The organism is Thalassolituus sp. UBA2009 (genome assembly GCF_002335285.1).
Classification (GTDB): domain Bacteria; phylum Pseudomonadota; class Gammaproteobacteria; order Pseudomonadales; family Oceanobacteraceae; genus Venatoribacter; species Venatoribacter alkanivorans.
Map to the genome: position 1 here is coordinate 12,387 of NZ_DDCJ01000068.1, position 43,122 is coordinate 55,508.

At 52.6% G+C, this 43,122-nt stretch carries 35 protein-coding genes; 12 read left to right on the forward strand and 23 right to left on the reverse strand.

All coding sequences use genetic code 11. The features are described 5' to 3' along the window. Positions 1-95: 95 nt before the first annotated feature. The 3 genes from B3P58_RS08365 to B3P58_RS08375 all read left to right on the forward strand — a co-directional run bounded on the left by B3P58_RS08365 (position 96) and on the right by B3P58_RS08375 (position 2,482). A complete protein-coding gene (locus B3P58_RS08365) occupies positions 96-986 on the forward strand; it encodes a M23 family metallopeptidase (RefSeq protein WP_286716970.1) in 891 nt (296 codons plus the stop codon). Then, the gene (locus B3P58_RS08370) at positions 979-1,188 is read left to right on the forward strand and encodes a hypothetical protein (RefSeq protein ID WP_145470493.1); all 210 of its coding nucleotides are present in this window, start codon (positions 979-981) and stop codon (positions 1,186-1,188) included. The genes B3P58_RS08365 and B3P58_RS08370 overlap by 8 nt, the downstream gene beginning before the upstream one ends. Positions 1,189-1,270: 82 nt before the next feature. Next, the gene (locus tag B3P58_RS08375) at positions 1,271-2,482 is read left to right on the forward strand and encodes an HD-GYP domain-containing protein (protein WP_145470491.1); all 1,212 of its coding nucleotides are present in this window, start codon (positions 1,271-1,273) and stop codon (positions 2,480-2,482) included. A gap of 18 nt (positions 2,483-2,500) precedes the next feature. Here B3P58_RS08375 and B3P58_RS08380 read toward each other — a convergent pair whose 3' ends face one another. Together B3P58_RS08380 and B3P58_RS08385 are read right to left on the reverse strand one after the other, a co-directional pair. After that, positions 2,501-3,061: an acyl-CoA thioesterase gene (locus B3P58_RS08380; RefSeq protein ID WP_286716971.1), complete on the reverse strand. Its 561-nt coding sequence runs from the start codon at positions 3,059-3,061 to the stop codon at positions 2,501-2,503. Beyond that, positions 3,058-3,951 (reverse strand): acyl-CoA thioesterase, encoded by an 894-nt coding sequence (locus tag B3P58_RS08385; protein WP_286716972.1) that lies wholly within the window; start codon positions 3,949-3,951, stop codon positions 3,058-3,060. The genes B3P58_RS08380 and B3P58_RS08385 overlap by 4 nt, the downstream gene beginning before the upstream one ends. A gap of 816 nt (positions 3,952-4,767) precedes the next feature. On the opposite strand from B3P58_RS08385, the gene trmA reads away from it, so the two are divergent. From trmA to B3P58_RS08400, 3 genes are all read left to right on the forward strand, one after another. Next, the gene (gene trmA, locus B3P58_RS08390; RefSeq protein WP_286716973.1) at positions 4,768-5,907 is read left to right on the forward strand and encodes a tRNA (uridine(54)-C5)-methyltransferase TrmA; all 1,140 of its coding nucleotides are present in this window, start codon (positions 4,768-4,770) and stop codon (positions 5,905-5,907) included. After that, positions 5,904-7,292 (forward strand): ATP-dependent RNA helicase DbpA, encoded by a 1,389-nt coding sequence (gene dbpA / locus B3P58_RS08395; protein ID WP_286716974.1) that lies wholly within the window; start codon positions 5,904-5,906, stop codon positions 7,290-7,292. The genes trmA and dbpA overlap by 4 nt, the downstream gene beginning before the upstream one ends. A gap of 371 nt (positions 7,293-7,663) precedes the next feature. Beyond that, positions 7,664-8,287 carry a GNAT family N-acetyltransferase gene (locus B3P58_RS08400; protein ID WP_286716976.1) on the forward strand — a complete coding sequence of 208 codons (624 nt, stop codon included), beginning with the start codon at positions 7,664-7,666 and terminating at the stop codon, positions 8,285-8,287. Between the two features lie 30 nt (positions 8,288-8,317). Here B3P58_RS08400 and B3P58_RS08405 read toward each other — a convergent pair whose 3' ends face one another. The 4 genes from B3P58_RS08405 to B3P58_RS08420 all read right to left on the reverse strand — a co-directional run bounded on the left by B3P58_RS08405 (position 8,318) and on the right by B3P58_RS08420 (position 15,234). Continuing rightward, positions 8,318-10,147, reverse strand: a complete 1,830-nt coding sequence (locus tag B3P58_RS08405) for a sensor histidine kinase (protein ID WP_286716977.1) — start codon at positions 10,145-10,147, stop codon at positions 8,318-8,320. 101 nt (positions 10,148-10,248) lie between these two features. Then, positions 10,249-12,459: an EAL domain-containing protein gene (locus tag B3P58_RS08410; RefSeq protein ID WP_286716979.1), complete on the reverse strand. Its 2,211-nt coding sequence runs from the start codon at positions 12,457-12,459 to the stop codon at positions 10,249-10,251. A 377-nt stretch (positions 12,460-12,836) separates the two neighbouring features. Further along, entirely contained in the window at positions 12,837-14,321 is a 1,485-nt protein-coding gene (locus B3P58_RS08415) for a hypothetical protein (RefSeq protein ID WP_286716981.1), read from the reverse strand. A 154-nt stretch (positions 14,322-14,475) separates the two neighbouring features. Continuing rightward, complete coding sequence (locus B3P58_RS08420) at positions 14,476-15,234, reverse strand: TSUP family transporter (protein ID WP_286716982.1); 759 nt, start codon at positions 15,232-15,234, stop codon at positions 14,476-14,478. Positions 15,235-15,337: 103 nt separating this feature from the next. Between B3P58_RS08420 and B3P58_RS08425 the strand changes: the two genes are divergently transcribed. After that, positions 15,338-15,919, forward strand: coding sequence for a hypothetical protein (locus B3P58_RS08425; protein ID WP_225690645.1), 582 nt, complete (start codon positions 15,338-15,340; stop codon positions 15,917-15,919). A gap of 88 nt (positions 15,920-16,007) precedes the next feature. Here B3P58_RS08425 and B3P58_RS08430 read toward each other — a convergent pair whose 3' ends face one another. The 3 genes from B3P58_RS08430 to B3P58_RS08440 all read right to left on the reverse strand — a co-directional run bounded on the left by B3P58_RS08430 (position 16,008) and on the right by B3P58_RS08440 (position 20,158). Continuing rightward, complete coding sequence (locus tag B3P58_RS08430) at positions 16,008-17,405, reverse strand: solute carrier family 23 protein (protein ID WP_145470470.1); 1,398 nt, start codon at positions 17,403-17,405, stop codon at positions 16,008-16,010. A 310-nt stretch (positions 17,406-17,715) separates the two neighbouring features. Continuing rightward, a complete protein-coding gene (sbcB, locus tag B3P58_RS08435) occupies positions 17,716-19,158 on the reverse strand; it encodes an exodeoxyribonuclease I (protein ID WP_286716984.1) in 1,443 nt (480 codons plus the stop codon). 28 nt (positions 19,159-19,186) lie between these two features. Then, positions 19,187-20,158 carry an alpha/beta fold hydrolase gene (locus B3P58_RS08440; protein WP_145470467.1) on the reverse strand — a complete coding sequence of 324 codons (972 nt, stop codon included), beginning with the start codon at positions 20,156-20,158 and terminating at the stop codon, positions 19,187-19,189. 254 nt (positions 20,159-20,412) lie between these two features. On the opposite strand from B3P58_RS08440, the gene B3P58_RS08445 reads away from it, so the two are divergent. Both B3P58_RS08445 and B3P58_RS08450 read left to right on the forward strand, forming a co-directional pair. Continuing rightward, complete coding sequence (locus B3P58_RS08445) at positions 20,413-23,139, forward strand: DUF349 domain-containing protein (RefSeq protein ID WP_286716985.1); 2,727 nt, start codon at positions 20,413-20,415, stop codon at positions 23,137-23,139. A gap of 218 nt (positions 23,140-23,357) precedes the next feature. After that, the gene (locus B3P58_RS08450) at positions 23,358-24,020 is read left to right on the forward strand and encodes a nitroreductase family protein (protein ID WP_286716986.1); all 663 of its coding nucleotides are present in this window, start codon (positions 23,358-23,360) and stop codon (positions 24,018-24,020) included. Positions 24,021-24,077: 57 nt separating this feature from the next. Here B3P58_RS08450 and B3P58_RS08455 read toward each other — a convergent pair whose 3' ends face one another. From B3P58_RS08455 to B3P58_RS08520, 14 genes are all read right to left on the reverse strand, one after another. Continuing rightward, positions 24,078-24,668: a DUF4349 domain-containing protein gene (locus tag B3P58_RS08455; protein WP_286716987.1), complete on the reverse strand. Its 591-nt coding sequence runs from the start codon at positions 24,666-24,668 to the stop codon at positions 24,078-24,080. 106 nt (positions 24,669-24,774) lie between these two features. Next, positions 24,775-25,458 (reverse strand): hypothetical protein, encoded by a 684-nt coding sequence (locus tag B3P58_RS08460; RefSeq protein WP_225690653.1) that lies wholly within the window; start codon positions 25,456-25,458, stop codon positions 24,775-24,777. A gap of 18 nt (positions 25,459-25,476) precedes the next feature. Beyond that, on the reverse strand, positions 25,477-25,839 hold the full coding sequence (locus tag B3P58_RS08465) for a hypothetical protein (protein ID WP_230331411.1): 363 nt from the start codon (positions 25,837-25,839) through the stop codon (positions 25,477-25,479). Between the two features lie 69 nt (positions 25,840-25,908). Continuing rightward, positions 25,909-26,580: an SDR family oxidoreductase gene (locus tag B3P58_RS08470; RefSeq protein WP_145470457.1), complete on the reverse strand. Its 672-nt coding sequence runs from the start codon at positions 26,578-26,580 to the stop codon at positions 25,909-25,911. A 184-nt stretch (positions 26,581-26,764) separates the two neighbouring features. Continuing rightward, a complete protein-coding gene (locus B3P58_RS08475) occupies positions 26,765-28,018 on the reverse strand; it encodes an oxygenase MpaB family protein (RefSeq protein WP_230331412.1) in 1,254 nt (417 codons plus the stop codon). Between the two features lie 110 nt (positions 28,019-28,128). Further along, the gene (locus B3P58_RS08480; protein WP_286716989.1) at positions 28,129-28,869 is read right to left on the reverse strand and encodes a hypothetical protein; all 741 of its coding nucleotides are present in this window, start codon (positions 28,867-28,869) and stop codon (positions 28,129-28,131) included. Between the two features lie 132 nt (positions 28,870-29,001). Beyond that, entirely contained in the window at positions 29,002-30,141 is a 1,140-nt protein-coding gene (locus tag B3P58_RS08485; RefSeq protein ID WP_145470452.1) for an acyl-CoA desaturase, read from the reverse strand. A gap of 333 nt (positions 30,142-30,474) precedes the next feature. Continuing rightward, a complete protein-coding gene (gene nqrF, locus B3P58_RS08490) occupies positions 30,475-31,698 on the reverse strand; it encodes an NADH:ubiquinone reductase (Na(+)-transporting) subunit F (protein WP_145470451.1) in 1,224 nt (407 codons plus the stop codon). Positions 31,699-31,710: 12 nt separating this feature from the next. Then, positions 31,711-32,325: an NADH:ubiquinone reductase (Na(+)-transporting) subunit E gene (gene nqrE, locus B3P58_RS08495; RefSeq protein ID WP_145470449.1), complete on the reverse strand. Its 615-nt coding sequence runs from the start codon at positions 32,323-32,325 to the stop codon at positions 31,711-31,713. After that, the gene (locus tag B3P58_RS08500) at positions 32,325-32,987 is read right to left on the reverse strand and encodes an NADH:ubiquinone reductase (Na(+)-transporting) subunit D (RefSeq protein WP_145470448.1); all 663 of its coding nucleotides are present in this window, start codon (positions 32,985-32,987) and stop codon (positions 32,325-32,327) included. The genes nqrE and B3P58_RS08500 overlap by 1 nt, the downstream gene beginning before the upstream one ends. A 1-nt stretch (position 32,988) precedes the next feature. Next, on the reverse strand, positions 32,989-33,786 hold the full coding sequence (locus B3P58_RS08505; protein ID WP_145470446.1) for a Na(+)-translocating NADH-quinone reductase subunit C: 798 nt from the start codon (positions 33,784-33,786) through the stop codon (positions 32,989-32,991). Continuing rightward, complete coding sequence (locus tag B3P58_RS08510) at positions 33,773-34,987, reverse strand: NADH:ubiquinone reductase (Na(+)-transporting) subunit B (RefSeq protein ID WP_145470445.1); 1,215 nt, start codon at positions 34,985-34,987, stop codon at positions 33,773-33,775. Before B3P58_RS08510 ends, B3P58_RS08505 begins: the two co-directional genes overlap by 14 nt. Before the next feature lie 2 nt (positions 34,988-34,989). Further along, entirely contained in the window at positions 34,990-36,324 is a 1,335-nt protein-coding gene (locus tag B3P58_RS08515) for a Na(+)-translocating NADH-quinone reductase subunit A (RefSeq protein ID WP_230331414.1), read from the reverse strand. 332 nt (positions 36,325-36,656) lie between these two features. After that, entirely contained in the window at positions 36,657-38,105 is a 1,449-nt protein-coding gene (locus tag B3P58_RS08520) for a glyceraldehyde-3-phosphate dehydrogenase (protein ID WP_286716992.1), read from the reverse strand. 180 nt (positions 38,106-38,285) lie between these two features. Here B3P58_RS08520 and mfd point away from each other — a divergent pair, with 180 nt between their 5' ends. Genes mfd through B3P58_RS08535 form a run of 3 tightly spaced genes read left to right on the forward strand, consistent with a single transcriptional unit; the run spans position 38,286 to position 43,100 of the window. Then, positions 38,286-41,750: a transcription-repair coupling factor gene (gene mfd / locus B3P58_RS08525; RefSeq protein ID WP_286716993.1), complete on the forward strand. Its 3,465-nt coding sequence runs from the start codon at positions 38,286-38,288 to the stop codon at positions 41,748-41,750. Further along, positions 41,747-42,559 carry a CsiV family protein gene (locus tag B3P58_RS08530; protein ID WP_145470440.1) on the forward strand — a complete coding sequence of 271 codons (813 nt, stop codon included), beginning with the start codon at positions 41,747-41,749 and terminating at the stop codon, positions 42,557-42,559. The genes mfd and B3P58_RS08530 overlap by 4 nt, the downstream gene beginning before the upstream one ends. A 7-nt stretch (positions 42,560-42,566) precedes the next feature. Then, the gene (locus B3P58_RS08535; protein ID WP_286716994.1) at positions 42,567-43,100 is read left to right on the forward strand and encodes a dihydrofolate reductase family protein; all 534 of its coding nucleotides are present in this window, start codon (positions 42,567-42,569) and stop codon (positions 43,098-43,100) included. The last annotated feature ends 22 nt before the right edge of the window (positions 43,101-43,122 follow it).

Genomic DNA, 43,122 nt, shown 5'->3' on the forward strand with positions numbered 1-43,122 from the left:
CACACTCTCAGCGCCTTGTTTGAGCATTTTTTAGCCGATAACAGGCCTGTTTAATTAGTGTTAACAGGCCCTAGAAAAAACCAGCGAGGATTAACATGGCCGAACTCTTTCACAGCATGATGCAGTTTATCGTCTCGCTGTTCGCCGCCGGTTCGATCCAGAGCGCCACCCCGGTTCCTGCCGAAGGGCCCCTGCCGTTACAACAGAGTATTCCCGGCGGCCTGACGGTTATTCCTGTCGGCTATGGTATTCAGCCACCGCAGGTAAGCTTCAATCAACAGAATGTGATGGTCATCCGCCCGGACGAGCAAAAACCCTGGCTGGCCATGGTTGGTATTCCACTCAGTCAGCAGCCCGGCGAAGCCAGCATCAAAGCCGGCAATAAAAACATCCGTTTTACCGTTAATGACCACGCCTACCCTGAGCAGCATCTGACGGTTAAAAAGAAGCATGTAAACCCCAGCGCCGCAGAGCTGGCGCGTATCCGCAAAGAACAGGCACAGATGGCGGCGGTTTATACCAGCTTCAGCCCGGCACGCCCGTGGCAGCCTATGGCCTGGCCCATTCGTGGCGATATGAGCAGCGCCTTTGGCCTGAAACGCTTTTTTAACGGTGAACAGCGCAACCCGCACAGCGGGCTGGATATTGCCGCAACAACCGGCACGCCCATTCTGGCGCCGGCGGATGGTAAAGTGGTGCTGACCGGTGACTTCTTTTTTAACGGTAACAGCGTCTTTATCGACCATGGCCAGGGGCTGATCAGCATGTTCTGCCATATGAGCGTTATTGAGGTTAAAGAAGGCGAAGAGATTATTGCCGGTGAACGCCTTGGTCAGGTCGGAGCAACCGGCCGCGCCACCGGCCCTCATCTGCACTGGACAGTCAGTCTGAACAACGCCCGCATTAATCCGTTGCTGCTGATTTCTCCTCTGCAGGGTGGCAAAATTCTGTCAGCCACCGGACAAACAGGAGCTGCACATGAGTGATAAAAAACACCCCGGCACCGCTGGTTTACTGCCGGTTAAAGGCAGCGGCTGTGGCATCCGTCCCGACCCCGATGCACTGAATGACGATACCGGCTTTGATTTCAGTGCCGCCCGCAAATTACTGCAGCAACAGGATGAGCGCACCACGACCACTCCTGCTGAAGAAAGCAGCAATCCAGACACATCATCGCCGGTAAAATAGGCCGGCAATTACACCTTCCGATAAGACCGCCGACGGACGATCAGTGTCTATACTCAGAAAAGCCCTTTTCTGAAAGTCCGTTATGATCAAAAAAATCTCCGTCGACCAGCTCAAGCCAGACATGTATGTCTCAGACCTGAACTGCGACTGGATTCCTCACCATAACTACCAGAAAGAAGGTCGCATTCCCGACCAGAGCATTGTCGACGAAATCCGTCGCCGTGGTATCCGCGAAGTGTATATCGACACCAGTCGCGGTCTGGATGTCGGCGATAATGCTCTGACCGCCGCCGAAGTGGAGCGTGCCAACCAGCAGGCACTGGACAAAGCCGCCACCCTGAAACCCGATCAGAAAGCCCGCAGCGGTGTGCAGGAAGAGCTGCTGAAAGCGAATAAAATCCACACCCAGGCCAAAGGTCTGGTCAGCAATGTACTGAAAGATGTGAAGCTTGGCCGCGCCATCGATGTAGAAGCCTTCGACCGTCTGGCCGATGGTATGGTCGATTCGGTGCTGCGTAATCACAACGCCCTCGCCTGCCTTGGCCGTATCCGCGAAAAAGACAATTACCTGCTCGAACACTCCATCAATCTTGCCGTTCTGATGGGCATCTTTGCCAAAAGCCTGAAGATTGACCGCGAGACCATGCACCAGGCGGTGGTTGGCGCCATGCTGCATGATATCGGCAAAGTGATGATCCCCGACGAGGTACTGCATAAACCCGGTAAACTGAACGACGATGAATTCGCCATTATGCGCAACCACGTGGTATTCAGCCGCGAGCTGCTGAAAAAGACACCGGGGGTGAGCGAGCTGACCATTAAAGTCGCCGCCCAGCACCACGAGCGTATTGATGGCAGCGGCTACCCGGAAGGCCTGCACGACTGCGATATCTGCCGCGAAGGAAAGATGTGCGCCATTGCCGATGTCTACGATGCCATCACTGCCGACCGCGTGTATCACAAAGGCTTGCCACCGACGATGGCGCTGAAAAAACTGCTGGAATGGAGCGGAACCCACCTTGACCAGACACTGGTACACCGTTTTATCCGCTCAATGGGCATTTATCCGGTAGGTTCACTGGTAAAACTGAAAAGTCAGCGGCTGGCGGTGGTGATTGAAGCATCCGAAACCGATCAGCGCCTGCCACTGGTAAAGGTTATTTATAACACCAGCAGTCAGCGTTACCTGCCGGTTGAGATCATCGACCTGAGCAAACCGACCACTCAGGACGAAATACTGCAGGCCGTAGACCCGGCCCGCTTTGGTATCCGCCTGAACGACTTTATCGCCTGAAACAGAACCCACACAGCATCAGCTGCTGCGTTCTTCTTCCGCCTGCCGTTTGGCTCCCAGCAATTCGATTTTGGCCAGCACCTCAAGCGGTGCCGGTGGCGCTTCCTGCAACTCATCCGGCTCATTTTTCAGACGCGCGACGGCCCGCAGCATGCTCGCCAGCGAGCGCACCCGGCCGCCCTTCAGCACCGCAATGCGCGCCAGCGCTTTAGCATGTAAACGGCCATCGACCAGAAAACGATGCTCCATATAGAAATACTTACGGTCCCAGTGCAGCACCCGGCTTTCCACATCCACCAGCGCCAGCGGTTTGATCTCACGCACAAAGGTTAAAGTCTGGCTGGCCAATACCGAGCGCCAGCCCTTGCGCACAAATAATGGGCCGGTGCCCAGGCGCAGAAAAAACTCGGTGCGCGCCAGATCCAGCCAGGCCGGATAACGGGTATTGGTTAAATGCAGATTCAGGTCACAATCCCAGGGCAAGACGCGGAAACGGGTATGAAATACATCCAGCGCCGTTGCCGGTCTGGCCCAGGGACGGCGGGCAAACATCAGGGCCGAGCGCAACATCTGGCTCATGCTTTGCTTTCACCGGATTTGGCGTTCAGATCAATCTTGCGCATCAGACCTTCCTGCGCCACCGAAGCCACCAGCTCGCCCTTCTGGTTAAACAGCTGACCGCGACAGAAGCCACGCGCACCACCGGCATTGGGGCTGTCGATGGCATACAACAGCCATTCATCCATACGCAGCGGACGGTGGAACCAGACGCTGTGATCGAGGCTGGCCACCTGCATGTCTTTCTGCGATACCGATACCGCATGCGGGTGCAGCGCGGTGGTAATCAGGTTGAAGTCGGAGGCATAAGCCAGCATGGTGGCGTGCACATTGGGGTTATCGCCCATGGGCGCATCGGCCTTCATCCAGGCGTATTTCACCGGTTCTTTTTTCTGTGGCGCAAAAATATTCACCGGGTCGAGCACGCGGATTTCAATCGGCTGGTCGGCGGTGTAAATATCGCGAACCCGCTCCGGGAAGTAATCGCGGAACATGCGCGCCAGTTCCAGCTGCGACGGAATGCCTTCCGGGCCTTTGATATCGGGCATCAGATTCTGATGCTCAAAGCCCGCTTCCGGATGCTGGAACGAGCACATCATGGTCAGAATCGCCTTGCCGTTCTGGCTGGCTTTTACCTGCCTGGTGGCAAAACTGCGGCCATCGCGCAGTACATCCACTTCAAATTCAACGCTGTCGGTCACTGTACCGGGACGCAGAAAATAAGCATGCAGTGAGTGTGGGGCCCAATCGCCCTCAGTCAGCGTCTGAATGGCTGCCGATAAACTCTGCCCCAGCACCTGACCGCCGAACAAATTACGGAAGCCCAGATCCTGGCTCTGACCACGGAAACGGTTTACGCCAATGGCTTCCAGCTTTAACAGCTCAATCAATTCTGCCAATACATTGCTCATACTAAACCCTGCCTTAACGGGCGGACGCGGGCGGACGTTACTGCCCTGACGCCACCTTTTCTTATTAAAATCATCGCTGGCGGGCACTGTTGACCGGCCTGACCAGCTTTTTCTGTTTGTTAGGGCCTGTCGACACTAAGTAAATCCGGCCTGCTGAGAGCCAGTTTTTCTCAGAACAAGGAGAGAGGAGTGATATTAGCGGGCTAAATGAATGACGAACGACGATGTTCATGGGGAAAACTGGCCTCAGCCCGAAGGGTTATGGCTAAAAATCCCTCATCCAGCGTTGCTGCTCGCTCGCTTAACCCGTTAGGCCACACTCTCAGCGCCTTGCCTGAGATATTTTTAGCCAATAACAGTCTGTTTAATTAGTGTCGACAGGCCCTAATGTTTCACACAATACGGATTCAGTACGGCGACACATTGGCCGCCGTGACATCCTCTGAATGAAGCCCTGATTGGATAAACCAATCATCCATCTGCGTCTTTATCTCACAACATGGCAGTCTGGCCCAGTGCCGCATCTGACAACCAGACCTGCTAAAAGGCTGAAATTGCCATTCCCGGGTCATTCAGGGGAGATTATCCGTGCCTGAGCGGCGACAAAGCGGCATCCGGAGGTTAAAACCGGCATCCTGAGGTTAAAAGATGCACAATAGCGTGCAATCCGTATAATACGCGGCCTTTTTGCAATGGGATTTTGCCTCCGCCCGCATCCGCAGATGCAGCGCGCCCCGGGGCCAAACCCGCGTAAACAACGATACACAGGCACAATGCACCCGACTTCCGCACAACCCGATTTCACACAGGCGACCTATGCAACAGCGTGACCCCTACCAGCACCATGTAAACCCTGAGCATTATGCCGAGCTGCTGGAGGTAAAAGCACAGCGTCTGCGCGATCTGTTTGCCGACTTTAATCCGCCGTCATTACAGGTGCATGCCAGTGCCCCGAGCCATTTCCGCCTGCGCGCGGAATTCCGTCTGTGGCACGATGGCGACCGCTGTTTTTACGCCATGTTTGAGCCGGGCGATAAAAGCAAAGTCTATGAAGTGCGTGAGTTCCCTATTGCCTCACGCCTGATCAACGAGCTGATGACCCGCCTGCTGGAAGACATCCAGCCGAACGAGCTGCTGCGCCGCAAACTGTTTCAGGTCGAGTTTTTAACCACCCTGAGCGGTGATGCCCTGATCACGCTGATTTATCACAAGCCATTAGGCGATGAATGGCGCGCCGAAGCCGAAGCACTGCAGGCCCGTCTGGGCTTCCCGATTGTTGGCCGCTCGCGTAAACAAAAGCTGGTGCTGGAACGCGATTATGTGAACGAGGCCCTGCAGGTGGACGGCAAGACCCTGCACTACCGCCAGATTGAAGGTGGCTTCACCCAACCCAATGGCGAGATGAATCAGCAGATGCTGAGCTGGGCACGTTCTGCCGCGGCTGACATCAACAATAGTGATAACAACGGCGAGCCGTCATCCGACCTGCTGGAGCTGTATTGCGGCAACGGTAATTTCTCCATGGCACTGGCCAATAGCTTCCGCCGCGTACTGGCGACCGAAATTTCCAAAACCTCGGTCGCGGCCGCCCAGGTCAATATCGCCGATAACCAGCTTGATAACGTAGTGATTGCGCGTTTATCCAGCGAAGAATTTGTGCAGGCCCTGCGCGGCGAGCGCACCTTTGAGCGGCTGTCTGGTGTCGATTTAAGCAGCTACGATTTCCGTACCGTGCTGGTCGATCCGCCACGCGCCGGGCTGGATGATGAATCGGTGAAACAGGTGCAGGGCTACGACAATATTATTTATATCTCCTGTAACCCCAATACCCTGCACGACAACCTGCAGGTGCTGTGCAACACCCACGAGATCAGACGCTTTGCGCTGTTTGATCAGTTCCCCTATACCGACCATATCGAAACCGGTGTGGTCCTGACCCGGAAAAACCCTTCATGAACAGCACCGCATCTTCATCCTTCAGTCAGCTCGATCTGCCTGCCAGCCAGTTGCAGAATCTTGAGCGCATGGGCTACAGCCAGATGACGCCGGTACAGCAGCAGACTCTGCCGGCGGCACTGGCCGGTCAGGATATTCTTGCCCAGGCCAAAACCGGCAGCGGTAAAACCGCCGCCTTTGGTCTGCCGTTATTAAGCAAAATTAATCCGCGCTTTTTTGGTGTGCAGGCGCTGGTATTGTGCCCGACCCGCGAACTCAGCACTCAGGTGGCGGAAGAAATCCGCAAGCTGGCACGCTTTCAGGCCAATATTAAAGTGGTGGTGCTGTGTGGCGGTGTGTCAATTGGCCCACAAATCGGCTCGCTGGAACACGGCGCGCACATCGTGGTCGGCACACCGGGGCGGATTAAAGATCACCTGCGCAAAGAAACCCTGAAAATTGATCAGGTGCAAACACTGGTGCTGGACGAAGCCGACCGCATGCTCGATATGGGTTTTACCGACGACATTCATCATATTGTGGCGCACACCCCGGCCAACCGTCAGACCCTGCTGTTTTCGGCCACATATCCGGAAAACATCAGCCAGTTAAGTGCCGAATTTCAGCACAACCCGCTGAATGTCAAAGTCGAAGCCGTGCATCAGAGCAACAGCATCGAGCAGCATCTGGTCATCTGCGAACGCAATGAAAAAGAACAGGCACTGGCACGGGTATTAAGCCACTTTGGTATTCAGCAGGCCGTGGTGTTCTGCAATACCAAACAGGCAACCGAAGAAGTCACCCAGATATTGCGCGATATGGGGTTTATCGCCCTCGCCCTGCACGGCGATCTGGATCAGCGTGACCGCGATCAGGTCTATGTGCAGTTCAAACAGAACAGCACCAATTTTCTGGTGGCAACCGATGTCGCTGCCCGTGGTCTGGATGTCGATGATCTGCCAGCGGTGATCAACTACGAATTACCGCGCGACCCGGAAGTCTATGTACACCGTATCGGCCGTACCGGCCGCGCCGGTAAAGAAGGTCTGGCAATCTCTATTGCTACCGAACGCGAAGACTACAAACGCGCCGCCATTGCCGAACAACAGGGCCGCGATATTCCGCTGATGCCAATCAGTGAACTCAGCGATGTTATGCTGCAGGCAGAAAAGCCAGCCAACGTCAGCCTGTGTCTGGCGGCGGGTCGTAAAGATAAACTGCGCCCCGGCGATATTCTCGGTGCCCTGACCTCACCCGGCGGTATTGCCGGCAGTGCTGTCGGTAAAATTGAAGTACTGGATTACGCCGCTTATGTTGCAGTCCAGCGCGATCAGGCCAGAATCGCCCTGAATCATCTGCAGAAAACCCGTATTAAAGGCCGTGCTATTAAAGTGCGCCGGGTTTAAACAGCAGGTAATGAGCGTAAAAACGGCTGCCGGTGCAGCCGTTTTTTTTATTTACGTCACAGACATTACGAGAAGTGCCAGAAGCAGCAGCGCAGCGAGAAAAAGAAAAATATTCCCCAGTCCGCGACTTTCAGCCAGCTCCTGCTGATAACACTGAATAAAGGCTTCCAGCTCAGCGCCATCAGTAATATCCCGGCAATGCGGACAAGCTCTGGCCAGGTGAGGGAAAGATCGCATGCAACGTTGGCATTTTTTGGTAAACCGGATTTTAACCGGCAGTGGCATCCCTTTCATATGTCCTTCTGTTTAATATTTTAGAAGTCATATCGTGACCGGTTATAATACGGCCAACTTTTGTCCAGCAGCAGAGTATGAATGATACTATGAATTACACCGTCATGCCTGATTCTTCCTTTTTACATCCTCTGCTGCTCCAGCCTTCGGCAGACGCCGATGTACCGGCACTCTGTGCATTGATGAATCTGTGTTATCGCGGCAGCGAAGACGGCACTGAAACGCAATTACAGGGCTGGACTTCAGAAGTCGGTCTGGTCGCTGGTCAGCGTATTCAGCCCGACGATTTACTCGCCTTTATTCATCGTGCGGATGTGAATTTTTTCTGCATTAAAAATAATGCCGACATTATCGCCTGCTTTTCTCTGATACTGAAAAACGAATCCACTGCCGCATCGATACCCGCGGACAACCAGAGCCGCTGTGAATTCGGCAGCTTTGCCGTACATCCGCACTATCAGGCACAGGGGCTGGGTAAGCAGTTACTATCCTGGGGCGAAACCTTCGCCTCTGATCTGAATTGCACAACCATGCAGATGCAGGTACTGGCACCACGGGAAGATTTAATTGCCTATTATCAGAGACGCGGATATCAGCTGACGCCCTCACGGGCTCCTTTCCCCAAACAACTGGCGGTCGGTACACCATTGCAGGATGCATTGAGTCTGGTGCTGATGGAGAAAACCCTGCCGGCATCATAGCAGAGCGGCAAACAACAAAAACGAGGCCGATTAATCGGCGCTGATATGGCGCGGGAAAACGATCAAAAAGGACAGCCCGCCCTCTGCTGGTTCTTCGGCTCGAATACTGCCATGCAACAGACGCGTTACCCACTGATGGACAAGGTGCAGACCCAGTCCGCTTGAACCCTGCCCCCGGGCACTGGTCACAAACGGATCAAACATCCGGCCGGCAATATCCGAGCGCACCCCGCTGCCATTATCTGATACGCGCAATATCACCTGATCCTGCTCATTAGTCTCAGCACGGAGTTCGATCTGACCGCCCGTCATATCAGCAAAGCCATGCACCACGGCATTAACAATAAGGTTTTGCAGTATCTGTGAAACAATACCCGGATAACCGACAAGACGGAGGTCTTCGGCAATATGTGTGACGACTTTTACACCAGAGTGGGTGAGCATAACCTGTAAAGAGCGCAATAAATCGTCGCATACCTGGCGCAGACGAAATTCAACGATATCGTCACTGGCACGGTCGATTGCCAGACGTTTAAAACTCTCAACACGGATTTTTGCCCGTTTCAGATTCTCATCCAGTAATTTAAGTCCTTCCTGACTGTGGAGAATATAATCGGCCAGCGCCTGACGGCTTAATCCCGTATCAACAGCCTTAGTCAGCTGGGTCAGATGAGTTTCCAATGTTGATGTTAGCATCAGTGCTCCACCTACCGGAGTATTAAGCTCATGAGCAACGCCTGCGACCATCATCCCAAGCGCAGATAATTTACGCGTTTCAACCAATTCATCCTGCAGAATACTTTGCTCGTACAAGCTGATATCCAACTTTGCATTTGTAACTTCCAGTGCTTCTTTTTCCTGCTGGAGTTGTCGGTTAAGCAGGTAACGCTGGTACTGTTGCAGTAAATCATGGTGCAGCAAACGGCCACCAACCAGAATGATAACTGCGGCAAGTAATAATCCTGGCCATATCGACCGCCAGTTAACAGCCGACATAAATTCTGCCGTTGTCTGCACAATCAAATAGACCGGTGTGGCACTCTCCTGACTGGTGGATTGCCCAAGATTTATTTTCATGGCACTGATTAACTGACCAGCAAGAACCTCCCCTGAAATAACAGAAATTTCCCGCAGGCGTTTCCACAAAGCCTGATTCTGCATGCTCAGGTTATACTTATTCTGACCGAGGTCATGCCCCCACTCCTGCTCGGCTTGAGGGTGCAGAACCCAGTAACCACCTGCATCGGCAATCAATAAGGCTGACTGTTCCTCTGATAAATTACGCAGGGATTCCAGCAAGCGGCGAAAATCATAATTAATCAATAGCAGGCCGGGTTGTTTTCCATCATCAACCCCAGTACGGATACCGGCACGGAGTGTTGGTTGATATGGCTGGACAATGGCTCCGTTTTCAACATTCAGATCCAGTCCGGAAAAATACACTGCTGGTGGTTCTACCTGCATTGCATCACGAAAATAATAGCGACTGGCTTTATTCTGCAGCTCTGAATCTGGTAACTGACGCACGGAATCTTTATCAACGTCGATACGCACCCGCTCATTGCCCTGAATATCAAGCCAGCGGATCTGCAGAACATTGTCCAGAGATTGAGCAAACCCTGAGAATCGTTGCGCCAGAATCGCGGTGTTGATTGGCCCTTCAGCGCTCAGCCCCTGATGAATATCACGATCATGGTAAAGCAGTGAGACAATATTACGCACATCGCCCAGCTCCCGGCTCAGGTGCACCGAGGCCGAAGCGATAATATGATCGTGCTTTTCGTTAATATCGTGGATATATGACTGGCGTAATAAATAGTTGACGGTAAATGCCGATACAAAAGCAATCAGTAACAGCAATAAGAGAAGCCGGATGCCCTGCTTTCGCTGTGCGGGAACAGAATAGTATGGAAAAACAGAAAGAGCCTCGGCGGCAAAACCAGAGGCCGGCTCCGTATGTTTCAGCGGTTCGTGTGAAGCCATGCAATCGCATCATCCACTGTCATTGGCCGGGAAAACAGATAGCCTTGCCCGACAGAACAACCAACCTGTTGTAACCACTCGCTCTGAGCTTTGGTTTCTACGCCTTCAGCAACAATATGATAGCCAAAACGCTGACCTATTCTTACAACCATTTCAACCGCATGCCGGTCTTCTTCTGACTCTTCGATTCCCTGAACAAAAGACCGGTCTATTTTTAATGTGGTTGCAGGTAGTCTGGTGATATGTGCAAGCGAGGAATAACCCGTTCCAAAATCATCGATGCTGACAGACATTCCCAATGACATAAACCGGCGCAGCAATGTATCAAAACCACGGTAGTCGGTCATAGCCTGTGATTCTGTTACTTCAATATCCAATAAAGCAGGGTTGATACTCTTCTCTTCAATAGCCTGAAAAATACTCTGGATATAATCGCGGTTATTTAAATCTGATACGCTGGCATTAAATGATACCGGTAGTTCAAAACCAGCATCAGCCAGCTGTTTTATGGCAGCAAAGGTCAGCTGAAGCACATGAAGATCAAGACTGCGGATTAACCCGGAGGCCTCTGCGAGGGGAATAAAAACATCCGGTGGAATATAGTCGCCATTGCTGTTCCGCCAGCGTACTAAGGCTTCAAAACCCAGTACCTTATTGTTCACCAATGCCACTTTAGGCTGCAGCATAATGAAGAGATCGCGATTCTGTAATGCCTGCTGTAACTCAAGTAATTGCAGATGACTGGCGGTTATTTTTTCGCGATAGCCCGGTGTATAGCCAATTAAGTTCAGGTTGTAACTTTCTCCTACTGACAACGTAACCTCAGCCAGATGTAAGGTTTCCTGAGGAGAAGCATCCTGAAGTAAATTCAGTTCGATTTTACAGAAGATTAACTGAATATGATGCTGCACGCCGGATAGCATCAGCGGCTGATCAAAAATCTGCAGTAACAACTCATCATCGGGCTGGCTGTCATGATTAAAAACCAGAGCAAATGAGCCTGTGCTGATCGTTGAAAAACAGCTGAATCCCGGCAGTTTCTGCCGCAAAGCTTCGCAGGTTGCTTTAAGCAGATTGTCACAATAGCGCTCACCAAAGGTGATCATCGCATCCTGAAAGCTTTTGATCTTCACCAGCAGCAGCACATTGTCGCGCCGGTCATCGTCGTTCAGAGAATCCAGCTCACGCAGTAAACCGTTACGGTTACGAATATTCAGAAGATCATCAAAATAGGCCAAACGACTGACACGATTAAGCAGGGCAACGTTAGAAAAGCCACTGCGCACATTTTCGCTGAAAACCCGCAGCAAATTAATATGGGCAGGAGTCAGTTCTGCAATACCATCAACCAGAACCAGATATTCGGCCCCATCAATAGCATGGGTTTCAAAATAAAGAACTGTATGATCTGCATGAAACTGGTGGCATTGCGCAGTAATGGCCGACCTTAAGGTCGCCATCCGTTCATCAGCCGGAAAATCCGTAAGGTTTTTCTCAAGCATGCCATGATAGTCGACAGTCGTTGCGATCACCCTGGCATCACTTAACTGCATATTGCGGAAATGCCCCATACAAACAATACCGCTGACTCCCGCACCAATAATACGGCCAATATTAGTCAGTACTGCCTGGGTCAGTGAACCCAGTTCCTGTTTGCTGTGCAGATTACGGGAAGCATCTAATATCAGCTGCAAGCCCCGCTGCGCGCGGTTCAGCTCCATCATGTAGTGCCAGGTACGCAGATGACTGCCCACCACAGAATGCAGCTTTTCGCGGTTCAGGTCCGCTTTGTTCCAGTATTCATCAATGTCGTACTGACGCATGACGTCAGCCTCAGGAGCCACACCGGGTTGTCCGGTCAGCAGCACGATACGGATTGCCGAGTTGCCCAGAACCTCGCGAACAGAGCTGACCAGTCGCAGGCCGGCGTCATCCTGCTCCATCACCACATCCAGCAGCATTACGGCGATATCGTCATGCTCCCCGAGCAAATCGGCTGCCTGCGCAGCAGAGGCCGCGGTCAGAACCTCAACATCCTCACCTTTGAATTGCAGACCGCTTAAACCATGCAGCAATGAAGCCTGATAGACAGGATCATCTTCAACACTGAGAATCTTCCAGCTGGCATGAGCCTGTAGCGGGAATGTTTTACATTCATCGTCACTGAAAACGAAGGCATCATTAGACATGTGTGTGCTGTCCTTGTCTTACCGGATCAGCGGAAGCTGAACCGATGAACACTGAATATTGAGCTTTATATAGTTATAGGAGATAGCATCGGATGCTGCCATTGATAACAGCTATCAAAAACAGCTTTCTGACTGTTTTGATGATAAATCCAGTAAGAAGCGCAGATTAACATGTCAATTCCCGCCACTGAGCGTGATATTGAGGTTTTCCGCTAAACACTGAATCGGAAATAAAACTGATTTTTCAGTAGCAGGCTGATAATCATGCACATTGACAGCCCTATCTCTACTGCGCCCTACTGGGCGCAGGCGGTGGCGGTCAGGCGCCTCAACCGCCTGCTTTTAGCTCACAGAGAAACCGGCTGTCAGCCAGGACTTCAGAACTCATCGAGTATCGCTGTAGGATTGGCTTTCAGACCATATAAATAAATATCTGAGCTGAAATTAATGCCTTTTTTCTTCTTAATTCTGAACGTTGTCTCAGAGCAACGGTGAGACAGCTGAACATGGCTATGCCGGTAATTCTTATGATTTGACGTTCTGTGGTATCCGGAATCACTGCGACTGATATCAAATACAGCGTCCTCAGGTAAACACAAGGTAACTTTACGGACATGGGTTTTTCCCGACCGGAACCGTTTAGCGTAACGCTTATGAACAGTTACCGGCATCCACTCAGGAATCAGCGATCCATCCATAATCTCAGAACACGCCATTCCCTGATACGTGCAGGTCTGAGATACCGGCGCGTCGCATAAAGCAAATTTATCGGCATCTGAACACTGGGCAGTTTTTTCTTTAGCAAGATCAAAAGCCGCACGGCATGAATCTTCGATTGCTGTACCATTGTCCAGAAGATTATTCGCCAGTTGGCGGTGCAGCCACCAGTCATTCCCCATCCCCCAGAAGCGACTGCAACGCTTATCAAGAGAAGATTGCACCTGCAGCCAGCGTGTGTAATTACGACGCTCACTTTCAACAGATAATGTTTCAAATGGGTAATCACTGACAAAAGTATAAACCGGAATAGGAGAATAATAGCTGTCATTATACAATCCGTTAACAAAGTCTATAAATTCACCAAGGCTCAGCACAATTACGCTGAAGTCAGAACCTGGGTTTAACCCACTGGTACTAATAGAAAATCCCAATTGATATTTTTTATGCTTTGAAAGCATATCCTGCTTTTCGATATCAGTGACATTGCCATCCATTATCTCAGACAGACTTTCAGATAACCGGACAACGTCGGCTTTACTGACAACAGATGATCCTTCAACCGATAACACTTTTATCCGAAAACCAGCCTGTATTCCCATCTGTATCCTGGAAATGTAACCATCCCCGCAACGATCACGGAAAGGAGCAAGCCCATTGGAATACACTGCCAAAGAGGAATCATTTAAATCAGACAATGCATCAATTGGCTTTGATATTAATTCATATACAGGTTTTAAGAACCTTCCAACGATAATACCTGGATAGTCCTCACCGTCAGCCGCCACTTCTGTAGTATCGAAATAGAGCGGGCCATCATTTAGCAGATAGCCACTCGGATCATCCCCGTTAAAATCCCAGGAAATAAACTGAAATAATTCATCGGCGTTCTCAACAACAGCAATATCTTTCCGCATTTCACGATTTAACTCGATATTCGCAGATACCATATCATCTGGATTCTGGGTCAGGCAGCGCTGAACTATGGGGGTATTTTTTATACGATCGAAAGATGCACCAAGAGCAACCAGATAAGAGGGAACCAGTGAATGATCAAAGCGCTTATTTTCACTCAAAGCCGTTGTCGCATAACATAAAGACAGCAGCATTGTTACGGCAAGAAATGGTAAGTTTTTCATCGACATCCCTGATCTCATTACGCCACGTCATTGTTGGCGCCGGCCACATTAATAGTTACATCTGTTAATTTCAAGAGAATTCCCTGTACAGGTCGGTGCAGTGACCATCCACAACGCCTCCTCTTCTCTCTTGATTTCAGGGCCTGGCTAATCACAGGCCTTAGCCATTCTTAAGCAACAGGCTGATGCTCATGGCAATGCATACAGCAACGGTCATCAGACGGACAAACACCACGCCGCGCCGTACCGCCGTTGCCGCCCCCAGACGAGCGCCCAGCGCCTGCCCCAGCGCCATGCTTAAACCGACAACCCATGCAATCTGACCCGATAAAATAAAAATCAACAGTGAAACAACATTAGTGGTGAAATTCAGGAGTTTGGCATGTGCAGTGGCCTGCAGCATATTCATGCCACGCAGCTGACAATAACCCAGAGTGAAAAAGGTGCCGGTACCCGGCCCGAAAAAACCATCATAAAAGCCAACGGCCGGAGCCGCACTGGCGTTAAATTGCCCGGCGCTCAGCCTTGCGTTTGTTTCCTCTTCTCCTGCTTTACGTGCCAGCAGTAAATAAAGAGCAATCATGATTAAGGCATAGGGCATAACCGCAACCAGCAAGGCGCTGTCGAACCACTGCACAGCCACAGCACCCGCCGCCGCCCCTGCTGCGGTCAGGGCAATACTCCAGCGCTGCCTGCCGGGATTTACCAACCCTTCACGGATAAAAAACCGGGTTGCGGTAAAGCTGCCAAAGCACGCCTGCAGCTTATTGGTGGCAATCGCCTGCACCGGATTCAGCCCGGCGACCAGCAGGGCCGGGATGGTCAGCAGCCCGCCTCCTCCGGCAATGGCATCAATAAAACCCGCCGCACCGGCCACCAGCGCTAACAAAAGCAACACATCAACAGATAACTCAGGCATAGTATTCTTTGCGGAAGATAAACATTGATTATCATACGCGAAGGCCGGGGGTGCAGACAGGGGCGCTTTCCGGCCTGCTGCGATGGCGTCAGACGGAGCCTTTATGACCTCAGATATTCACCACACCCAGGACGGTAAACCGTTAAGTCACTCCGATACGGAGAAGCGACGGCTGGAACGTGATGCGGCCAAGCTCTTTATGCGGGCCTATGAGCGGGAATTTCATCAGCCAATCCGTCATATCTGGCATAACGAACCGGCCAAGCCGGATATTTCCTGTTATTTACAGGGCGAAGCGCTGGATCTGGAAATCGCACATTTATATGCCAGCGAGAATGAAGCACGTATTGCCTCTGGCGACCACCCGCGGGAAACCGATCATAATCACTACCATGGCGATGACCATCTGTGGAGTTATCTCGCCGACCTCGCCAGTCTGGAAAGCGGCCGTAAACTGCACACTGCACTTAACCGTATTCTGGTGAATAAAGCGCGCAAGCGTTATCACTCCAAACGCGTCTGGCTGGTTATCCGCAATGCCAGTCCGCTGTGGAACCGCGATGATTTTTTACCCATTGTCCGCCATCTGAAACTGCCCCACCATTGTTTTGAAAAAATCTGGTTACTACCGGATTTTCCCGGCGAGCAGGAGCTGATTGAAATCAGCCGTTCTGCGGCAAAATAATCAGCCGCCTTTATCAGCCAGAACAGTAGCGCGAAAATAAAAAAGCCCCACTCCAATGAGCGGGGCTTTTCAGCACATCAATAAATACTTATTTACTTTCGGTGCTTTCCTGCGGGTCGGCGAACATAAATTCGTCTTCCGTTTTATGTTTGCCCATCAGTCTTGGGCGCTCAATCAGGAAGTACAGCAGCAGACCGATAATGACCGCATACACAGTGGATTTAGGGTCCGGCATCGCCAGAGTTACCGCCACAATACCGGCCACACCACGTTCGGTTGGGTTACGCAGTTGTTCCATGCCCACCATGATGCAGATATAAGCGGTCAGGATCAGCGTCAGTGACAGCGCAATCGGCAGTACCGGTTTAAACATGGTCACCAGTGGCAGACAGAACAGTGCGAGTAAACCGGTCAGCCAGAAGGTACCACCACCACTGTAGATAGAATCCATCGCTTTACGGCCCATGGCATAACGCTCAGCTACGGTTGCGTGTGCAGCCGTCCACAGCGGACCAGCCAGACCTGGCCACGGAGCGAAGAAGGCATGAATACCATTACGGATCGCGGTAACAACGTGCACGCGGTCAACGTTGGTTTCAATTTTTTCGTCGGTACGGACCTTGTCGATACGCTCAACCAGAGTAAAACCAACAATGATGTCACCAAAGGCAATCACGTAAGCAATTAACGCAGTTGGAATGGCCAGCAGGAAAACATCCCAGCCCGGGAAGCCAACAGCAAAGGTCAGGTAATTAGCCATCAGAGCGAAGTCTGGCTGAGTGATACCCCACTGGATATCCGGCAGCGGATATTCACCCACAATCCAGCCGACAATCATGGCGATAATCATGCCCGGCACCATACCGAAGTTAGCAATACGACGGGCAATGGCTGACTGTTCAACGACGTTTTTAAACGACAGCGAAAACAGCACATAGGCTGAAACAACGGAACCGATAATCAGCGAAATCGGTGTCGCATCCACACGGCCACCGGTTTTTAATTCGCCCATTAAGGCGGCAATACCGGCACCGATAATAATGCCCGACTTCAGGGAGTTAGGAATCACCTGAACCAGTTTTGAACCCCAGCCGGTCAGACCGAGAATCAGGAAGATCAGCGTCACTTCAATCTGCAAAGCAAATAACGCTTTAATAGCATCCGGGCCTGGTTCAAAGCCGTTCAGAAACAGAATAACCACCGGAATCGCCGGCGTAATCCAGCCCGGAACCAGAGGTACACCCAGCAAAGCCGGCAGAATATAACCAAGGCCCGCGATAAAGGTAAAAGCCAGAGCCGCTTCATACGGCATGCCCAGATATTTTTCCAGCAATGGAATCATGGCCAGACCAACCACAAACATTACCAGACCCTGAATGGTTTCAGCCATTTCCCAGCGGTAATGAACAAAAGGCAGTCGGATCTTAAACGGTCCGGCAGGCCAATACGGTTGTTCGCCTCCCGGCGTACGTTGCTGCATTTGCATAAGTGCTCTCTTCCTCGTTTATTGTTGTTTGCGTCTGTTATGAGTTATCAGAGCGCGGACATTAAAGAATGAAGAAAGCATTAGCGATAGCAGTGCACACCACCTTAGTCTTAAAATTAAACCAAGGTCGTACGTATTTTTTGTCTGCGGAAAAATACTGATTTTATCCAGTGATTTTTAAGCAATAGTGCTATGCCGGAAGCAGTAACAAAAGGCAATAATTGCCAATAGATACCCATGAAAAGGTTAAAAAAAACGCCGTACCAAAAATCAGTACAGCGTTTTTTTATTGGCTGAAAGCACAGCTCAGTCAGTACGCATCGTAAGGATAAATCGATTCGGCATACACCTGCAGATCCTGAATCCACTGCAGTTTAACCGGGTCATCGGCTACCTGTTGTGCCGCCAATTGCAACTCACGGGCGAAGCGCTCGTAATTCATCACCGGTGATGCCGGGTCAGTGTGCATCAGACGCGCCATACGGTGCTGCTCCCAGCGCTCACGTTCGGCCTCGTTGAGTGTATCGGGAAAATTACGCGCACGGTAACGGAACAGCATTTCCTCGCCACGGCGATCCTTAAATGGTGCCGGCCAGTCGGCCAGATCCCAGGGCGATAACTCATGTACGGTCTGCATTGCCTGTTTATCGGAGGATGGGAAAAACGCATCGTACAGCTGGCTGTCGACATCGATCGCCGGCGCAAATTCACGGCCGCTGAAGACCTGATGCAGCTTGGCAGTTAAATCGCCATTATTTTTAATCTGTGCCAGATGACGGCGTAAGGTTTCACCACTCAGGTTCCAGCGCGCTGCCTGATCCGGCGTCAGGGTATTGGCCGGCGCCAGCACCGGCGCTTTATTGATATGAATTTCTTTCAGCGGCAGACGGGTCATGCCTTCCGGCATATCGGCGCTACGGGTAAACACCCGCTGCTGTATTTCTTCGGCACTTAATTCAAACAGTGGCGTTGGGTCCTGATGCAGGTCGAAGGCAATAAAAGAGTTTTTATTGCTCGGGTGCCAGCACAGCGGTACAACCACCGCCATACAGCCCTGCTCAACCGGAAACATACCGGAAATATGCACCAGCGGTTTATGGTTAAGCACATCCACCAGCGCGCCGACCTGGGCTTTTTGCCGCAGACCATAGAGGTAGCGATACAGCTTAGGCTGCTTATCTTTAATCAAACGCGCCAGCGCAATGGTGGCACGCACATCAGAGACCGCATCGTGCGCCTTACCATGATCCAGGCCGTTGGCCGCGGTCAGGTGCTCGAGCTTAAAGCTTTTACGGCCGTCATCATGCTCCGGCCAGACAATACCCTCGGGGCGCAAGGCATAGGCGCAACGCACCACATCGAGTAAGTCCCAGCGCGAATTACCGCCCTGCCACTCACGGGCGTAAGGGTCATAAAAATTACGGTACAGGCCGTAACGGGTAAATTCATCGTCAAAACGAATGCTGTTATAGCCGGCGCTGCAGGTACCCGGCTGGCTGAATACGTCGTTAATGCGACCGATAAAATCGGTTTCGCTCAGACCTTTGCTCTGACAATCCTGCGGTACGATGCCGGTAATCAGCACCGCCTGCGGATGCGGCAGGTAATCGTCGCTCTGCTTACAGAACAGCTCGATGGGTTCTTCAATTTCATTCAGGTCTTCATCCGTACGGATCGCGGCAAACTGTGCCGGGCGATCCCAGGCCGGACTGGCGCCAAAGGTTTCGTAGTCGTACCAGACAATCGTATTCACACTCTTTGTTCCTCAGGCGCCTGAAATCTCAGTCGCCGCTTGCGGTTGCTGCCGGCAGGGTAAAGATTTTGCCGGTCTGCAGGAAGCTGCGTGCATCGCGGGCGCTCTGCACCGGCAGCTCTTCCATCGGCATATGGCCGACGCCTTCGTAGGTAATCACACTGACATTGGCCAGATCACGGCGGAAACGCTCCATAATATCCAGCGGTACCCACTCGTCTTCTTCGCCCCAGATCAGCAGGGTTGGTACACGGATCTCTGCCACCCGATCACCCAGATGCGGGTTATCGCTCTGCTCTTTCATGGTACGGAATACATTCACCAGCCCTTTACGGTTACCCGGACGCAGGGTCAGATCGTGGTAACGGTGAACCAGTTTATCGTCGACCTTGCTGTCATCGCCGTAGGCCGCACGCACATTCATGCCCACCATAAAGCGTGGCATCATCAGGGTGCTCATCTCGCCGATCAGCGGCCAGGAAGCAAAATCCATAATAAACGGCATATCCTGCGGATAACCGGCGGAATCCAGCAGAATCAGTTTTTCCACCCGGTCAGGACGGTGCAGCGCATAATTCCAGCTGATATAACCACCCAGCGAGTTACCGGCGAGAGACATCTTGTTCACGCCCAGTTTGTTCAGGAATTTATCCAGCTTGTCGACCATATAGCCGATGTTATAGCGCTCCATCTTCGGGTCCGGACCGGTCAGACCATGAGCCGGCAGATCCAGGCGGATAATGCGGTAGCTGCCTTTCAGTTCATCCACCCAGCCATCCCAGGTGTGCAGTGATGACGCCACGCCGTGCAGCAATACCAGCACCGGGCCCTGGCCTTCATCGCGGTAATGGATCACCAGATCATCGACCGCTAAAAATTTGGATTGTTCGTTGGTGTAGTTCTGGGTCAGCTCCGACAGCGGACGCGAGCCAACGCCCATAGATGCACAGCCAGTTAAAGCCAGCAGGCTGATCATCAGCAACAGTTGGATGGATTTCATGCGATACCCCGAGGTGATTTTCTTATTGTTTTAACCAGCGATGCCTGCGCGGTGCACGTCCTTTAATGCCGACAACGCCTTGTGCCACAGCCGTGCCAACCATAAGGCAACCGACCGGGCTGAACTTTATCACAGCTGTTTTCAATCGTCTTGCGCCACTGAGCGCGCTTTCTGCGAATAACAGCCCTTCCCTATTCAGGTGCGAAGGGTACAATGACCGCGCTTTTTTTTGTGACAGTTTGGACGGAATCCCGATGGCGTTATTCAAGAAGTTTTTCAGACCCAAAGTACGGATTGAGAAGTGGCAGGATGCAAACCCCGAAGTACGCCGACAGGCGCTGCAGGATCTTAAATCACCCGACCAACTGATCACCTTCGTTAACAACGAATCCCAGGCTGAGCTGCGTCAGCTGGCCATTGCCCGCATTGATCAGCACAGCGCCCTTGAGCAACTGCTGCACAGCGCCCGTGACGATGTGCGCCAGGCCGCCCGCAGCCGTCTGCTGACCCAGCTGCTGCCAGCCAACAACGACCTGAGCCAGATTCAGGATTCGCGTTTGTTAGTGCAGATTGCCGGTCTGACCGACGACAACGAACTGCGTCTGCAAGCCATTGCCCGCATCAGCGACGAACAGGAACGCCTGCAACTGGCGCGTACCCACGCTGTTGCCAAAGTGCGTCTGGCCGCCGCCGAAGGCATCGACAGCCCGGAACTGCTGCAGCAATTACTGGATCACGCTCAGGGCAAAGACAAAGCCATCTACCGTCTGTGCAAAGACCGCCTGGCCGCTCACAAAGCCGTACAACAGGAACGTCAGGCGCAGACCGATGCCATCGATAACCTGCTGGCGCAGGCGAAATATCTGAACAAGGTCGGCTATCACCCGGAATTTAACGGCAAGCTGCAACTGCTGAACAAACAATGGCAGGAACTGCAGGCTCAGGCTGACACCACAACTGCCGCCAGCATCAATGCCGAACTGGCTCAGGCCAATGCCCTGCTCAGCGCCCATGCCGAAGAAGAACAGCGTCAGGCGGCCGCCCGTGCTGCTGCCAGCGAAGCCGCAAGCCAGCAGGAACAACTGCTGCAGCGCCTGAGTCAGCTGGCTGAAGATGCCGCCGCTGAGCCACAAACAGATATCAGCGCCGCCTTACAGCAGCTGCAGCAGGACTGGGATCAGGCCTTTCATCAGCACAAACCCGCCGCAGAACAAGCACGCCGCTTTGAAAATCAGCTGCAACAGTTACTGGCTCTGCAATCGGCCAATCAGCATTACAGCGCGCAGCAGGAAAAACTGCAGAAATGGCTGGATGCCCCCTTAGCCGATGATATGAACGGCCTGAAAAATACCGCCAAGCAGGCCCAGCAATGGCTGAAGCAACTGGCCTGGCCACAAGCCTTACCGGCCCCGGCCTGGCTGAATGCCATTCACAACAAACAGCAGCAGGCCGAAGCGGCCCTGGCACAGCTGCAACAGCAACAACAGGCGCGGCTGAATACCCTCGACCAGCAGCTGAGTGCACTGGAACAGGCGCTGAACGATGGTCAGCTGAAAGACGCCGGTCGCCTCAGTCAGCAGGTACAGCAGAATCTGCGTCAGGTAGACAGCCAGGCTGCGCAAAGCGCTCAGCGTCAGTACCGCAGCCTCAGCGCCCGTCTGCAGGAAATGCGCGACTGGCAGGGCTTTGCCACCACACCGAAAAAAGAAGCGCTGGTCAGTGCTATGGAAGCCCTGATCAATGCCGATATTGATGCCGGTATTCTGGCCGACAAAATTCACGCCCTGCAGGAAGAGTGGAAAACCCTCGGCCACGCACCGGCCGATCAGGCACTGTGGGAGCGTTTTCAGGCCGCCGGCGATCAGGCTTTCGAGCCTTGCCGTGCCCATTTTGCCGCCATTGCCGAACAGCGTAACCGCAACGTTGAGCTGCGCCAGCAACTGACCGCCGAGCTGCTCAGTTACGAAGCGGCGATGGACTGGAGCAACGCCGACTGGAAAACCGTACAGAAAACACTGGATGCCGCGCGTGAAACCTTCCGCCAGTATTCACCGGTAGAACGTAATGCCCATAAGAGCACTCAGGAAGCTTTCCAGCAGGCCTGTGATGCCATTTATGGCCATCTGAAAGCCGAATACGACCGCAATCTGCAGGCCAAACAGGCACTGGTAGATAATGCCGCAGCACTGATTGAGCAGGACGACCTGAGCGGCGCCATTGATCAGGTCAAACAGCTGCAACAGCAATGGAAAGCGATTGGCGTAACGCCCCGTAATCCGGATCAGAAACTGTGGAAGCAGTTCCGCAGCCACTGCGATGCGGTGTTTGCCCGCCTGGACGAAAGCAAAGCCGAACGCAAGGCACAGCTCGAACAGGTTATCAGCAACGCTGAGGTACTGGTGCAACAGGCCGCCGAACTGCTGAACGGTGCCAGCGAAGCGCAATTACCACAACTGCGTGAAGCCCTGGCCGACATCAAACAACAGTTCTCAGCACTGGAGCTGCCGCGCAGCGCCCATCAGCGCCTGAGCAAACAGCTGCAGGACCACGAACAGCAACTGCAGGACCTGCGCCAGCAGCAGCAGAAACAGGCCGAACAGGCACGCTGGGCCGGCCTGATCAGCCGTCTGCAGAACCTCGGCGCCGACGATGTACAATGGGCAGAAGCCAGCAGTGCTGCCCTGCCACAGGGCTACGACGAAGCACTGTTCAGTCAGGCCCGTGAAAACAGCAGCAAAGCCGATGAGAGCGCGCAGGATTTATGCATCCTGATGGAAATTCTGGCCGACAGTGACAGTGCCGACGCCGATAAAGCACGCCGTATGGCACTGCAGGTTCAGCGTCTGGCCGAAGGCTTAGGTAAAGGTCTGACCCCGGCGCAGGAACGTCAGCAACTGGTTGAACGCTGGCTGAATGCCAGTGGCAACCGCGATGCAGCCCTGCAGCAGCGTTTTATTCAGGCACTGCAGGCCAGTCTCTGAGCCGCTGCCCTGAAGCATAAAAAATAAGGCCTGCGGCGGCACTGCGCCGCCGTGGGCTTCTCCGTTATCATCCCCGCCCTGCTCTCCGTCTTACCCTGCAGCTCCCTCTCAGTTACTGTCTTTATCTGACTCCTTTTCTGGCACATCTGCCCTGCCCGGAAAACGCGTTCACTGCTAACATCAGGTCGGTGTATTCACTGATAATAAGAGACTGAACGATGTCCCTGAGCGAAATCCTTAATTCCCGCTACTCTGTCCGTGCTTTTAAAAAAGATCCGGTCGAGCAAAGCATCCTCGAAGAAGTATTTACCGCCGCTCAGCGCGCGCCATCCAACTGTAATGTTCAGCCCTGGCAGACCTATGTGGTATCCGGTGCGAAAAAAGATCAGCTGAAAAACCTGTTAATCGGCACGGTCATGAAGCAACAACAACCGGAGCCGGACTTTAACTGGAAGGTCGCTTACGAAGGCATTCACCGCGAGCGTCAGTTCGGTTCAGCCAATGCGCTGTACAGCTCGATGGGTATTGCCCGTGAAGACAAGATGAAACGCAACATGGCGATGCTGCGCAACTGGGCATTTTTTGATGCACCGCACGTGGCTTTTTTCACCATGGATACCTATCTCGATATTATGGGTGCGGTTGATGTGGGTATTTATGCGCAGACCCTGACACTGCTGCTGAAAGAACGCGGCATCGACAGCTGTATGCAGGGTGCGCTGGGACAATTCCCGCAGCCGGTGCGTGAATTCCTTGAATTACCGCAAGGTCGTGGTGTGCTGTTCGGTATGTCGTTCGGTTATGCCGATGAAAATGCCGACGCCAATAAAACCCGCACCGACCGTGCTGCACTGCAGGATGCAGTGACTTTTGTCAGCTGAATAAAATGTCAGCTGAATAAAAAAACCGCTGCGGCAAGCCGCAGCGGTTTATCTTTTTTATTCAATCACAAATAATTTACTGACAGCCCAATACAAACCCCAGCCGATATAACCCAGCGGCCCCAGAGTCACTTTCTTTTCCAGCGTTACGCGGATTTCCGACAGCGCGACCTGCTGGCGCAGGACTTTGCGGCGGCCTTCATAGGTATCGATTTCGGTCTGCAGGCGGCTGATTTCTTTTTCAATCACCAGAATATCTTCGATCTTTTCTGCCCGGTTGAGCAGCACTTTCATGCGCTCACGCAGGGCAATCAGGTTGGCTAGTCTGGCTTCATAATCAACAATTTCGCTGGTGACATCCTGGGTGCGGATATTCTGATCGCTGACCTCTCCCAGAGTACCCAGACGCTGAACGGTTTTATCAAACTGAACCTCAGGTACACGCAGCGACAGACGACGGGTTTTATCGCCTTCATCGTAAGACGAATCGACATACCCTTCAGCCTCGTTCAGTACCGCCTTAACACCTGCCGATGCAGAGCTGATATCTTCAACCACCAGCGTCAGCGAAGCGGATTTGATAATCAGACGACCATCCACCGGCGCTTGCGCCTGCTCAGCTGCGTCATAGCTAATATGCTGATTCATCGGAGCAGCGCAGGCCGACAACAGAAAAACGAAAACAAGCAGAGGGAGTTTAAAAAACAGATCCGGATATTTCATAGAGTCCTTTACGAATAACGGAGAAAGAATATTAAGGGGCCGGGCTGCTGACCACCGGATAGGCTAACTCGCCCCAGTCCTGATGCTGGGCTTCCAGCATAATATCGACAAACACCGGCACCAGCGTCTGCAGAAGATTGGCGCCGTCGATTACCTGCTCGCGGTTAACCCGGCTTTTATAAGTCGCACCGCCACGCACCACCTGATTATGCAGAACGAATAATCGGTCGAGTACGATGGTGAGTAATTCGGGGACTTTTTTGCGGCTTAAGCAATTCAGCGCGGCAACTGAGGATTCATCAAAGGCTTTACGCCAGTCGTCGTTACCGGCGCGCTGGCTGACCCAGAACGGCGCAAACACAAAAGGGTTTTTCAGCAGGGCTTTAACCGGCCCGGAATACTGATGCCAGAGGCAATGGTAGATTTTATTGTGCTGATCAAAACTGACCAGCTGCTGCACAAAACGCTGTACGGCGTGCTGATCTTCCAGCGGCTGACCGCCAACATCCACCGAACAACAGGCACTGAAGGCGATCCAGCCACTGATAAAACGCAGATCATCATCGTCCTGTTGTGCCTGTGCCGCCTGCAACCAGCTTAATGCCCGGTGCAGACGGGTCGAATGCAGCTCATTCAACAGATCACGCTGCGCACGCAGACGTTCTTTTAAAACGTCTGCATTAATGACGCCCGGCTCTGTGACTGAAACAGTCATCGCTCTGTTAAACCCTGCTCAGCCGCAGCAGTTCTCATGACCATCCGGAAAGTCGATGGCCATATAGATAGAGCTTTGCGGGAATTCGGCCGGATAAGCCATATAAAAATGCGTGTTCTCATCGGTTGGCCACCAGCAGGAAGCTGCACGGGGTACATCGGCCAGGGTAATACGCTCAATACAGTACTGCAGGTTCAGACCCTGAGTTTCCGGGAAAATCTCAGCAAAGTCTGCCGGAAAACCAGCCTCAACGGTGTTCAGTTTGTCTTCGATTTTCAGTTCACGCAGTTTCTTTTCCCATTCCGGGTCCTGGCTGCATTCAACAAAAAAATCGGCCAGATAACGATTGTGGAATTTCTTGGTGATACGACGGTTAGACATGTTCTGTTCCTGTTATTTGTGTGTGCTTTCTGCCATATCGGCAGAAAGCAGAATCAATATGCGCTGTTGTTACCAGGGAAGGGGCTGGCCATTGGAATGCCAGAAACCACCCGTGTTGGACAGATTCAGCTCATCAATACGGGCTGCCAGACCTTCTGCCGCCTGCGCCGGAGTAATATCACCATTAAAGCCAACCATACGGGTCTGAACAAACCCCGGATGCAGCTGCGCTACAGCGATGCCGCGCGGCTCCAGATCAACGGCCAGCGATTTACCAAAAGCATTAAGAGCTGCTTTGGAGGCGCGGTAACCGTAATAACTGCCGGAGGTGTTGTCGGCAATAGAGCCCATACGACTGGTAATATTGGCGATTTTGCTGCCTTCGCCCATAAATGGCAGTAAAGCGCAGGTCAGTTTCAGCGGCACAATAGCATTAATATCCAGCTGCTGCTGAATGGTATCGAAATTCATTTCTTCCAGAGTTTCGTTACAGAACAGACCAGCATTATTGATCAGAATATCCAGCTCGCCTTCCAGTAATTGCTCAAGAATACTGGTGACCGCAAAAATGCTTTCATCGTTAGTCAGATCAATACCACTGATGACCTGATCGGCAATATCTTCCAGCTCATCGCTGGTTTCACGGCAAACACCGGTCACGGAATCCCCGCGGGCGGCATACAGCTTCGCCAGCTCCAGACCAATTCCCCGGTTTGCACCGGTAATTACTACATTTGCCATCAGGGCCTCCTGGTATTGGGTGTTCGTTGGCGTTTATACGCGATTAACCGGCGGCAATACTACCCTGTTTTGCCGCTTCTTCACACCAACACCACCAATACGGAGTGTCCCATCAGCCCCCTGAACGGGCGACTGAATACACACCAGCTGAAAACATCAGGCACATAAGGATAACGGTATAAAATCAGCGGGTGAGTGTTTTCTTATCCGCAAAACTGACAGCCCGCCCCTGCAACCTGCTGTTCACAATATAAGCCTGCCCCTTACGGCCATACTGCTGCAGCCAGCGGTCAAAGCGTGGTGAAACCCGCGCCATGATGTCGGCCAGACGCAAGAACGGAAACTGCAGTAATGGCAGCAGACCCAGCAAAGGTGTACGCGGTAAATCCAGTGCGCGACGAATGTCTGCGGGAATAAAAAATGTCGCGTAACTGCGGTGAAACCAGTAAACAAAGTACTGATAAAAACGGCTGCCCGGCACCTGGCGGAAACTTTCCAGATAAGACGCCGCCAGCTGGCGACTGTCAGCATCCGGGTTTACCCGGCTGCCGGTGGCAATGATGTACAGCCAGTCGATGCCCTGCTGACGGTTTTGCGGCAACAGTTCAATATCATCGCCCATCAGATACGCCACATAACGCCACAGATGCAGTATGGCTTCCAGATCACGGTTACTGAAACGCCAGCCAAGCATGCTCAGGCCAGTCATCATCATCATGGAAAACGCCACGTTGGTGGCCAGTGCATCGCCCTGATTAATCGGCAGGCCCCACTCTTCGCTGTTCCAGTCCGGGTGTTGCAGTAAACGCCGGCGTACCAGCGCATGCATGACGCGCACATGCACGGCAGCGCTGTAACCAGGCGCACCCCGCTCCAGCCCTCCCGGCGTGGTGACATCAAACCAGAACGAGGTGGTTTCCGACACTCGGTCAAACGAGCTGTTGCCGCTCAGGGCGCCGGTAAAAGCCAGCGGCTTGGAGATATCGCTGTTGGCATAACCGCCCAGTAAGGAGAAATCCCCCAGCGCGTACATAGCAAACCGGCCGCAGCGGTGAATGACGGCACAGGCATGGCTCAGCTTGTCAGCGTCCAGCCAGTCAGGTGTTTGCTCGGCCTGCTGCAGCAGCGCTTTCAGCGCGGGGGTACGGTCATCGAGAATATGACTGCCATCGTGAATGGCTTTCTTCAGCAACTGCTGCGGATGAATGCCTGCGGCACGCAGCTCGGGATTGGCAAAAAGCTCAGCGGCGACCGCATCACCCAACTCATCACTGCGGTAATAGCTGGCAGCAACGGCGTCGGTCAGCTCTGCCGGAGGGTTTGGTTTCTTCCCCATCAGCAGCTTCAGCCCCCAGGCAATTTTGCGGGATCGTCCCCGGCCCTGCTCTGCCAGATAAACAAAGCGCGGGGGATGTTGCGGGTGCGGTTGCTCGGACATAACAGTCTCTCTGCTGCGGTGATTGAATGATCACCGCAGTATTTCAGAAAGCCGGAAAACTGAACAATGACAGATCGGCCGATCTGTCAGGGAAGCAGCTGCGCCCGGTGTCAGGGAGCAGTTGCCGATGCGCAGTTAGTGCCCGCTGCGGTTTCACAGTATTTCAGCAGGACGTTTTCACCATTACTATCCCAAGTCATGATGGTGTACGGATGGTCGCCATCCACTGGTAGACTGACAGCTACCGTGCGGCCACTGCGGTCTGCGCTGATCTGCGTTTCGATCAGGCTATCCTGCACACCTGCGGTATAGCCCTTCAGCGTCCATTCGTATTTCGAAGATTCGAGTGCGCGCACAAGGTGGCCATCTTCATACTGGTATTCGTTGTAACCACAGTCTGCAGATTGCTCCATGCGGATAGTTAGCTCGTTTTCAGCATCGTAGCCATCTTGTGTGAAAAGCCAGATTTCACCTTCAGCATTATGGCTGTAGTCCAGATATTTAGTTGGCTGATCTTGCTCGTTAGTCCAGCGCGGGCCAGGGTGCATTATTCCTTCATTGCTGCCCGACACCATCAGCAAAATACCCAACTGAGCCATGCCCACAAGATTCTCAGGGTCAAGTCCACCACCAACAGGAAAACCGGAATAACCACCCTGGTAGGCAGAAAAGCTGCCGGCATATTCAGGCACCGGAATGCTTAAGTTCTGACTTTTATCGGCACTGCAATCAATTGCCTGAGTTCCGTTACCCAGGTCACCACCCTGATCACCGCCATCAGAAGAGTCACCAGCACCACCGCCACACGCCGTTAACGCAAAAACAAACAGATACAAACCAAAGTGTTTCATTTTCTATTGACCACTCAAATTACTGATAAATATATTTTCAGTGATTAAGGGGCAATAAAAAACCCTGCAAGTTTAAACCTGCAGGGTTCGTCACAATACAGCCTTTAATCCGCTACGGATTGCGTCAAAAAATTAACCGGTGGTAAATTGTGCCGTCAATAACTTCAGACGCTTCTGCTGCATTTTCAGCGAGTATTCCAACTCTTTGTAACGCGTATGCAGAGCTGCCTTCTCCCATTTTTCCTGCAAATGGCGACGGGTTTCCTGATACTTTTCTGACTGCAGTTCAGTCCATTCGGCCAGCATCACTTTAAATTCTTCGTATTCTTTTTCCAGCAGGTGCGACCACTTGTCGGAATTTTTCGATTTCGCCAGACGCTCCTGAGCACGCTTAAACTGCATTTTCAGTTTGGCACGCTGAATTTTAAAATCCGGAACTACACGCAGATTTTTCGCCAGCCCAAGCATAGAGCAGCTTTTGATCAGCCATTTTGTCGGATCCCACTGCCACCATTTGATACCATTACGGTAATCGGTCTGAAAGATATGGTGATAGTTATGGTAACCCTCACCAAAGGTCAGAAAGGCAAAGAAATGATTATCGCGGGCAGTGTTTTCATCGGTATAGGGCTGTGAGCCCCACTTGTGCGCGATGGAATTAATAAAGAAGGTAAAGTGGTGTGTGGTCACAATGCGCAGTACACCAGCCAGCAGGATCATGCCCCAGAGATCATCAAAAATCAGACCCAGAGCAACCGGAATACCAATATTCATGCCCAGAGCGATCGGGATGTAGTACTTGTATTGCCACATCACAATCGGATCTTTCATCAGGTTTTTAACGTTGTCGAAATTCACTACACCGCTTTTATACTGACGAACCATCCAGCCCATATGAGAAAACCACAGACCACGTCTGGCGGAATACGGGTCCAGCTCGACATCATCAACGTGACGATGGTGAACCCGGTGGCCGGAACTCCAGTGCAGAATCGTGTTCTGCAGCGCCATGGCTCCGAACAGCGCGTACCAGAGACGCAGGCTCCAATGCGCTTCATAAGCATTGTGTGACCACAAACGGTGATAACCCGCAGTAATGGCAAGCTCAGTTGCCGAGGTCAGCAGGATATAAAACACCAGCGCTGCCAGCGTGTAGCCATAGGTGATTCCGTACCAGGGCACCAGTGTCAGTGCAGCCAGTCCCGTTACGGAGAACATAATGGCAGGAACCCAGTTTATGGGGGCAACTTCTTTATTATTGGTATCGCTCATAAGGCTCTTTCTTTATGGATATACAGACAACACGGAATACAGACCGGCTGTTAAATCTGTGTGACATGATACCTGATTGTAGCTATTCCGGCACCGCAGCGAACGTAAAGGCTTGCGCTAAATCATCCCGTCTGTCTGTTTTCTGTACAGAATTCCCGGCAAACGGAGCATAAGCGCAGAGGGACTGGCGTCCCATAAAAATCAAGCCTCAGATTATTTACTATCAGGAATAAGTGAAAGTAAAAATACTTATAGGAGCAACTGTCTGTACGCCCTGCTTCCCTGAGGCATAAAAAAACCGCGCTGTGCGCGGTTTTTTCAGGGTTCCGGTGATCAGCCACCGAAATCATCGAGCATGATATTTTCCGGTTCAACACCCAGACTCAGCAGCATGTTGATCACGGACTGGTTCATGATCGGAGGTCCACACATGTAGAACTCACAGTCTTCCGGCGCCGGATGGTCACGCAGATACTGTTCGTACAGCACGTTATGGATAAAGCCGGTCAGGCCTGTCCAGTTATCTTCAGGCTGCGGATCAGACATAGCCACATGCCATTCGAAGTTATCGTTCTCGGCCGCCAGCTGATCGTATTCATCCTGATAGAACAGTTCACGCAATGAACGCGCACCGTACCAGAAGCTGATCTTACGCTTGGAACCCAGACGCTTCAGCTGATCGAAGATGTGTGAACGCATCGGCGCCATACCAGCACCGCCACCGATAAACACCATTTCGGCATCGGTGTCTTTGGCAAAGAACTCACCAAACGGACCGTATACGGTTACTTTGTCACCTGGTTTCAGGTTGAAGACATAAGAAGACATGATGCCCGGATTAATACCCTTGCTGCCCGGAGGTGGGGTCGCAATACGGATATTAAATTTCACCAGACCACGCTCTTCCGGATAGTTAGCCATGGAGTAAGCACGGATGGTGTCTTCTTTATTGACCGCTTTCAGATCAAAGAAGCCAAAGCGTTCCCAGTCACCACGGTATTCTTCCTGAATGTCGAAATCAGAGAAATTGATCTCATACGGAGGACATTCCAGCTGAACGTAACCACCGGCACGGAAGTCTACGCTTTCGCCTTCCGGCAGCTTCAGAGTCAGTTCTTTAATAAAGGTTGCCACGTTAGGGTTGGAAACCACGGTGGTTTCCCATTTCTTAACGCCGAACACTTCTTCCGGAACTTCAATCACCATGTCCTGCTTAACCGGTGCCTGACAAGACAGACGCCAGCCTTCGCGGGCCTCACCTTTAGTGAAGTGGGACTCTTCCGTTGGCAGCATTTCACCACCACCGCTTTTAATCACACACTTACACTGGGCACAGGTACCGCCACCACCACAGGCAGAGGACAGGAAAATATTGTTGGCAGCCAGGGTTTGCAGCAGCTTACCACCGGCTTCCGTTTCAATGGTTTTCTCGCCATTGATCAGAATTTTTACGTTACCAGAGCTGACCAGCTTGGCACGGGCGCCGAGAATGATGAATACCAGTGACAATACAATCACGGTAAACATCACAACGCCGAGGATGATTTCAATATCCAAAATATCGACTCCTTACAGTGACACGCCAGAGAATGACATGAAACCCAGCGACATCAGACCAACGGTCATAAAGGTGATGCCCAGTCCCTGCAGACCTGCAGGAACGTCACTGTATTTCAGTTTTTCACGAATACCGGCCAGTGCAGTAATCGCCAGGGCCCAGCCCAGACCTGCACCAACACCGTATACCGCACTCTCACCAAAGGTGTAGTCACGCTCAACCATGAACAGCACCGCACCCATAATGGCGCAGTTAACGGTGATCAGTGGCAGGAACACACCCAGAGCGTTGTACAGCGACGGAACGTACTTATCGAGTACCATTTCCAGAATCTGTACCATCGCCGCAATCACACCGATATAGGTCAGCAGGCCTAAGAAGCTCAGATCGACAGTAGCGAAATCCGGGCTGATCCAGGTCAGTGCGCCTTCTTTCAGCAGCAGACCGTAAATCAGGTTGTTAACCGGTACAGTGATCGCCAGTACCACGATAACCGCTACACCCAAGCCGATAGCGGTCTGGATTTTTTTCGAAATCGCCAGGAAGGTACACATGCCGAGGAAGAAGGCCAGCGCCATATTCTCAACAAAGACCGCCTTAACGAACAGACTGATATAGTGTTCCATTAATGGCCTCCGGAATGCTCAGTGTTAGGCAGAATTTTGAACTCTGCAGTTTCCACCTGATCTTTCTTCCAGGTACGCAGTACCCAGATAAACAGACCGATAATGAAAAACGCTGACGGTGGCAGCAGCAGCAGACCGTTAGACTGGTACCAGCCGCCATCCTGAATCAGCGGCAGAATTTCGAAGCCCAGCAGTTTACCGGCGCCAAACAGTTCACGGATGGTACCAACGGTGATCAGCACGACCGAGTAACCCAGACCATTACCGATACCATCGAAGAAGCTCAGCACCGGACCATTTTTCATGGCAAAGGCTTCAGCGCGGCCCATTACGATACAGTTGGTGATGATCAGACCAACGAATACCGACAGCTGTTTGCTGATGTCATAGGCATACGCCTTGAGGATCTGGTCCACCACAATAACCAGCGAGGCAATAATGATCATCTGCACGATGATACGGATATTGTTCGGGATATGGTTACGGATCAGGGCGATACCAAAGTTCGAAAATGCAGTTACCGAGGTCAGTGCAATACACATCACCAGCGTAACCTGCAGACTGGTGGTTACTGCCAGCGCAGAACACACACCCAGAATCTGCACAGCAATCGGGTTTTTATTAAACAACGGGTCCAGCAGGACATTTTTCATATCAGACATATTAAGCCCCCTGTCCTTTCAGTTGAGTCAGCAGTTTGCCGAACGCCATATCGCCAACCCAGAATTTCACCAGATTATCGACACCGCGACTGGTCAGAGTCGCACCGGACAGACCATCGACCTGGTTCAGGTTGCCTTCGGCCGCACTACCTTTCACAACAGTGATAGCAAGCTCGCCTTTGGCGTTATGCAGTTTTTTACCAATCCACATGCCTTTCCACTTCGGATTGTCGACTTCACCACCCAGACCCGGAGTTTCTGCGTGAGCGTAGAAACCGAGACCAGCGATGGTTTCCATATCGCCCTCAAGAGCGATAAAGCCATACAGGGTCGACCACAGACCGTAGCCATGGACAGGCAGAACCAGAGTGTCGATCGTGCCGTTTTTCTCAACCATGTAAACCGCAGCGTATTTCTCCAGACGCTTGATACTTGGCTTGTCTTCAGCACCAGACAGCTTGCGTGACAGCGCAGGCAGTTTGGAAGACTTACGCTGATCGAAGTTATCCGGATTCAGGTTAGCGGCACGGATTTCATCCAGCTCAGACTCGGTCGCAAAACGACCGGCTTCCAGATTCACAATACGGGTTGTGACCTGTTTGAACTGCTCAGCAACAGGCACGTCAGCCTGATACAGGCCAGCCGCCTGCAGTACTGCGGCTTTCTTGTCATTGGCTTTGTTTTCGTTCTGCTTCTGACGCAGCCCGACCGCAGCGCCGGCTACGATAACGGAACACACCAGACACAGCAGAATGGCGACCACCAGGGTCTTCTGAATGCTGTCATTATTGGCTGACACGGGCAGTCCTCCGCTTAATATTTGCCTGAACCACGAAGTGGTCAATCAAAGGTGCAAACAGGTTGGCAAACAGAATCGCCAGCATCATGCCTTCAGGGAATGCCGGGTTAACCACACGGATCATCACCACCATAAAGCCGATCAGAGCACCAAAGAACCACTTACCTTTATTGGTCATGGAAGCCGATACCGGGTCGGTCGCCATAAAGATCATACCGAAGGCAAAACCACCCAGAACCAGATGCCAGTACCATGGCAGCGCAAACATCGGGTTAGTATCAGAACCAACAGCGTTCAGCAGCAGCGTGGTGGCAACCATACCGATCATGACACCGGCAACGATACGCGCAGAGGCAATACCCATCACCAGCAGAACAGCACCACCAATGAAAATCGCCAGTGTGCTGGTTTCACCCATAGAGCCCTGAATCGTACCGATAAAGGCATCCATCCAGCTGACGCCGTTGTCGATGATGCTCTGCACACCACCTTCTGCGGCGTTACTCAGAGCGGTCGCACCGCTGAAACCATCGGCTGCAGTCCATACCGCATTACCGGACATATTGGCCGGGTAAGCGAAGAACAGGAATGCACGGCCGGTCAGCGCCGGGTTAAGGAAGTTTTTACCGGTACCACCGAAAATTTCCTTACCGATCACCACACCAAAACTGATGCCCAGAGCCACCTGCCACAGCGGAATGCTTGGCGGCAGAGTCAGAGCAAAGAGTACAGAAGTAACGAAGAAACCTTCGTTCACTTCATGGCGGCGGATGGTCGCGAACAGCACTTCCCAGAAGCCACCAACAATAAAGGTAACGGCATACACAGGAAGGAAGTAGGCAGCACCAAAGACAAAGTTGTCCCAGATACTGGCGGCGTTATGAGCGCTGCCGCCCAGCAGAGCGATCAGCATTTCACGCCAGCCTTCAATCGCAGTACCAGCACCGGCAGCCAGTGCTTCGTTAGCCTGCAGACCGATGTTGTACATACCAAAGAACATAGCCGGGAAGGTACACAACCACACAGTGATCATGATGCGCTTCAGGTCGATACCATCACGTACGTGAGCCGTGTTGTTGGTCACGTTTGGTGGTGAGTAAAGACCGGTGTCTACCGCTTCATACAGCGGATACATTTTTTCAAACTTGCCACCCTTTTCAAACTTGGGTGCCAGGCTGTCGAGCATACTACGCAAGCCCATGATTAACCCTCCGCCTGAATTCGGGTGAGATTTTTCCGCAGAATCGGACCGTATTCATATTTGCCCGGGCAAACAAAGCTGCACAGGGCCAGGTCTTCTTCATCCAGTTCCAGAGCGCCCAGATTGATGGCGGTATCCATATCTTCAACGATCAGCGCACGCAGCAGCTGAGTTGGCAGGATATCCAGCGGCATGATTTTCTCATACGCGCCCACCGGTACCATTGCACGCTCAGAACCATTGGTCGTGGTGGTGAAGGCAAAGGTTTTCTTCAGCAACTTGGACAGGTAGATAGGCATTACGGAGAAGCGGTTAGCACCCGGGGTCAGGTAATGCAGCATCGGACGTTCACGCCCTTCACGCAGCACGGAAACCTGATTGTGGTAACGACCCAGGAACTGACTTTCGCCAGTGGCGGTACGGCCACCAAATACAGAACCGGAAATAATGCGGTTCTCGCCATCGGCCAGCTCACCCTCAGTCAGCTGTGCCAGACTGGCACCGACCTGAGTACGGACCAGACGCGGTTGCTTAACCTGAGGACCCGCCAGAGAGATCACACGGTCAGTGTACAGTTTACCGGTGGTAAACAGCTGACCCACTGCAATCACATCCTGATAACCAATGCTCCACACCACACGCTCTGCACTCACGGCAAACAGGGTATGAATATGGGTACCGGTCAGACCTGCCGGGTGCGGACCGGCAAATTCTTCAGTGGTTTCAACACCAGCAGTCGGGATATTGGCTCCCGGCGCTTTACAGACAAACAACGGACCTTCAGTCAGTTGCTTCAGCACGGTCAGACCGTTCTTGAACGCTTCAGCCTGCTCATTAATCACAAGCTCCGGGTTCGCCGCCAGTGGATTGGTATCCATGGCATTGACGAAAACCGCCTGCGGACGTGAACCCGGCGCAGGAACGCGGGAAAACGGACGGGTACGCAGTGCTGTCCACAATCCGGAATTCACCAGATTCGCCTGAACATCATCAGCAGACAGCGATGACAACTGCTGCGGCGCATAACTCTGGAAGGTTTCTTCATCCGCGCCATCCACATCGATAACAACGGACTGGAATACCCGACGCTCGCCACGGTTAATGGCTTTTACCACGCCGGCAGCAGGAGCTGTGTACTGAACACCTTCGGTTTTTTTATCGGTGAATAACACCTGGCCTTTCTTGACTCGATCACCTTCCTGTACCGCCATTGTTGGCTTCATACCAACGTAATCTGCTCCGAGTACAGCTACTTGCGTAACGGCACGCCCTGCAGAAATGACTTGTTCAGGAGTTCCGGTGATTGGTAAGTCGAGACCCTTCCTGATATTGATCATACGCCTCGCCTAATCACTGTTGCTTCCAAGGTCGTTGCTCCCGGCGTGCAAAAAAGACGCACAACACCCCCTCTCTCACCAAGGTTGCGGTACGTTCGATCACTTTTTACACAGGAAACAAGTACTTGGACTCATTTTCCAAGTTAAAAATCGCGCTAAGTATAATGACCGCTAACGGATTAATCCACCGGTCATCCCGGCAATTGACTACCCCTTTTGGCTTATCCGTACGGCCACAGCAAAACTGGTTAAAGCTTAGCCAATAAAAAAGCCGCTGCGATTGCAGCGGCTTCTTTTGTTGGGCATTTAATGCACAATCGGCTAAAGCTGGCTTACACCACTTTAGGGAAAGTCGGATACTCAACGCCACACACCTGCTGAGCAATACGCACAACCTGACGGCTGTAGCCGTACTCGTTGTCGTACCACACGTACAGGTTAACGTGGTTACCGTTAACGATGGTGGCTTTGGCATCCACGATACCGGCATGGCTGTTACCCACGAAGTCGGTAGATACCACTTCAGGAGAGTTCACCCAGTCGATCTGCTTCTGTACTGCAGAGTGCAGAGACTGTTCACGCAGGTAGTTGTTCAGCTCTTCAACCGTGGTTTCTTTCTTCAGGTTCAGAGACAGAATCGCCATAGAAACGTTTGGCGTCGGAACACGGATAGCATTACCGGTCAGTTTACCTTTCAGAGCAGGCAGCGCCTTGGCAACGGCTTTCGCAGCGCCGGTTTCGGTAATAACCATGTTCAGTGGTGCAGAACGACCACGACGGTCACCGCTGTGGTAGTTGTCGATCAGGTTCTGGTCATTAGTGTAGGAGTGAACGGTTTCAACGTGACCGCTGTTGATGCCATAAGCATCGTCCATCACTTTCAGTACCGGAGTAATGGCATTGGTGGTACAGGAAGCAGCAGACAGAATTTTGTCAGACTCTTCGATATCACCGTGGTTAATACCATATACGATGTTTTTCAGATCGCCTTTACCTGGGGCAGTCAGCAGTACACGGGCAGTACCTTTAGCCTGCAGGTGCTGAGCCAGGCCAGCTTCGTCACGCCATACACCAGTGTTATCGATAACCAGCGCGTTTTTGATGCCGTACTGGGTGTAATCGATTTCAGCCGGGTTGCCAGCGTAAATGATCTTGATGAAGTTACCGTTGGCGATCAGCGCTTCGTTTTCTGCATCCACGGTCAGGGTGCCACGGAAAGTACCGTGTACAGAATCACGACGCAGCAGAGAAGCACGCTTCACCAGGTCATCGCCTTTACCGCGACGAACAACGATAGCGCGCAGACGCAGACCACGGCCGCCACCGGATTTTTCAATCAGGATACGGGCCAGCAGACGACCGATACGGCCAAAACCGTACAGAACCACATCACGGTTCTCGCCATCCGGCAGATCTTTGCCGATCACGTCAGCCAGTTCATCCTGCAGGAAGGCACTCAGATTACGGCCATTGCCTTCAGCGCGGAATTTAACCGCCAGCTTACCGATATCCACATGGGCACGGCCCACATCCAGCTCGCTCAGAGCGGCCAGAACAGGGAAAGTGTCGTGTACAGACAGTTCCTGCTTTTCCATATGACGCACAAAACGGTGCGCTTTCAGCAGATCGATAACAGAACGGTTAATAACAGGACGACCATAGATGGAAGTCACAACGTTCTTCTTGCGGTACATAGTACCAACCAGAGGAATCATAGATTCGGCGATGGCTTCACGGTCCATCCAGTCCTGCAAACAGGCTTCGCGCATGTCTTGGCTCACGGGTTCACCTTCCGTAAAAATCAGTGGGCAAATTCGGGGCGCATATTATGCCTGTATGTCAGACAATGCACAAACCTGAGCGCATTTCCCGGCGGCGGCCATTATGCAGAGGTTCCTTAACAGCCCCCTGCCCTTTGGTTACACTAGCGCGCTTATTTTTTGACTGCCTGAGGAGCCTGAATGGTCAGCCCATTCCATCCGGAACTACCCGCCAAAGCCGCCGAGCGGCGCTTCTGGGGGAATCTGCATGGCGCCAGCCAGGCTCTGGCCATCGCCAGTGCGGCCAGCCAGCAACAGGGGCTGACGCTGGTTATCAGTGCCGATCCGGCCAGTGCATTACGACTGGAAGAAGAAATCCGCTTTTTTGCCAGCGACCTGACCGTACTGCATTTCCCCGACTGGGAAATTCTGCCGTACGATGTGTTCTCGCCGCATCAGGACATCGTCTCCCAGCGGATTGCCACCTTAAGCCGCCTGCACGACCTGAAACAGGGCGTGCTGATTCTGCCGGTCACCACCCTGCTGCACCGTCTACCACCGGCCAGCTTTTATCAGGGGCAGAGTTTTGCCCTCGATATCGGCCAGCGCTTTGACGTTGACAATACCCGCCTGCAGCTTGAATCAGCCGGTTACCATTGTGTCGATACCGTTTACGAGCATGGTGAATTTGCCGTACGCGGTTCGATCATTGATATTTTTCCGATGGGTCAGGACACCCCCTTCCGTATCGAGTTATTCGATGACGAAATCGAAACCCTGCGTACCTTCGATCCGGAAACCCAGCGCACTCTGGATAAAGTCGAGTCCATCCGCATTCTGCCGGCGCGTGAATTTCCGCTGAATACCGGTGCCATCCGTACCTTTAAAACACGCTGGTTTGATTTCTTTGAGCACGACCCGAAAGCCTGCCCGGTGTACACCGACGTTTCTCAGGGCATTGCGCCGGCCGGTATCGAATATTATCTGCCACTGTTTTTCAGTGAAGGCCTGGCCAGCTTTCTCGACTATTTGCCACGCAAAACCCTGGTGATTCACGACGCCCGGCTGGAGCAGGCCGCCAACCAGTTCCGCAAAGATGCCGAGCAGCGCTACGAAAGCCGCCGCTACGACCGCTTGCGTCCGGTACTGGCACCGGCACAGTTGTTTTTATCCGCCGAACAGTTATTTTCCGGCCTGAACGAATTCCCGCGTATTCAGTGGCAGGCCGATGCACCTCCGGAGCGCGCCGGCAGCCAGCACTTCAATACTCAGGTGCTGAGTGATATCAGCGTTGATTCGCGCCTTGAGCAACCGCTACAGCGCCTGCAGACCTGGCTGACAGATAACAAAGATCAGCGCGTGCTGTTCTGCGCCGAATCCGCCGGTCGCCGTGAGGCGTTAAAAGAATTACTCGGCCGCATTCAGCTGCGGCCGAAAGATCAGGACGGCTGGGCTGATTTCATCACCGGCAGCGAGCCACTGGGGTTAATTGTTGGCCCGCTTGATGATGGCGTCACCGTCAGCGACGGCCAGCAAACGCTGAGCATCATTACCGAAAATCAGTTATTCGGTCAGCGCATCCGCCAGACCCGTCGCCGCAGCAAACAGAAAACCGATTCTGAACTGGTCATCCGTGATCTGTCAGAGCTGCAACCCGGCGCGCCGGTGGTGCACCTCGATCATGGCGTTGGTCGTTATCAGGGCCTGCAGACGCTGGAAGCCGGTGGTCAGGTGAATGAATTTCTGGTGCTGGAATACGCCGGTAACGCCAAACTGTACGTGCCGGTTTCTGCCCTGCATTTAATTGCCCGCTACGGTGGCGCCGAACAGGGTGCGGCACCACTGAATAAACTCGGCACCGATAAATGGGCGCAGGCGAAACGTAAAGCCGCCGAAAAAATCCGCGATACTGCCGCCGAACTGCTGGATATTTATGCCCGCCGTGAAGCGCGTAAAGGCTTCGCTTTCAGCGGCCCGGATGAAGAGTACGAGCGTTTTGCCGCCGGTTTCCCGTTTGAGGAAACCCCGGATCAGCAGGCCGCCATCGATGCCGTCATTAACGATATGTGCTCGCCACGCCCGATGGATCGTCTGGTCTGTGGTGACGTTGGTTTCGGTAAAACCGAAGTCGCCATGCGCGCAGCCTTTATGGCAGTGCAGAGCGGCAAACAGGTTGCGGTATTAGTTCCCACCACCCTGCTGGCGCAGCAGCATTATCAGAATTTTGCCGACCGCTTTGCCGAGTGGCCGGTTAAGGTCGACGTGCTGTCGCGCTTTAATTCCGCCAAAGAAACCCAGGCCGCCCTCGACCGTATGATCGAAGGCAAAACCGATATTGTTGTCGGCACCCATAAACTGCTGCAGAAAGATGTGAAATTCGATCACCTCGGTCTGCTGATTATCGACGAAGAACACCGCTTTGGTGTGCAGCAGAAAGAGCGCATTAAAGCCCTGCGTGCCGAAGTGGATATTCTGACTCTCACCGCCACGCCGATTCCGCGTACGTTAAATATGGCCATGGCCAGCATCCGCGATTTGTCCATTATCGCCACACCGCCGGCCAAGCGCTTAAGCGTCAAAACCTTTGTGCGCCAACATGACGAACCGACCATTAAAGAAGCGGTTCTGCGTGAAATTCTGCGTGGCGGTCAGGTGTATTACCTGCACAATGAAGTTAAAAGCATCGAGAAAACCGCCCGCGAATTAAGCGAAGCCATTCCCGAAGCGCGCGTGGTGGTCGCACACGGTCAGATGTCCGAGCGTGAGCTAGAACGGGTGATGGGCGATTTTTATCACAAGCGCTTTAACGTGCTGGTGTGTACCACCATTATCGAAACCGGTATCGATGTGCCGTCGGCCAACACCATTATTATTGAGCGTGCCGATAAATTCGGTCTTGCCCAGCTGCACCAGCTACGTGGCCGCGTCGGTCGCTCACACCATCAGGCCTACGCTTACCTGCTGACTCCGCCGCCGAAAACCCTGACCAAAGACGCCGAAAAACGCCTCGAAGCCATTTCGGCCGCGCAGGATCTGGGTGCCGGCTTTATGCTCGCCACCCACGATCTGGAAATCCGCGGCGCCGGCGAGTTGCTCGGTGAAGAACAGAGCGGCCAGATCGAAACCATCGGTTTTACCCTGTATATGGAAATGCTGGAACAGGCCGTAAAAGCCATGAAATCCGGTAAAACCCCATCCGCTGATCTGTCACTGAATCAGGGCGCGGAAGTGAATCTGCACATTCCGGCACTGATTCCGCAGGATTATCTGCCCGACGTTAACAGTCGCCTGACACTGTACAAGCGCATTGCCAGCGCGCGCGACGACAACGAGCTGAAAGAACTGCAGGTAGAAATGATCGACCGTTTCGGCCTGTTGCCGGATGCCGTCAAAAACCTGTTCCGTCAGACCTCATTAAAACTGAAACTGACACCCCTCGGTATTGCCAAGCTGGATGCCGGCGAACAAAGTGGCCGCATTGAATTTGCCGCCGAAACCAATATCAACCCTTTCGTACTGGTAAAACTGGTGCAAAGCAAATCCGGCACCTTCAAACTCGAAGGTGGTCATACCTTGCGTTTCAACCTCAATATGACCAGTATCGATCAGCGCTTTAACCAGATCGATCAGGTATTAACCGAATTACAAAAGGACCCTAATCTGTGAGCCAGCTGTTTTGCCGTGCCTTTCTGCTTCTGTGCTCTGTTGCCCTGCCCTTATCGGCCAGTGCCGCGCCCTGGTATCGGGTGGAAATGATCCTGGTCGCCTACGAAGACGAAAGCCTGATTGATCAGGAACTCTGGCCTGAAGTGCTAGAAACCAGCGCCAGCGAGGACAATGAATCCGGCAGTTTGCAGACCGAAGCGGATACCACACCCGACTACACCTGGTGGCTGAGTCCGGCACGTTACCAGCAACTGCATAATGCATTATTTGCAGGCTTTGGTTTTGCCCGCATCCCGAAAGCGGAATGGCCTGCCCCTTTGCAGCCATTGGCAGAACTGAAAATGGCCAATGAAGCCGAACGCATTAATAAGCGCAGTGATATGAAAGTGATCTGGCATCAGGCCTGGGTGGAACCCATTCAGGAAGAAGGCCAGGCAATCCGCCACAACCTGAATGTGCGCCTGCAGGACAAACTGGATATTCAGCTGACCGGCAACTTTGAACTGCACCGCAGCCGTTACCTGCATATCAATACCGACTTACAGGTACAGCAATACGAAATCCACGAACCGGCCGAACTGAGTGCGCTGACCTTACCCGCCAGCGACAACCGCGCCGATTACCGCAACGACCTGCTGGCCCAGACAGATATGGAAGCGTCCATGGCGGTTGATTTACCAGCCCCAATCCGCGCTGCACGGGTACAACAGAGCCGCCGTATGCGCAGTAACGAGCTGCACTACATTGATCACCCGATGCTCGGCATTGTGCTGAAAATTATTCCCGTTGAACGTGCCGAAGACCTTTAAGCCGACCATGAAAATCCGCTCCTTTATCGCCTGCAGCCTGGATGGTTTTATTGCCCGGCCGGATGGTGCACTCGACTGGCTGGAAAATCCGGCCTTTACCATCGCAGAAGAAGATTTCGGCTATGCGCAATTTATGGCCGGCACCAGCTGCCTGGTGATGGGTCGCAATACGTTCGAAAAAGTCCTCACCTTTGGTGAATGGCCCTATGAGGGCACACGCGTGATTGTGCTCAGCCAATCGCTTAAAGCCCTGCCGGAAACACACCGGGATAAAGCAGAATTAAGTGCCGAATCACCACTGACCTTAACCGAACGCCTGCAGCGCGAAGGCGAAGACTCACTTTATATTGATGGCGGCCGCCTGATTCAGTCGTTTCTGCGCACCGGATTGCTCAACGAGCTGATCGTGACACGCATTCCGCTGCTGCTGGGCCGTGGGATTCCGTTATTCGGCGAACTGAACGGTGATACCCTGCTGACCCTGCTTGCCAATAAAAGCTACGCCAATGGTTTTGTGCAGAGTCATTACCGTATCGGTTGAGGCCCACTGATATAAGAAATAC

What these genes read in the sequence shown, in the direction of transcription:
- trmA (WP_286716973.1), top strand. Translation starts at nt 4,768, where the DNA reads ATGCAACAGCGTGACCCCTACCAGCACCATGTAAACCCTGAGCATTAT.
- B3P58_RS08380 (WP_286716971.1), bottom strand. Translation starts at nt 3,061, where the DNA reads ATGAGCCAGATGTTGCGCTCGGCCCTGATGTTTGCCCGCCGTCCCTGG.
- B3P58_RS08500 (WP_145470448.1), bottom strand. Translation starts at nt 32,987, where the DNA reads ATGTCTGATATGAAAAATGTCCTGCTGGACCCGTTGTTTAATAAAAAC.
- B3P58_RS08425 (WP_225690645.1), top strand. Translation starts at nt 15,338, where the DNA reads ATGACCTCAGATATTCACCACACCCAGGACGGTAAACCGTTAAGTCAC.
- B3P58_RS08455 (WP_286716987.1), bottom strand. Translation starts at nt 24,668, where the DNA reads ATGAATCAGCATATTAGCTATGACGCAGCTGAGCAGGCGCAAGCGCCG.
- B3P58_RS08430 (WP_145470470.1), bottom strand. Translation starts at nt 17,405, where the DNA reads ATGCAAATGCAGCAACGTACGCCGGGAGGCGAACAACCGTATTGGCCT.
- B3P58_RS08415 (WP_286716981.1), bottom strand. Translation starts at nt 14,321, where the DNA reads ATGTCGATGAAAAACTTACCATTTCTTGCCGTAACAATGCTGCTGTCT.
- B3P58_RS08440 (WP_145470467.1), bottom strand. Translation starts at nt 20,158, where the DNA reads ATGAAATCCATCCAACTGTTGCTGATGATCAGCCTGCTGGCTTTAACT.
- B3P58_RS08450 (WP_286716986.1), top strand. Translation starts at nt 23,358, where the DNA reads ATGTCCCTGAGCGAAATCCTTAATTCCCGCTACTCTGTCCGTGCTTTT.
- B3P58_RS08370 (WP_145470493.1), top strand. Translation starts at nt 979, where the DNA reads ATGAGTGATAAAAAACACCCCGGCACCGCTGGTTTACTGCCGGTTAAA.
- B3P58_RS08510 (WP_145470445.1), bottom strand. Translation starts at nt 34,987, where the DNA reads ATGGGCTTGCGTAGTATGCTCGACAGCCTGGCACCCAAGTTTGAAAAG.
- B3P58_RS08470 (WP_145470457.1), bottom strand. Translation starts at nt 26,580, where the DNA reads ATGGCAAATGTAGTAATTACCGGTGCAAACCGGGGAATTGGTCTGGAG.
- B3P58_RS08515 (WP_230331414.1), bottom strand. Translation starts at nt 36,324, where the DNA reads ATGATCAATATCAGGAAGGGTCTCGACTTACCAATCACCGGAACTCCT.
- B3P58_RS08485 (WP_145470452.1), bottom strand. Translation starts at nt 30,141, where the DNA reads ATGAGCGATACCAATAATAAAGAAGTTGCCCCCATAAACTGGGTTCCT.
- B3P58_RS08445 (WP_286716985.1), top strand. Translation starts at nt 20,413, where the DNA reads ATGGCGTTATTCAAGAAGTTTTTCAGACCCAAAGTACGGATTGAGAAG.
- B3P58_RS08535 (WP_286716994.1), top strand. Translation starts at nt 42,567, where the DNA reads ATGAAAATCCGCTCCTTTATCGCCTGCAGCCTGGATGGTTTTATTGCC.
- B3P58_RS08460 (WP_225690653.1), bottom strand. Translation starts at nt 25,458, where the DNA reads ATGACTGTTTCAGTCACAGAGCCGGGCGTCATTAATGCAGACGTTTTA.
- B3P58_RS08480 (WP_286716989.1), bottom strand. Translation starts at nt 28,869, where the DNA reads ATGAAACACTTTGGTTTGTATCTGTTTGTTTTTGCGTTAACGGCGTGT.
- B3P58_RS08375 (WP_145470491.1), top strand. Translation starts at nt 1,271, where the DNA reads ATGATCAAAAAAATCTCCGTCGACCAGCTCAAGCCAGACATGTATGTC.
- nqrE (WP_145470449.1), bottom strand. Translation starts at nt 32,325, where the DNA reads ATGGAACACTATATCAGTCTGTTCGTTAAGGCGGTCTTTGTTGAGAAT.
- B3P58_RS08410 (WP_286716979.1), bottom strand. Translation starts at nt 12,459, where the DNA reads ATGTCTAATGATGCCTTCGTTTTCAGTGACGATGAATGTAAAACATTC.
- B3P58_RS08420 (WP_286716982.1), bottom strand. Translation starts at nt 15,234, where the DNA reads ATGCCTGAGTTATCTGTTGATGTGTTGCTTTTGTTAGCGCTGGTGGCC.
- B3P58_RS08385 (WP_286716972.1), bottom strand. Translation starts at nt 3,951, where the DNA reads ATGAGCAATGTATTGGCAGAATTGATTGAGCTGTTAAAGCTGGAAGCC.
- B3P58_RS08365 (WP_286716970.1), top strand. Translation starts at nt 96, where the DNA reads ATGGCCGAACTCTTTCACAGCATGATGCAGTTTATCGTCTCGCTGTTC.
- B3P58_RS08465 (WP_230331411.1), bottom strand. Translation starts at nt 25,839, where the DNA reads ATGTCTAACCGTCGTATCACCAAGAAATTCCACAATCGTTATCTGGCC.
- dbpA (WP_286716974.1), top strand. Translation starts at nt 5,904, where the DNA reads ATGAACAGCACCGCATCTTCATCCTTCAGTCAGCTCGATCTGCCTGCC.
- mfd (WP_286716993.1), top strand. Translation starts at nt 38,286, where the DNA reads ATGGTCAGCCCATTCCATCCGGAACTACCCGCCAAAGCCGCCGAGCGG.
- B3P58_RS08400 (WP_286716976.1), top strand. Translation starts at nt 7,664, where the DNA reads ATGAATGATACTATGAATTACACCGTCATGCCTGATTCTTCCTTTTTA.
- B3P58_RS08475 (WP_230331412.1), bottom strand. Translation starts at nt 28,018, where the DNA reads ATGTCCGAGCAACCGCACCCGCAACATCCCCCGCGCTTTGTTTATCTG.